Below are 56,318 nucleotides of genomic sequence, written 5' to 3' on the forward strand. Positions count from 1 at the left end.
GCCCGGTCCCCGCAGCCCCCAGCCCTGAGCTCGCCGTGATACCGTTCTCGATCCGTCGCGCCAAGGCCCGCGCCGCCGCCCTGCTCGATGCCCTCGAAGTGGGTGAAATCTGGGACGCCTCCGACGCCGAGCGCGCGTTTAACTTCCAGCGTCATTGGGGCGTGCTGGTGGCCCGGGCACCGCGGGGGCTACGACCAGTTGCTGGACCAGGGACGGCAGGTGCGGGACACCTCGCCGACGTTCGCGCGGCTGTATTGCTCGATGGCGCCTACCGGGTCCGCTCCCTAGCCATCGTTAAACGAGGCGAAGCCGCTGCTTGGCAGCGCGTCGCAGCTTTCATAGGCTAAGCCATGTGCTTATCAAAAGCGGATGGAAGCGCCCGCTCAGCGATGCTGCCGAGAGCGGCTATCGTCGGAACTCAATTCATTAGGGTTTAAGAGTACTCTGGGTACCAACGCGCGGGGCATGTATGGACTTGATCGGTAGAGTTCGGGTCTTCGGGGCTCCGGGCGCATGTCAATCGAGGTTGGACTTAGCGCGAACAGGCGCGCCAATATCCCCAGTTCGAACCTCTCTATTTCGAATTCAGCGACCGTCGAAAACGCCTTGTTTTCGGCGGTTTTTGCGTTTGGGGGGTTGGACTTAGGTCGACGCGTTTCGACCGAAACGGGGCCGATCACCCCCACGTTTCTCTCTGTTTTCTCAGGGCGTTGGTTTTTTAGTCCAATCCCCGATTTTACGTTTCCTTCTTTTTCAACGGCTTAGCGTTGGTCCAAAAAGAGCGGTTTGACGGCGTAGATGCCAAAAAAATTTGGATCAAACTTTCGATCCGCGTACTCGTGTCGCAACTTGCCGCTGCGCGCCCGCCGTCCGCAGTCATAGCCACCACTCAACGCCACTTCATGATGCCTTGACTCAGCCACGGCACCATCGGCATCCCGTTCGACGACCCACGCGTGTACAGCGCGAAGCGATAGGTCGTAGAACTCAGGCGCGACTTTGACGAATGCTTTAGAGGGTCATCTTGGGACCGCCCTGAGACGGTCCCTCCGGCCCCTGCGTGGGTGATGGGGGCTGCGGCTGGCTCTGTTGCTGGTTGAGTTGCTCCACCCGTCCCAGACTCTTCTCCGCCGGCACTTGGGCTGCGTTGCCTGCGTCGATCGCCAAGTGGTGGTGCGGACCGGCCGGTCCGTGCGGAGACGCATATCCGATGAGGTTCGTGCTTCCGTCCGCCCCTCTGCCGATCACGACTCCAGTGAGGTTCGCCCCCACGGTGGGATCGGCCTTTACCGCCGCCAAGCCGGCGGCGGCGAGGTTACGGGCCTCGGCCTGGCTCCAACGACCGTCGGCTTGGACCGCGCGATGGAACATTTCGAAGGCCGGGTGATCGGGATGACCGGGGCTGTCCGCCTGGATCGGCTGCGCCCTTTCGGCAACGGCGTCCCTGGGCGCCTTGTCCATCGCCGAACTCGTGTCCCGGACGGTCTTGAGCTCGAGCTTGCCGTGGCTGGTGTCCGTGATACCCAAGCTTTTGCTCGGACCGCCCAGGTCCAGGCCGTTGCGTTCCAATTGGTGCAGGTCGAGCTTCAAGCTCGTCAGATCCAAGCGGACCTCGGGCAGGGGCTGGGTGCTGGATGCACCCAACTCTGCCCGTCTGGCCGCGATCGTCTCCAAAACGGTCCCTCCGTAGTAGTTGCGGTAGTTGGAGCTGCCGTCGCGTCCCAAGCCAGCGCCCTTGTCGTAATGGCACGCGGCGACCGCTTCGATGGCGGGACTGTCGAAACGGTTGCCCGTGTGCTGCATGCCGTCGTTGCGCAGGTGGATCCCGGGAGCCAATGCTGGCGGTCGGTTCTCCTTGGGTTGGTCGACGCAGCGGGTCGTCGGAGCCACGCGGTCCAAGAATTCGTCGACGTTGAATTGGGCCGGGCGCCCGCCCGAGATGCGGCTCGCCAGCGCATTCATGCCCACCAACTCTGCGAGCGCCTCGTCCCTGCGGGTGAAATCGAGGTAACGCTGGCTCTCGCGAGTCAAATCGACGTAGGACGCGTTGCCGGCGGCGTCGCGCAACGCGATCTCGATTGCGACGGACAAGCGTTCGATCTCCATGGACCGCGCAGGGGCCGTGAGGGCGTGGCCCACCTCGTGCCCGATCACGCTGGCGATCTTGTCGATGCGGGCCTGCGGCTCGATCGACTTGTCGGTGAACGCGTCGACGCTCACGAACACCGTCTTCGACGCCGTGTCGTAATGGCCGCCCTCGTGGGGCTGCGTCGTCACCGAGAGTCGGCTGAGCTGCCCTTGGTTCATGGCGGCGACCATGACGCTCGACAGGTAGGGCGAAGTGGCGATCGCCGCCTCCATGTCGGCCACGGCGGACGGAGGTAGATCTTTCTGCTTCGCCAGATCCTCGATCAACGGCCTCAGTTCGGGGCGCACCTCAGCCATGGCTCAGATCCGCGCTGTCCGCGTCGATCTGCACCGACAAAACGCAAGGGCGCCCCTCGGCGGTGCCGTCCTGAGCGCGGTAGAGGTTGGCCTTGATGTAGAAGGCGATGGTGTTCTGGGGGAAATCCTTGCGGAACGACCAACGTTCGCGCTGGTGGGTCGGCCCGCGGGTGCGCGAGTAGCCCAGCTTGACCAGCGCATCGCTCAGCGGTTCGAACGCCAAGCCGCAGTTGGTCAGCGCACTCTCCGGGTTTCGCGGGTCGCCGCGCCAGCGAGGCGGGATGAAGCGAACCTCGACGCGGCGGCCCGGCACGTTGGGGTAAACGGAGCTGACCACGACGTGGTAACGCCCACCTTCCCCGAGGTCGCCTTCGGCGATCAGCCGGCCCGGACTCTCCGCGGCCGCGGTCAACGGTGTGCCCAGCATCCGAGCGACCTGCGCGCCTTCCGTCTGAGCTGCCGTGCTGAGTCCCTTGATGAGCTTCAAGAGCCTTGCCTGAAGTTCCTCGGGCGTCAGAGCAGGCCCCTCGGGGACCAAGACACGAGGGGCGCTCGGGGCCGCAGTTACTGTCTGGTCTGCTTGCACCGCGGCTTGATCGGATGTCGCCGCAGCGGCATCGCCAGCCTGGTCTAGCGAAGAGGGGGGGCCGGAACCGGGGGCCGTCATGGCGGAGGTCTCCTGGGGTTTTACCGGGGCCGGATCAGTCGAGGGCTGCGCGCACGCCGTCAGCCCGACCAAGGCCAGCGTGAGCACAGACCAAGCGCCGAGGGGATGGACGCGTTGAAGACCCTCCGTGGAGCGGACAGCAGCGTTGCGTGTCACGTGAATTCTTTCCTTCGCCGCGTCGATTGCCTGGGCGCCAGGCAATGTCGACGATGCGCAACCCTCATTGGTGCGGCAAGGCTGCGTGCGTCAACGCGATCAAGTCGATAACGGGACGTGCAGTGCAAATCGAAAGACCCGCCAAAAACATATGCCAATCAGGCACATGGAGTGCATCTAGCGATCAGAGCACATACGAAGCGGCTTCAGAACGGATCTGCACCGCCACGGCAAGCCGCAGGCCATTTACCCGGAACTATTGCGACGCAACACGCCGCCGTCGTCGCCGCGCTGGCAGAGTCAAAGGGACGATGTGCCAAATGGACATAGTTATGGTGATATTTGTGGTGAGTTTTAGTGAGTGTCAGTGGTTAAGGCAGTCGTAAAATGTGACGAAAGGCAAGAAACCCAGGGGCGCGTTAACCCGCCCCCGCTGCGGCGCCCGGCTCAAGGGAGAGAGCCATCAACACCAGGTGGTCTGCATGCTCAGCCAATGGTTCAGCCGATTCACACCGAGTCGGATACTCGCTTCGTCCTACGGCCCGGGCATTCCCATGTCGCCGCTGGAGCGACTGGTCCAATCCGCCATCCACGACGGGAAACGGCTTCGCTTCAGCTACGACACGCTCATTTCGTCCCGAGTCCGGACGATTCATCCCACCGGGCTGCTGTATCCGCGCTCCCATAACCAGGACTCCGACCCATACGTGGTCGGCCATTACGAGAGCGGCTTCATCGAACATCGGTTCTTGCTGTCCCATATGAGTGAACTGACGCCCTTGGATTAGGGAGCATCTCGCCAGTCCAGACAGCACTTTGCCATCGCACAGGCAACCAGGCGCTTACCTGCGTCGCCTTCTTGGCTCTGCCTACTCCTCGTCCAGCCAGTCGACATACGGCCGCAGATCTTCAACGCAGGGGAACAGGTCGCCAATCTCATGGCGAACGGCAGATGGTTGCCATAGCGGAAACCGTCGCGCAGGCGCTATGGCCGCCGACCGATCAGACGACGACCCAGGTACTGACGTTGCGGCTTACCGCTATGCAGTCGCCGTCATCGCCACTTCATGACGCCCTGCCCGGGCGACGCCACCCACAGCGCCCCGTTCGCCGAGACGCGCGTGTACAACGCGAAGGGAAACACCAAGCCCGCGTTCTGCGCCACGAAGCCGGACACGCCATCGGCGCTGGTCAGCACGCCCTGGCTGTCGGCGGCGTAGTTGCCCGCCAGTACGGCGCTGGAACTTCCGAAATACACCCGCCCCGTGCTCGGATGCACGCTGACGCTGCGCGCCCAGTTGCTGGCCTGCACGCGCGTCCAGCTCTGTCCATAGTCGCCGGATCGGTACAAACCTTTGTTGTTGCCCTTCACCGCGATCCACAGATTGTTGTCGCGGCTGGCCAGGTCCATCGGACCGGCGTACACCCAGGAGTGATGCAACCAGTGCTGGCCCGGCGTCCAGCCGGCAACCAGGTCGGCCGGCAACGCCATCGCGCTCCAGCTGCCGGCGGGGCCGCCTTGCCAGGATCGATAGATCGCCGTGGGCGACAGCGCGAACATGCCGTTGCTGGCCGTGTAGTACACCCGGAAGCAATCGTCGCCTGGGCAGTCGAGCACGCGCTGCCACGTGCTGCCGCCGTCTTGGCTCTGATAGATGTCGCCGTTGACCGCTGCGGTGACCCAGCGGTAATCCACGGCGCTGTCATGCGCCACGACCAGCCCTTCCAGGCGCCGAATCGGATTGGGCAACCCTTGCGTCAACCGTTGCCAGCTCGCGCCGCGGTCGTTGCTTTTGAGCAAATACATCGGCTCATTGCAAGGAGTACCGCATCGCTCCAAGTTGCCGCCCATCTGCGCCCACACCACGTTGGCGCGCGCGGGATCGGCGATCACGCTGAGCGTGTTGCCGCCCTTGCCGGCCCAGCCGCCGGTGTACGCGCTGGGGTTGAGCGCAGTCCAACTGCCGCCGCCGTCGTCGGAACGCCACAGGCCGATGTCCATGTAGCCGGCGTACACCAGATTGGCATCGGCCTGGCTCTGCTCGATCACGATCGGCACGACGTTATCGAGCCCGCGCGAGCGCCAGCCGCTTCCCGACGCCAGCGACGCGCTGTCGGCCCAGGTACGGCCGCCATCGGCGCTGCGATGCACGAACTGATTGTTGCTCCACAACACCGTCTGCGGACGCGCCGGGTTGTAGCCGAGGGTCTGGGCCATGCCTTGGTAGCTGTAGCCCATGCCCCAATCCTCATCGGCGCGCGACCAACCGCCGGATAGGCTGAGCGTGCGCTTGCTCCAGCTCGCACCCGCATTGGTGCTTTCCCACAGGAAACTGCCATACGTCCCGGGCACGCGCAGCGCCTGATTGTCCAGATCGACCACACGCACGCGATTCGCGTTGGCCGGGTCGGCCAGGATCATTCCGGCCGGCACGCTCGCGCCGCTACCGATCAAGCTCCACGAAAATCCGGTTTCCGTGGATTTGTAGAGCCGCGCGGTATGGTTCGCATCGACCACGCTGGCGTACATCAGATTGAGATTGTTCGGATCCAGCGCATACGCGACATCGACCACCCGTCCCTGCTGCGGATCCAGACGAATGAAGCTGGCCCCACCGTTGGTGGAAAAGTAGGCGTGGTAGGGGATTTCGTCCTCGGTCCGCTCAGGGAAGCGGCCACGGCCGCTCAGCACCCACACCCCGTTGGTGTCGACCGGATGCGTGCGCATTCCCGTCACGCGCAGATTCGCCGGCAAGTTCGAACCGGTCGGACTCCAGCTTTCGCCGCCGTTGGTGGAGCGGATCAGGTAGGGCTGCAGGCTATCGAATCCAGAATGGACCGCGGCGTAAACGATATTGGGGTCGGCCGACACTGCCACCGCGGCGATGTAGCCGCTCGGATACTTGCGACTGAAGCCCGTGCCGTTGCTATTGCCGAGGAACAACCCGTTTTCGGTGCCGATCAGCAGCTTGCCCGGACGCGATGCGATCGCCGACACGTGTGTGACCGCCAGTCCCTCCGTCGCTCCCACGACCGACCAACTGGCGCCCGAATCGGTGCTGACGTAGAGGCCGCCGAGGTCCGAGCCGACCGCCCAATAGCCTTCGCTGGTCACTACCGGCGAGTTGAACGCGCCGCCGCCACCGGGGTTGCTGGATTTCCAGCTGGACTGCGCCTGCGCCGGAAGCATGGACACGGCGGCCAGCATCAAGCCGAACGATATAAGACGCAACGGTGAAGCGACGACGGCAGCGGATGTATCGGCGTACATGGGCACCCCCTGAGCAGTAGTTCTGTCCTGCAAGTGTTGTCGTGTAGCGCGCAGACGGCGCGACGCTTCGGACCGGCGTGACGGCTTGCATCGATTCGACGAACCGCCGACCAACGTCTGCCACTCGCGGCTCACGCGCCGCAATAGACAACACTCAATGGACTTCGACAATGCCCCATGGCCGAATTGAATTTCGAACATGCCATATCGGTGGATAATTTCAGCGCGCCTTACACTGCAAAGCTGCAGGCCATGCGTGCCTGCGAGCGCAACGCCATTTTTCGCAAGCCTCATCGCACGCGGCCCAGTTGGCGAACGATGTGGCCGATCTCACGTTCCCTGCGTGGCCAACGCCGTAGCCTTGGGCATGCCACATCGACGGGACACTCTCCCCGCCATCTGCACGCCCCGTTCAAGACTGTTGCTGAATCGCCAACCGCGCCAGCGCGATGTCCGTCTGCAGACCCGGCTTGGCCATCGCCTTCAGAACGTCAGCTCATCCCCACTCAATGGAAATTCCAGACTGCGGGTACTTATTCCGCCAGAGCCGTCCGTCGCGCGGAACCGATCAATGACGAAAGGAACGCCTTCGCTGTTCATGATGTCCGGCCCCGTACTCACCTGAAAATGAAGATGCGGCCATCGCGCATCGCCGGAATTGCCTATCCGCGCCAGTTGCGCACCTCGCCGAACGCGCTGTCCGACTCTGACCGCCACGCTGCCAGGTTGCAAATGCGCGTAATGGGCGAACTGTCCGTCGCCAAGGTCCAGTACGACGGTATTGCCCGCCAAGGTCTCCATGCTCAACGGCACCGCCGGTGAAAAACCCGCAGCGGTTCGTGGGACGTTATCGGGAAATCCATCTTTCGCTCGGACCACGGTCGCGTCCGCAACCGCAAACACCGGCTTCGCATACGCATGATAGGTACGCACGTCGGCTGCATCACCTGATTGGACATCGCCGTCAATGCGCTGCTTCCAGTCGATGGCGTATCTACGCGAGATCTGCGCGCTCCCGCCTGCTACAAACAATCCGGGACGATGATGACGATCAAGCGCCAACGCGTTGTCCGCCAGCCAGTGGCTGCCCCTTACCGGACTTGAAAGCACCTTTACGCGGCCTGCGGCGGTTCCGATGACCGGCCCTTCCGCTATCGCCGAGTCCAAAAGCACACGATGGCGAAGGCGGCTTGGAACCTCCGTGCCCTTCTGGAATGCCAAGCATAAGTAGGCGGTGGCGGATCGACCCGCCGCTAACGGATGCTCCGCATCGAGACCGCCTCCACCGATCAGGCTGAGCTGCTTCTGCATCGAAACTCCCGACAGAGAAAACAAGACGCTCTCGCCATTAGCGCTTGGCGCCAGGACATCCAGCCCATTGATTTTCACCGCATCTTCCGAATGATTCAGAAGCAGCAGCTCGTAGACGAGGTAGCGATACCCGCCCGCGCTGAAAGCACTTGGCTCGAAAGGCGTGCGAATATCAAGCTGCACCGGCGGGAAAGTGGACCTGAGATCAGCGCCGGGAGCTTCAGCCGGCGCTGGGCGCTGCGCCAGCGCGCAGCCCGTCGGCAGCGGACGGTTCTCAGGCGCGGCGAACACAGAATTTGAAATCGCAATGCCGGCAAGCAACACAAGCCAAGCCGCCGCTTTTTTCGTCGCGTCGACTTTCACCTTCGTTCTGAACTTGTCGCCGTGTTCCATCACTTTCTAGCCCTCAACGCTGCCGGTTGATTAGCTTATCCATTCTTGCGACAACGCAAAAATGCTCCCGGGGACCGCATGCTAGGCGAACGGACTTATCAAGCCATCGTCCATGTTCGCTTCTCCAAGCCAGCACTTGCGTTCGGAATTGCGCGCGCCTTGGAATTCAATTGAATTGCATCGCCGACTCGGAATCCCGATCGCGTCACGTCGCGTCGGATCGAATATGCACTACTCAGTGAGCTGGCTGCTCTTGGCTGCCGATTTCGCTTGCTGATCGGCAAGCCCACGCGCTGCGCCGAGCGCGAAGAGCACAAATCCAATTACCACCAAATGCATGACCACACTCATCCAGATCTGCACATAGACGGAGAACACCGTGTCGAGCAGATAGATGAGTGCGCTCACGTACAGTAGTGGCCTGACCTTTTTAGAGCCGACCGCGAGCACGACGAACAAACCCGCCGCGATGAAGTGAGACAAGCCACCGGCGATCGAGAATGGCAACGTCAGGCCAGCCGGAATCATGAAGTCCGAGTTGGTCGCAGCGCAGAACCCATTAATGGCTGTGAAAAGCGCGACCCAGATAGTCCAGCCCATGGGGGCGCGCCTAAGTCGATCGATGCGGAACGCTATTACTTCCGGACTTGTTGCAGCGCTCATAGAAACTCCTGTTCTTCAATGAATGAGATCCATCCCGTCCGCCCGAGACCCTGGGCTTGAGCGTGGCCAATTCTAAGCAAATCGGAAGCAAGAAGTACGATGCGCGCGTGCGGTGTATGGCGTAGCCGGCGCGATCGCTTTACCGAAGGGCTGCGACCGACTGCGGTCCGCTGGCTGTGTCCCGACCTTGCTCATTCGAGCCAACGACTTTCCGGTTGCGCGCAACGCACCTATTGCCTGCAGAACATCACTGGCTGTAGCCGCCTCCCGCTAGCGCCAAGGCGGCGCGACCGATCACTTCGCCCGCTGCAGGCTCAGGAACTTGTACATATTCTCGATCGCGCGTTGACGCCGCGAAGGATCCATTCCGCCGTCCTCGACCAATTCCAGCTCGGCGTCGGCGATCCGGTTGGATACCACCGCGTTGTCGATGCCGAGGTCCTGGCGGCGGACCCGGCCGGAGACCCGGTAAGTCTGCTCCTTACCGCTGACATCCAGCGTCAACAGGCCCTGGATGCGCACGCTGCGATCCGGCTTTACCGCGACCACCTCGGCCGGAATGATCGTCAGCAGGTCGCTGGACGCGGCTTGGGGATGGCTGGCGACCGGGGGCTTGGCCCAGGTCGATTTGAGCGCGAACACCTGGATCGCATCGCCCACGCGATGGGTGGGAGCGGTCGCCGGGTAACCGACATAGTCGTCGACGTCGACCGGCGTTGTGCGCGGCAACGAGGACGCCGGCGGCGGCGACATCGGCAGCGGCGGCGCCTCCAGCACCGCCCCGGTCGGCTCCGCAGGCGCAGGCGGAACCGCTGCCGCCGCTGGATTCTGGGCCGCCACCGGGCCGACGCAGACGGTCATGGCCATCAGCAGGACCAGGATCGATGCGCGGCGGGGCTTGGCTCGGGTACTCATCTGGAAGTCCTTTTCGTTTCCGCTAGCGGGCGAAACGGTAAAAAACGGGCCGCCACATCAGCCGATGCAAGCGGTCCCGCCGGTGGCGCGTTCCTCGTTGCGCTCGGACGCTCCTTAGCGTGACTGGATTCTTCCGAACTTGGTAGCCTCTGTGCGCCACGCAGATTCCGACCGCCCGTCCGATCTGCCCTGCACACAGCGAAAGCTTTCCAGACGCGCCAGGCAATCAACCCTGAACCCAGCGGAGTCGACCGATGACCGATACAGCAAACGCTCTTGCCGAACTGTTGATCCGCAACATCCACCAGCTTCCTTTGAATCCGTTCCAGCGCGATCCGCTCTACGCGAGCGACCGCGCGCGCATCACCGAGGGCACGGCCGCGCGCAAGCTCGCCGCGGTGTTCGACGTCGTCCCGCCGGGCAAACGCGTATGCCCGTATCACTCGCATTACGCGCAAGAAGAAATGTTCATCGTGATCGAAGGCTCGGGCACGCTGCGCGTCGCCGATCAGCTGTTGCCGATCAAGGCCGGCGATGTCATCTGCATCCCGCCGGGGCCGCAGTATCCGCACCAGATCCTCAACACCTCGTCGGCGACGCTGAAGTACATCTCCATCGGAACCACCGACGATCCGGAGATCTGCGTTTACCCCGACTCCGGCAAGTTCATGGCCGAGGCCGACTTGAATACCGAAGCGCCGTTCGAGTTCATCGGCAAGGCCGCCGGCGGCATCAACTATTGGGAAGGCGAGCGCTGAACCGTCCACGTTGCCGGCGGCCGCCCGCAGCAGACTTCGGTTCGTTGGCTAGCTGATTCACGCTGTAGCTCAATGAAGGCGCAGCTACGGCAGCGCCCTCGCCCAATCCGCGGACGCCGTTACCCACCGGTCTTGGACCCAGGCTTGGGCACCAGTTCGCCGACGACCGCGCCCTTCTCATCCAGCATGCGCAGCGAGGGCGTTCCGTCGTCGGCGACTTTCATCGTGATGCGCGGGCGGCCCTGCAGGTCGTTCATCGCCAGCACCACGCTGCCGTCGGCGTCGCGGGCCAGGCGCATTCTGCGCGTGGGCTTGCCCTTCTTGTCGAAGTAGGCTTTCTTCTTGATGTCTTGCTGGTCCTTCGGAAGATCCTTGAGCGAGGCCATGAACTCGATGTCCTCGACGATGGAATGGTCGGGGTAATCGGTGAACTGCAGCTTGGTCGCGCGGCCGTCCTTGCCTTCCTGCGAGTTGAGCGCCATGGTCTGGTCTTGTTCGTAGGCGTCGAAGGACAGGTGCCCGAAGGATTGCTTGGTCCCGTCCTTGCCTCTCTCGCCGCCGAAGATCAGTCCGCCGTTCTCGGTGCCTTCGTCGTTGAAGAAGATCATGCCGGCGACTCGCCGGTTCGGGTGCGGATATTCCTTGCCCTTGATGTAGATCCCCGGCGCCAGCGCCGCATTGGAGACCAGCAGGCGCAAGGTGCCGTCGGGTTCTTTCACCTTGATCCGCTGGACCTCCAGTTCTTCCACGACGATCTTCTTGTTGGCTTGCGAGAACCCGCTGAGCATCGCCGCGCCGAAGGCGAGCGTCAGGACGCCGGAGTAGATCACCAGAAAGCGCTGCCCATCGAATTTCATGCGGTGCCCCTCCGGGCGGTTGCGAGCGGATGAGCGAGGAACGCTACGCGCGTGCGCAGACGACGGCAAGGCCGTGCCGTAGGGCGATTCGCAACGGATCGTTCCTGGCGCGCGGTCCGACACGGGCCGCCCGGCCTGGATCAAAGCGGGGACTAGTTGCAGAATGCTCTGCGCAAGCACCGCCTGCATGCCGCTCTACGACCGCAGCCGCATCGCGATCACCGCCGGCATCCAAAGGATCCAACCATCCACCGAAGACAGCCCATGAATCGCATCAAGGATGTTGCGCTAATCGCTCTGGCGGCGCTGACCGTCGCATCGGGGACGGCGGTGTCGGGCGAGTGCGGCCACCAGCGGGGCCGGGCGGTCATCGCTTATCTGGGCAACGACGCCGAGCGAGAGCGGGATTGGAACTACGTGTACGGGAAGTATTCGATCCGCAACAACACGTCCAAACCGCTCGCCTTCCCCGCCTACACGGCGGGCGCCGGACCGGTCGTTCTTCATCCCTCCATCGCGACCCTCCAACGCCAATCCGAGCGTCGATGGATCGATGCGGTGGCGATCATCGAACACGTCGATCCCGCGGACGGCGTGGTTGAAATCGCCCCGGGCGAGGAGCGCGTCTTGCTGGCGTCGCAGGCGCAACGCGGAGCCGGGCCGTACAGGCTCAGGCTGCTCGATCGCAGCGGCTGCCGGGTGATATCCCAGCCGTTCTCCTTCGAAACATCCCAGTGACGCCAGCGTTGTCGTTCGAGCGGGCCGCGATCGTTCGCTTCGGTCATCCCGCCGATCCGATGCGGATCAACGAGCCGGGCCGATCGGCATGGGTCAAACTCGATCTGGCGTACTAGCTCGCGGCGTCCGACACGCGACGCCCACCAACGCTCATCCATCGATGACGATCACATTCCGATGGAATGAACGCGGCTAGCTTTCCTCATGCCTCGCCCGCGCGGCGGTTGGCCGATTGCGTTGAGCCGGACGGCACGCAGCAGCGCCGTCGTCGCGACGACTGGGCGGCCGTCTCGCGGACGCGAGCAGCGAAATCCGACGCCAAAAACCCGCAGCGACCGCGATGAATCCGCGAGTGTCGACGCTCGCGTTCGGCTTCATGCGCGGCCGCCAAGCGCGGTTTCCGCACTGGCGCCGGTGGCCGCAGCAGCACCCCAATCCCCCGAGTCCAAGGAGCCATCCGCCGTGAAAACCACGCGATCGCCCAACGTACGGATCTGCCTGTCGTTGCTGCTGTTGTTTCCGATCAGCGCCTACGCGATACAACAAGGCGATATCTTCAGGCTCAACCTCGGCGAGCCGAGTCCGAGCAGCCCGACCACCGATTCCAGCGGCTTCGATTACGCCGCCGCGGTCGAAGGCAACTGCGGCGTCATTCAACGCAGCACCTACGCCAGCTATCTGCTCAAGACCAATGTCGGCGGAAACAAGTTCGAGCTGACCAACTGCGGCAAGGACGGCGACGGCCATGTGGCTTGCGAGGTCAAGATCCTCAGCGGGAGTTACAGCGGCTACTACTGGTACCAGTCGGACGGCTACGTGCGCCCGTCCGGATCTTCCGGCCACGAGCGCTTTTCCTTCGTCCCCGCCGGCAGCTACAACTTCAGTTCGCAGAATCTGGGCAAGAACCAGGGCGATCTGTACAAGGTCCGCGATCCTGACGGCCGTTACCTCACAGTCGCGGAGAAACACTCCGATTGCGGGGTGAACTATCTGAGGTTCTCCACCAAGGAGGCGAAGAACGCGGTCAAGGTGACTTTGAAGCCCTGACTGGCCTTAGACTTTCGCCACGCGGTCGACTCCCGCACCGCGGCTCGAATGGACTGGGGCCCCCGACATCATGAAATCATGCTTCGCCGCGATCGCACTGCTATGGCTGGTTCCCGTTGCCGCGTCCGCATGTCGGTTGTACCAGTCGCCGGAGTTTCAGCTCCAGGCGAGCCAGGATGTTTCGGCGCAGCCAGCCCGCGTCGGCGTACGCAAGGTCTACTTCGCTCCGCGGATGTCCGCCGACGACAGTTGCAACGGCGTCGGCTTCATCCGAGTGGCGCTTTCCGGCCTGGCCGCTCGCGATATCGACAAACACGGGGTCTTCGTCCGGGCGCTGGCGGGCGTCCACGATGCCGGGTTGTTGCCCACCTATCCGCTCGCGCTGCGACGCGACCATCGCGGCGAGGTGTCGATCAGTCTGGCGTGGACCGGCATCACCACGGACGCCGACGGGCAGGTGCGCTGGAAACTGGAACTGGTCCCGGTCTCGCGCACCGGCGTGTTGGGCACGCCGGTAACGGTCTGCGCGGCGTCCGATGAATCGTGTCCCGCTCGGGGGAATAAGTCGCCATAGGATAGGGCGACTCATTCGAATCCAGGCCGCGCGATGGCCTGGAACGCCCAAGGTCGGACGACGGGAGGACGCCATGAAGCGCACCTGGACCATCATCGGCGTGGCCGATGTCGCCGTCAGCTTCGCTTGGTATCAAACCTTGTTCGGCCAGGCCCGCTCCGCGCCGGCGCATGAGCATTTCGGGCAGATCCGCGATACCGACGGCACGGTGCTGATCTGTCTGCACCGATGGGGCGCGCACGAGCATCCATCGCTGGCCAGCCGCGACAGCGCGCAGCCGGGAAACGGCTTGCTGCTGTTCTTTCGCGTCGACGACTTCGACGCGTGCTTGGGCAGAGCCCGCACGCTGGTGTCCAGGCTCGATGAAGAGCCCAATCTCAACCCGAGCACCGGGACGCTGGAGTTCGCGCTGCGCGATCCCGACGGGTATTACGTCATGGTCAGTGCGCTGAGCGCGGATTGACTCGCCCAACTCGATTTCGACCGGCGCGAACAGGCGATCGATCGCCCTGCGCCATCTGCTGGCAGAACACCGGCGCGCCGATGGCATGTGGTTCGATTCGCGCGCCGGGATCGTCGGCGCGCTGCGCGGTCGGACGTCGCCACCGCAACATCGGCGCGACCCGCAATGCCCCCATTCGATGCGACTCTGTGATCCGTCTCGCAGTCAGATTCGATTGCGGTCACCGTAATCTGTGCGCAATTGTAACGCTTGATTTCCGCGTCGCTGCCGCGCGCGCGGCGGCGTTATCTTCGCCACGCGGCGATCGGCCGCAGCAAGCCAGGAGAGGATTGCGATGCGAAACATCAAGTTGATGGTATTGGGCGCGGTGTTGGTGCTGTCCGCCGGCGCCGGCGCGGCCACCGCTTCCAGCGGCTGTTTCTGCTCGGTCGTTTACTACGACGTCGACGGCACCACCGTGGTCGGCATCAGCCAACCGGCCGCTTGCGGCGATACGGGTTGGGGCCGGGCGACCAACAAATCCAAGGTGTACGCCGGCTGCGTGATGTAAACGCCGGCAACGCGAGCCGCTCGGCGCCGCCGGGCGGCCCGCGTCGCGCGGTAGCGCCACCACGCCGCGCTTACTCCGCCTGCTCCGACAACCACGCCCGCGGCGAGCGCCCGACCCGCTGCACGAACATCCGCGACAGCGCCGAGGCATTCGCATAGCCCAGATCGGCGGCGATGGTCTTCACCGGTACGCCGCCGCGCAATTGTGCCTGGGCGATGCTCACCCGCCAGTCGGCCAGATAGTCGGCCGGCGTGGTCGCCATCACCGCCTTGAAGCGCGCGGCGAACGCGCTGCGCGACAGGCCGGCGTGTTGCGCCATCCGCGGCAGCGTCCACACATCCTCGGGCCGATCGTGGATGGCGACCAAAGCCCGCGCCAACGACGGGTCGGCCAATCCGTGCAACAGGCCCGGCGGCGAACGGGTGGCGTCGGGATGGTCGATCAGCCAGCGCAGCAGTTGGATCAACACGACCTCGAACAAACGGTCGGCCAACAGATGGCTGCCGCAACGCACCCGCTGGGTTTCGTCGAACAGCAGAGCGAGCGATTGCTCGATGCCTTCGACCTTATCCAGCGGCAACAACAACAACTCCGGCAAGGCGCGGGCGATCGGATGGGCGCTGCCGCCGGCGAATTCCAGCGTGGCGCAGACGAAGTCCGAGCCTTCGCTGGGCGCGTTCTTGAAGTGATGCGTGCGCGGCCGCGGATAGAAGATCAGGCTGGGTTCGTCGACGACGATCCGGCGCGGCAGGCCCGAGCGCGGCGAATGGGTGAGTTCCACTTCGCCGCGACGCAGTACGTGCAGGAAGCCGCGATTGGTCGCGGAAGAAAAGTCGTTGATCCCGCACAACGGCCCGGCGTGCAGCAGATGCGCGCGCACCTGGAAGCGCTGGAACAGCGAGGTGAGCCGGTCGATGGGGGCGGTCGCGTTCATGGACGAATTGGTACGTAATCTGGACTTATCGGCACCAATCATACTCCCGGCGTCACTACAGTGGCTGCGTGCATTCCGCACCGACTCTGTGAGAAGCCCCCATGTCCCGTATCGATCCCGTCACCGAAGCCACCACCAAGGACGCCAGCAAGGCCTTGCTCGCGCAAATCCACGGCGCGTTCGGCGCCACGCCCAATATGTTCCGCGTCGTCGCCCATTCGCCGGCGGCGTTGGCGAGCATGTGGGGCTCGTTCGGTGCGCTCGGCGCCGGCGTGATCGGCGCCAAGCTCGGCGAACAGATCGCCGTGGCCGTCGCCGACCGCAACGGCTGCGGCTATTGCCTGGCCGCGCACACTGCCCTGGGCCGCAAGGCCGGCGCGTCGGCCGAGGAGATGAAGGCCGCGCAGGCCGGCCAGTCGGCCGATCCGAAAACTGCCGCGGCGCTGCGCTTCGCGCTCAAGCTGGTCGATAGGCGCGGCCAGGTCGACAAGAGCGAGGTGCAGGCGCTGCGCGATGCCGGATTCGACGACGAACACATCGTCGAGATCCTGGCCCACGTGGCCTTGAACCTGTTCACCAACTACGTCAACGAAGCCTTCGAAGTCGCGCTCGATTTCCCGGCGGTCAAGTTGCGCGCCGCCGCTTGAGGCGGGTTGCGCCGATTCGCGCCCGCGAAGGCCGGTGACGGCCTTCGCGGGCGTCGCGTTCGTTGTCATCGGAGCACTGCGCCTATGCAAACCCCGTATCCACAAGCCCCCGCCCTTCATATCGAGCAGTGGCTCAACACCGAACATCCGCTCTCGCTGGCCTCCTTGCGCGGGCGGGTGGTGGCGCTGCACGCCTTTCAGATGCTGTGTCCGGCCTGCGTAAGCCATGGCCTGCCGCAGGCGGGCAAGATCCGGCGCCTGTTCGCGCCGGACGATGTCGCGGTGCTGGGCCTGCACAGCGTGTTCGAACACCATTCGGTGATGACCGCGGCGGCGTTGCGCGCCTTCGTCTCCGAGTACCGTCTGGATTTCCCCATCGGCATCGACCGGCCCGCGGCGTCGGGCCCGGTGCCGACGACGATGCGCGATTATCGATTGCGCGGCACGCCCAGCGTCGTACTGATCGACCGGCAGGGCCGGATCCGGATGAATCACTTCGGCGTTATCGACGACATGGCCTTGGGCGCGGCCATCGGCCAGTTGGTCGCCGAGCCCGTTCTGGCTGTTTCGACCGCGTCGAGCAATCCCGACCCGTCGACACGCCCGACGCAAGACGGCCAATGCAGCCCCGACGGCTGCGCCTTGCCGTGACGCCGTTCGGCACCTTCGCACTCGCCTGACCCACAGCAAGAAACCCAGCCTTATGGCCGGGTTTCTGCTTACATTCGCACCGCTTCTATCTACGGCAGCCAACAGCCGCCCACAAAACCGCGCCACCCACCTACCGTCATTCCGGCGAAAGCCGGAATCCATTTTGATCTTGCTCTCAGCGGCAAGGACGCATCGGCCTTGTCAAACACTCCTACTAGGCCGTCGAATCCAACCCAGCCGCCTTGGCCACCCCAGCCCCATAAGCCGGATCGGCCTTGCTGCAATTAGCGATATGCCGCCGCTTGATGAACTCCGGCGCATCGCCCATCGCCCGCGCGGTGTTCTCGAACAACACCTGCTGCTGCGCCGGCGTCATCAGCCGGAACAGATCGCCGGGCTGCTTGTAGTAATCGGCGTCGTCTTCGCGGAAGTTCCAGAAGTCCGCATCGCCGTTGATCTTCAGCGGCGGCTCGCGGTACTCGGGCTGTTCCTGCCATTGCTGGTAGCTGTTGGGCTCGTAGTGCAAGGTGCCACCGTAGTTGCCGTCGACCCGCATCGCGCCGTCGCGATGGTTGCTGTGCACCGGGCAGCGCGCGGCGTTGACCGGAATCTGATGGTGGTTCACGCCCAGGCGGTAACGCTGCGCATCGGAGTAAGCGAACAACCGCGCCTGCAGCATCTTGTCGGGCGAGTAGCTGATGCCCGGGACCAGATTGTTCGGCGCGAACGCGCTTTGCTCGACCTCGGCGAAGAAGTTTTCCGGATTGCGGTTGAGCTCGATCACGCCGACTTCGATCAGCGGATAGTCCTTCTTCGGCCAGACCTTGGTCAGATCGAAGGGGTGGTACGGCACCTTGTCGGCGTCGGTCTCCGGCATGATCTGCACGTACACCGTCCACTTCGGGAAATCGCCGTTCTCGATCGCGCCGAACAGGTCGCGCTGATGGCTTTCGCGGTCGCCGCTGATCAGCTCGGCGGCTTCAGCATCGGTCAAATTCTTGATGCCCTGCTGGGTACGCATGTGGAACTTGACCCAGAAGCGTTCGTTGCCTGCGTTGATGAAGCTGTAGGTGTGCGAGCCGAAACCGTGCATGTGCCGGTAGCTGGCGGGAATGCCGCGGTCGCTCATGACGATGGTGACCTGATGCAGGGCCTCGGGCAGGCTGGTCCAGAAGTCCCAGTTGTTGCGGGCGCTGCGCAGGTTGGTGCGCGGATCGCGCTTGACCGCCTTGTTGAGGTCGGGGAACTTGCGCGGGTCGCGCAGGAAGAACACCGGCGTGTTGTTGCCGACCAGATCCCAGTTGCCTTCCTCGGTGTAGAACTTCAGGGCGAAGCCGCGGATGTCGCGCTCGGCGTCGGCCGCGCCGCGCTCGCCGGCGACGGTGGTGAAGCGGGCGAACATCGGGGTCTGCTTGCCGACCGCGCTGAAGATCTTGGCGCGGGTGTAGCGGCTGATGTCGTTAGTGACGGTGAACTGGCCGAATGCGCCCGAGCCCTTGGCGTGCATGCGCCGCTCGGGAATGATCTCGCGGTTGAGATTGGCGAGTTTCTCGATCAACCACACGTCCTGCATCAACACCGGGCCGCGCGGGCCGGCGGTCATGCTGTTCTGGTTGTCCACCACCGGCGCGCCGAAGGCGGTGGTGAGTTTGCTGGGCTTGGGGTTGTCGTCGTTTTGCTGGCTCATGGCGTGGCTTCCGGTGGGGATCGGGTGGCTTTCGACGTTAGACGCTAGCCGATGCGGTGTGAAATCGTTTCTTCCGTTGCTTTCGATAGGCGCGGCCTATGCGGTTTGAAGCAAACAGCGCCGCGCGCACGCAAGCGCGAAGGGCGATCGACGCCCTTCGCGCTGCGTTCAACCAGATTGGTTTGGGATCACGCCGCCAACGCAGCGCCTTCGCCGTTCACCTTGCGCAGGATCGCCGCCAGCGCATCGCAACCGGCCGCATCCAGCGGCAGCACCGGATTGCGCGGCGATCCCACCTCCAATCCGTCCAGGCGCAAGCCGGCTTTGACCGTTTTCGGCAAACCGCCCTTGAGGATGAACTGCAGCAGCGGCAGTTGCCGATAGAAGGTCTGCCGCGCCAGGTTCATGTCGCCGGCCTTGGCCGCGGCGTACAGGCTCAAGGTCTGTTCCGGAATCAGACACGCCGCCGCCGTGCACCAACCGCTGGCGCCGGCGGCGAAGGCCTCCAGCGCCAGCGGGTTGCTGCCGTTGAAGAACGGCACCTGGCCGTCGGACAACTCGCGAATGCGGTGCATGCGCTGAATGTCGCCGGAGCTTTCCTTGATCATGCGCACGTTGTCGATTTCGCGGGTCATCCGGATCATCAGTTCCGGCGACATGTCGATGCCGCTGGTGGCCGGGTTGTTGTAGGCCATGATCGGCAGGCGCGTGGATTCGGCGATGCTGGCGTAATGCTGGAACACTTCGTCTTCGCTGAGTTTCCAGTACGAGGTCGGCAGCACCATGATCGCGTCGGCGCCGGCCTGTTCGGCGAAGACCGCCCGGCGCGCGGCGGCGTCGGTGGTCAGTTCGGAGATGCCGACGATCACCGGCACCCGTTTGTCGACGTGGACCACCGATATCTCGACCACGTGGCGCCACTCGGCCTCGCTGAGATAAGCGCTTTCGCCGGTACTGCCGAGCGGGGCGATCGCGTGCACGCCGCTGTCGATCAGCCGGTCGATCAGGCGGGTGAGCATGGCGGCGTTGACGGTGCCGTCGTGGTCGTGGAACGGCGTGATCGGGTAAGCGACGATGCCGTGGAAGTTGGGCAAGTGCATGGGTAACTCCTTGGTCGTTGCGCGTCAGGCGGCGGGGTTGAGGCAATCGGCGTGCTGCTTGAGCGCGCGGCGGGCGTAGTAGGCGAAGGTGGTCTGGCTGCGCTTGGGCGTGGAGATCCAGTCGTGGGCTTCGCGCGCCAGCGCTTCGGGGATCGGCTTGATCTCGCCGGCGGCCATCGCCAGCAACTGCAACTTGGCCGCGCGTTCGAACAGGGCCGCCAGCACGCAGGCCTCTTCGATGCTGGAACACGCCACCAACTGGCCGTGGTGGGCCAACAGGATCGAGCGCTTGTCGCCGAGCGCGGCGGCGATGATCTCGCCCTCTTCGTTGCCGACCGGAACCCCGGGCCATTCCTTGAGGAAGGCGCAGTCGTCGAACAACGGACAGATGTCCATGTGCGAGACCATCAGCGGCACTTCCAGCATCGACAGCGCGACGATGTGCAGCGGGTGGGTGTGGATGATGCAGTTGACGTCCGGACGCGCGCGGTAGACCCAGCTGTGGAAGCGGTTGGCTGGATTGGCCATGCCGTCGCCTTCGAGCACGTTGAGGTCTTCGTCGACCAGCAACAGGTTGCGCTCGGAGATTTCGTCAAAACCCAGGCCCAGGCGTTGGGTGTAGTAGGTGCCGGGCGTTTCGGCGCGGGTAGTGATCTGCCCGGCCAGGCCGGAATCGTGGCCGGCGTCGAACAGGATCCGGCAGGTCAGCGCCAGCTTCTGTTTCAGCGTCCAGGCGTTGTCCGGAAGCACTTGCTGCATGCGCTTGTGGGCCTTGGCGACAAGGGTGTTTTTATCGAGTTGCAGGGTGGTAGCCATGGGGGAGACCTCGTAGTTCGACGCCGTACTCGGGGGGAGCGGTGGCTGGGAGCGCGTGCTCGCCGACGCCGCGGAGCGGCCGCGGAAGCCAAGGCCGGGGGCGTGAGAACACTGCGGAGCCTTTATGACACAAAGTGTCATGTGAGACAATAGCGCTACCAGAACAGGTGCGGCTATGGCGGCTCGACTCAGAAGTTTGCGCAAGAAGTACGGTTGGACCATCGAGGCCCTGGCCGAACAGACCGGGCTGACCAAGAGCTATCTGTCCAAGGTCGAGCGCGGCCTGAGCGTGCCGTCGATCGCGGTGGCGCTGAAGTTGGCGCACGCGTTCAAGATCGATGTCGAGCAGCTGTTTTCCGACAACGCCGGCGAGCGCGCTTCGTTCACCGTCGTGCGCGCCGGCGAGCGCACGCCGATCGCCCGTTCCGGCAAGGCCGCCAAGCCCGCGTACGAGGGCATCGCGACCCAGCTCAGCCACAAGAAGCTGCTGCCGTTCATGATGTATCCGCCGCCGGATTTCGCCGCGTCGGAATTCAAGGAACACGCCGGCGAGGAGTTGATGTTCGTGCACCGCGGCGAGGTCGAGGTGATGTTCGCCGGCCAGAGCGTGCAGCTCGGCGTCGGCGACAGCGTGTACTTCGACGCGCAGATTCCGCACCGCGTGCGTTCGCTGGGCAAGACTCAGGCGCAGGTGCTGATCGTGGTGTACGACGCGCACGCCGAGGCCGAGGAAACTTAACCGCGCGGCGTTGTCGTCGATTCCTGCCAACGCGCTCACACAAACCTTGGCAGGATCGCGCCCGGCAGCGCTGGCGTGAACGCGGCGGCGCCTGTTATCGCTTGTCCGCAACGACCGCGAAGGCACGCAGCCCACGGCGCGAGCAATCCGCCGGCCACGCCGAACCCACGCATCCGCGAACGCATTCCCGCGGCGGTCGAACCCTTCCGATCCTCCGAGAGGTGCTGCATGCAACGGTTATTCAAGACAGTTTTGTTCGCAGGCCTGGCGTTCGCCGCCAGCGCTCCCGCCCTCGCCCACGAGCTGCAGCGGCCGTGGATCGTGGCCCATCGCGGCGGCGCCGCCGACGCGCCGGAAAACACCTTGCTGGCGATCAGCAGCGCGCTCAGCAACCGCGCCGACGCGGTGTGGTTGACCGTGCAACTCAGTTCCGACGCGGTGCCGGTGCTGTACCGGCCTCAGGACTTGTCGGCGAACACGCCCGGCCGCGGCCCGGTCTCGGCGTTGACCGCCGAACAGCTGACCCAGCTCAATGCGGGCTGGAATTTCGCCACGCCCGGCAGCAATCCGCCGAGCTATCCGTATCGCGACAAACCCACGCCGATTCCGACCCTGGAACAAGCGCTCAAAGCGATTCCGGCGAACATCCCGGTGATCCTCGACCTCAAATCGCTGCCGGCGCCGCCGCTGGTGCAAGCGGTGGCCAAGCTGATCGAACAACGCCAGGAATGGAACCGCACTTTGTTCTATTCCACCGACGCGCCCTTCAACGTGGCTTGGCAGGATTACCCGAAAGCCCGCAGCTTCGAATCGCGCGATGCGAGCCGGCAGCGCCTGCTGACCGTGGCATTGGAGCAACGTTGCGATCAGGCGCCCGCGGCCAAGACCTGGACCGCGTTCGAATGGCGCCGGCGTCTGGACGTCACCGAAACCTTCACTCTCGGTGTCGGCCTGTCGCCGATCCCCGCCGCGACGCTGTGGACGCCGCAGGCGGTCGCCTGCTTCCGTTCGGCGCATCGCGATGTGCGGATCCTGTTTATCGGCGTGGATACCCAGGCCGATTACCAGCAAGCGGTCGCGCGCGGCGCTAACGCGGTACTGGTGAATTCGCCGGCCGCGGCGCAGACCTGGAAGGCGACGCCTTGAGCGGTGGCCCGATCGAGCCGCCCAGGCTCGATCGGGCGCGTTGCGCTACAAGCCGGACAGATCGATGAACCGCGCCCATTGGCCTTGGCAGAAATCCAGATACGCCCGGACGATGGTCGAGGGATGCCGGTGCGAGGGATACAGCAGGTTGATCTGCTGCTGCGGCAGCGGATAGTCGGGCAACAACACGGTCAAGCGCCCTTGCCTCACCGCCGAGGCGGCCAGGAACGGCGGCAATTCGGCCACCACCGCGCCGTCGAGCACGCGATGGCGCAAGTGCGCGTAATCGTTGGTGGACAGGATCGCAGCGGGCTGGATGGTCTGCTCGCCCAGACGCCAGGCGCCGCTGCCGCCGCCGACGTACCAGACCGCGCACGGAAAACGATTGAGATCTTCCGGCCGCGCCGGCCGGCCCAGCCGCTCGATCAACCCAGGGCTGGCGACCAGCACGTGGCGATACGACAGCATCAACCGCGCCACCATCGCCTCGTGCGCGATCGCGCCGACCCGCAAGGCCACGTCGATGCCGTCCTCGATCAAGTCGACCCGACGGTCGGTGGTGTAGACCTGCAGATCGATATCGGGATAGCGCTGCTGGAACGCGGACAACAAGTCCCACCACGGCTCGAACGAAGGCGGCAGCGATAAACGCAGCCGGCCGCGCAACCGGGCCTGATCGCTGACCACCGCCTGCTCGCCGTCGAGCAAGGCCTCGATGCCGCGCCCGGCGTGCTCGTACAACCGCGCGCCCGCCTCGGTCAGGCGGGTGCCGCGCACCGAGCGTTCGAGCAGATCGACCCGCAACTGCCGCTCCAACTCGCGAATCCGCCGGCTCAGGGTCGGCAACGCAATGCCCATGCGCTCGGCCGCCGCCGACAGGCTGCCGGCCTGAACCACGCTGACGAACATCTGCACGGCGTTGAGATCCATGCCGGTAAACCTACCATTTTTGAGAGAAGCAGTAACGCTAATAGGCATTCACTTCCGTTTATGAGCGGATGACTCTGTCGTCACCCGCTGGCCAACCCCGGCCGGCCACCCAGGAGTCCCGCTCATGAACATCCAATCCGTGCTCAAGTCCTACGAAACCGCGCTCAACGGCAACGACACCGACGCCATCGTCCAGCTCTACAGCAGCCAACCGGTGTTCATGCCGCAGAACGCGCCGGCGCTGGTCGGCCTCGGCGCGGTCCGCGCCGGCTATGAGCAGGTGTTCGCCACGATCAAGTTGAACGTGCGCTTCGCCATCCACGAGATCGAAGAAGTCGGCGATTGGGCCTGGGTCCGCACCAGCTCGGCCGGCCGCACCCGCATTCTCGCCAACGGCGCCGATATCGCCGAGGGCAACAACGAGTTGTTCGTGTTCAAGCGCGAGAACGGCGCGTGGAAGATCCACCGCTATCTGTTCGCCACCAACCAGCCGCGCGCCTGAGGCCACGCCGATGAAAGCCTATGTCATCGAACGCGCCGGCGGCCCGGAGGCCCTGCAGTTGCGCGACATCGCCTCGCCCGAGCCCGGCGCCGAGGAAGTGCAGATCCGGGTGCGCGCGTTCGGCCTCAATCGCGCCGAAGTGTATTTGCGCGCCGGCAAGCTGGGCGATATAGCCGCGCCGCGGGTGCCCGGGATCGAAGCGGTCGGCGAAGTGATTCACGACCCGTCCGGGACTTTCCGGATCGGCCAACGCGTGGCCACCGCGATGGGCGGGCTGCAGTTCGCCCGCAACGGCAGCTACGCCGAGCAGGCGACGGTGTTGCGCGACAACCTGATCGCGGTGGACGGCATCGACCTGCCCTGGGAAGAACTGGCGGCGTTGCCGCAAGCCTATCTCACGGTGTGGGGCGCGCTGGACAAGCGTCTGGGCATCCGTCCGGGCCAGACCTTGCTGGTGCGCGGCGCGACCTCCTCGGTCGGCATGGCCGCGGTGGCCTACGCCAAGGCGCGCGGGCTCAAGGTGATCGCCACCACCCGCTCGACCGATAACGGTTTGCGTCTGCGCGACATCGGCGCCGACGAAATCGTCGTCGATAGCGGCGAGATCGCCGGCAGCGTGCGCGAGATCGCTCCGGCCGGCGTCGATGCCGCGCTCGAAGTCGTCGGCGCATCGAGCGTGCGCGACACCCTCAAGACGCTGCGCCCGTTCGGCGCGGCCAGCGTGATCGGCCTGCTCGGCGGCCCGCCGTCGCTGGAACGGCTGCATCTGATGCTCGATCTTCCCGGCGCGAGCGCGCTGAGCTTCTTCCCCAGCGGCTTGCTGGGCACGCCGGCCTTGCCGCTGCGCGACAGCCCGTTGGCGTGGATCGCCGGCGAGATCGCCGCGCGACGGATGCCCTCGCTGCGCAGCGAAACCTTCGAGTTCGACCAAGTGCGGCGCGCGCACAGCGTGATGCAAGCCGATCGCGCGCTCGGAAAACTGGTGGTCCGGGTATGACCCGGACCGACCCGACTCGATCCCTTTCGACCCGACTCCACAGGAGACTGTCATGAACAAGTTCGCTCATCGTTTTTCGCTGACCGCCGCGGTCTTGGCCGCGCTGCTGCCGCTGTCGGCGCTGGCCGCGCCGAACGCCGACGACACGGCCAAGGCCGCGGTCGCCGCGCAGCTCGACCGCTATCAACTCGCGCTCAACGCCTCCGACCTCGACAGCGTCATGACGCTGTACGCCGACGACGCCGTGTTCATGCCGCAAGGCCAGTCGCCGGCCGCCGGCCGCGACGCGGTGCGCGCCACCTATCGGCGCATCTTCGACGCGATCAAGCTCGACGTCCGCTTCAGCGTCGACGAAATCCGCTTGCTGTCGAAGGACTGGGCGTTCGCACGCACCCGCTCCAACGGCAGCGTCCGCGCGGTCGGCGGCACCGCGCCGGCCCATGCCGAAGCCAACCAGGAACTGTTCCTGCTGCGGCGCGGCGCCGACGGCCAGTGGCGCTTCGCCCGCTACATCTTCTCCACCACCGCAAGCCAGCAACCCTGAGGATCCAGCCATGAACGAAAAAGTCGCAACCCCGGCATTCGCCGTCGCCCGCGTGCTGATGGCGCAGGTCTTCATTCTGTCCGGCCTGTCGAAGATCGGCGCGGCCGATGCGATACGCGGCTACATGGAAGCGATGCACGTGCCCGGCGCATTGCTGTGGCCGACCATCGCCTTCGAGATCGGCGCCGGCCTGCTGATAGTATTGGGCTACCGCACCCGAATCCTGGCCTGGCTGCTGGCCGGCTTCTGCGTCGCCACCGCGCTGATCTTTCACCATCAATTCTCCGATCAGATGCAGATGACCCACTTCCTCAAGAACATCGCCATGGCCGGCGGCTGGGTGTTGCTCGCCTGCGTCGGCGCGGGGCCGCTCAGTCTGGATGCGCGGCGCGGGCGGTGATCGATCACCATCCAAGCCTATGACTAACGAAAAGTGGGAGTTCTCGGTCGCGCGCCATGTCGTCTTTGTCGACGGCTACCTCGACGCTGTCGGCCGTACGCTCAGCACGGACACCGAGTTGTGGTGCTTGTGGACGCGGACGGCCGAACCCGGGCAAGAGATCGAAACCGTTCTGCAAGCGAAAGTGCACGAGCAGGCGCGTATCGGCAATTGGAGCCTGGAGCTGGTGGCGCTTTGCGAACAGCTGCTCGGACTGAGCGAGCGCACGCGGCTGGGGTTCTACCTGATCGAGTACCTGCGCTGGTTCGCCGACTACACCCGCGACGCCGTGTGCTACCGCCTCACCTGCGATTTCCTGCGCAGCGACGCGGTCGCGCAATCGGTCTATCTGCTGGAGCTGGAGAACCAGCAACGGGTGCTGATCTGCGCGACCCGCTCGATCAGATCGGTTTGACGGCGCCGCGCCAGGACGCCGCCGCCGCGATCCATTCGTCCACCCGCCCCTCCAGCAGCTCGAACGGTTGCGCACCGTGGCGCAGCACCGTGTCGTGGAAGGCGCGCGGATCGAAACGCGCTCCCAGCGACCGCTGCGCGCGGGCGCGCAGGCCGTCCCAGTGGGTGCGGCCGACCATGTAGACCAGCCCCTGCGCGGGCAAGGCGCAGTAGCGATCGACGCGTTGCGCGGCCGCCGCTTCGCCGTCGCCGGCGATCGGGCGCACGTACGCGGCGGCGCGTTCGCGGGTCCAGCCTTGGCTGTGCAGGCCGGTGTCGGCGGCGGCCTGCATCGCCCGGATCTGGAACGAACGCAAATGGCCGAGCGGGCCGAGTGGGTCGTCGCCGTATGCGCCCAGCTGCGCGGCGAGGCGTTCGGCGTACAGCGCCCAGCCTTCGGTGTAGCCGCGCAGTTCGGCGATGCGTATCAACGCCGGCACTTGCACCGATTCCAGGGCGAGGCCGGCTTGCAGATGATGGCCGGGCGCGCTCTCGTGGTAGCTGTGGTTGGCCAGCTCCCAATGCGCCATCTCGGGAATGCCGTATTCGCTCAGGTACATCCGGTTCGGCTCGGAACCCACGGTGGCGCCGGGATGGAAATACTCCAGCCGCGGCGGTTGCGCGTACAGGGTCGGCCGCACGTTCGGAATCGCGCCGAACTCGCGCGGCAGGCGCGCCTGGAGATCGCGCACGCGCGCTTGCAGATCGTCGTAGCGGCGGCGCATGCCGGCATCGGTGTTGGGATAGCGGTGACGCGGGTCGCTGGCCAGGGCCCGGTAGCGCTCGCCCACGCTGCCTTGGCTCAGGCCCTGCGCGCGCAGGATCGCATCGACCTGGGCGCCGTAGTCCTCGGCTTGCTGCAGCGCCTGGCGGTGGATCTCGGTCGCGCTCATCGCGCTGCCGTTGTTCAAGCGCAGCGCCCAGGCGTAATAGGCTTCGCCGTCGGGCAATCGCGTCACCGACGGCGTGTCCACGGCTTGCGCGCGCAGGCCTTGCAGCGTGTCGATCTGTCGCTGCAACGCCGCCCGCACCGGCCCTTCGATGATGCGCGCGGCCTGCGCGGGCCGGTCGCCGTCGAGCCGCAACTCGGCGCTGCGGCGCAGCAGTTTGGCCAGCAACTCGGTGCGCGCCGGTTCGGCGTCGCGCAGTTGTCGCAGCTGCGCCAAGGTCGCATCGATGACGAACGCGGGCGGCACCACGCCTTGCGCGGCGTCGGCGCGCACGCGCTCGCTGTCCTGATCGATCGCGGCGGGCAGGGCGCGCAGTCTGGACAGCCAGGCGTCGGCGTCTTCGGCCTGGTCGATGCGGTGCACGTCGCGCAGCAGTTCGGGAATTTCGTGATACGCGCCGTTGCGCTGGCTCAAGGCATACGGCCGCGACGCGGTGGGTTGGCCGTAGCCGAACCGCTGCGCGCCCTGCACGTGCAGGGCGCTCAGGTAACGAGCGGTGTCGAGGTGCACCGCGGCGGCCGGGTCGAGCGCCGCGCGCTCGATCGCGTCGAGTTCGCGCAGGAACCCGGCTTGCTCGCGGCCGTAGCGTTCGCGCGCCGGCGCGGAGCGGTCGTCGATCCGGTGGCGGGCGTCGGCGCGTTCGGAATGATCCAGACCGAATACGCTCACGCTCTGCGGCGAGTCGCGCAGGCGCGCGCGGTACATGCGTTCGAACAGCTCGGACAACGTCGCCTGCGCGGCGTCCGCTGAGGTATCGCTGGCGCGGGCGACGGTATCGCCCGGCGTCGCGCAGCCCGGCAAGGCGGCCGCGACCGCGGCCGACAACGCGGCAAGAGTGAATTGGCGACGGTTCAAGACGGCCTCCGCAAGCGGCGAAGCGCGCGAACGGCCGGCGATGCCGACACTTGCTTCGACCGCTCCGGCGGCCGCGCCGGATCGCGCGGCCCTGCGCCGATCCTAGTGAGCCGGCCTCGGCGCGGACAACGAAAATATCCGCGCCGACCCATAAGGCGGAGTTATGCCAGCGGCGCCGCCGGCCTTATGGATTTTGCTTGGGCTTGCTGTGCCACAGCGCGTTGACGATGATCCATTTGCCGTCGAACCGGCCCATATGGAAGTAGTCGACGAACCACGGCGTTTCCAACCGCACCGAAGCCGCTTCGGCGGTGACATCGAGCACCTTGCAGCTGCGGTCCCACTGCGCCTTCGGCGTCTTCAACGCGCCCTGCCTGGTCAGCGCGACCAGTTCTTCCTTCGACATCCGGCGCAGGCCGAGCCGCTCGTACGGGGTATCGCCGATCACCTTGCGCTTGGCCAGATCCGGATGCAGCGCGCGGGCGACGCGTTCGGGATCGCCTTCGAGCTGGCCGTCGACGTAGTCGAAGCAGGTCGCTTCGATTGCGGCGAGGGTGGCCGGATCGGCCACGGGCAAGCTGGGAGCGGCCGCGCCGGCGGCGGCGAGCATTAGCGAGAACGCGGACATCATGGTCTCCGTTGCCCAATGGGTTGGACGCCATTAGCGATGATGACGGTCGCGCCCGCCAGTGCGAAAAGTCCCGGTGGATGCGTCGGCGTTGCGGTTTACTTCAAAGGCCAGACATGAAACTGCGCGTCACAGCGCTTGTCTACTTGGATCGCGCCCCAGGGCCAGAAGTCGCGCAGAACCTCCGCGTGTGGGTGGCCGAGTTTTTTGTGATGCGGATCCGAGCAGAACACATTGACGGGAGCCCCAATCGCAGCAGCCACGCCTTGATGCCAATTGTTGAGCGCTCCGTGATGCATCACTTGGAAAACGCAAGTACGCTCGATGCGATGCGGGCCGAGATAGTCGATCAAACTTTTCAAGCGCAGATCGTTATCCAGATAGCCGTCGCCGCAATACAACACAGCCCCTTTGCCAGGATCGTCGTAGAAGCATTTCCACATGCCGATCCCGTACCCCAAGTAGCCGTTGAGCCGACCTTCCGTGCGAAATCTCCCGGCGGCAAGAGGACCGCCGTACAAAAACAGGGAAATTTCATTACGCGCTTGGCCCGATTTGCCGAATGTTTTGTCGTACAGGCACTTCAACTTCGCCAGCGCGGCCTCTCTGGCCACATCGGTAGTCGCGTTAACAAGCTCGTCCGCGTCTTGGCGGGCTTGCGAAGTGAACGCCCCAGTGGCCTTGGCCCGGTGCTCGGCGTCGTTGTACGGCACAAACTCCCACAGATTCTTCAACCTCAGATTCTGCCCTTCCGCGAGCATCGCCACCGAAGCGATGGCGCCATCCGGCGGCGCCAACGCCGGGTCGCCGTCATCGCCGGATGCCGGTGGCGGATTCTCCTCGACCTCGTAATCCAGATCCCATGCGTCGGAGTCGCGCGAGGGAGGGTCCTCCGTGGCGTCCTGGTCTGGCCGGTCGTCCGGCTCGCCGCCGTCTATGGCTCGGCCGCGGCTGGGAGGGACGAACAATACTCGCCCTATTCCTTTTACGTCCGCTCCCCGCAGATATCGCACCGGATTCAGTAAGAACCGCATCAATGGCTCATCCGCCTCGGCGCCCTCGTGCAGGCCGATCAGTATCCGGTCGCATAACGGAACATACGGAAGCAGGAGAATTCCCACTTTCTTACGTTGAAGCAGCCGGACTATTCCGCTGATATGGTCCTTGTCGAAATGCGAGAGGACCACCAACCCCAAGTCCGCCTGGTCGGAGCGATCAGCGCACAAGTTACCTATCGCAACCTCGACCAGAGCTTGCTCGGAAGTAGTTCCGCAGTCGTAGACCCAGTCGAATTTTATGTTCGGCCCCATGCCCATCCAGAGCCCGTGCTGGTACTGGCCTATGTCGCCGCTGGCGAACAATCCTTGACCGACCGGATGAAACTGAAACCTTGCGCCGAATGGGTAGTCCATTGCCCGATGCTCCTGGTCTTTTAAGCGCCAACGCCGCCAGCTTCGCGGTACCATGTCCTTGCGTTCGCTTGCCCGGCATCAATCCAAGCCGGACACCCAACCCAGTACCGATTCACCCGCAGATGTTTATCAGGAAATTCTGCCGAAATCGTGCTTGGCACCTACGTACCCGACTAACGGCATGACATCGATCATGCATCTAACGACAGTTCCGCAATTTTGGTGCCGTTTTATTTGAAGCAGCGGCTTGATACACACTTCCCACCTCTCCCGGAGCCATAGTGACCGCCTCTGCTCGTCTCACCGCCGCGCCGCTGTCGTTGTGCCTGGGCCTACCCGCCGCCGCGGCCGATGCGCCGTCGGCCGTCGTCACCGACGCGCCGATCCAGCAACTGCGCATCTACGAACTGTTCGACAACAGCAAGGACCGCTTCCACGCCCGTTTCCGCGATCACGCCGCGCGGATCATGCGCCGCCACGATTTCCGCATCGTGGCGATGTGGGAAACCCGCAACGAGGACCGCACCGAGTTCGCCTATCTGCTGCAGTGGCCGGACGAAGCGACCATGCGCGATCGCTGGAAGCGCTTCATGGCCGATGAGGAATGGGCGCGGATCAAACGCGAAACCCGCACGCCCGAGCCGATCATGGGCCGGATTCAAGACCGCACGCTGCGGCCGGTGGACTACTCGCCGTCGCGCTCGTTGCTGGATTGAGCAGGCCGCAGCGCGTACGGCGGCACCACGTTGACAGCCGCGCCATCACGTAATAGTTTTAGTTACATGAAGAACCCGGAACGCCTGTCCGTCACCCTGCACGTGCTGCTGCACATGGCCGAACAGCCCGAGCGGGCGATGACATCGGAGGAGATGGCGGCCTGCGTGGGCACCCACCCGGTGGTGATCCGGCGCAGCTTCGCCGGTTTGCGCGAGGCCGGGGTGGTCCAGTCGGTCAAGGGCCACGGCGGCGGTTGGCGGCTGGCGCAGCCGCCCGACCGGCTCACCCTGGCGCAGATCCAGCAGGCCCTGGGCGAGCGGATGGTGCCGTTGGCGGCCAAGCAGCCCGAGCCGCAATGCCTGGTGGTGCGCGCGGTGATCGACGTGCTCGACGAGGCGATGCGCGAAGCCGAACAAGTGCTCGACCGCCGCCTGGCCTCGCTCACCCTGGCCGATCTGGCCGCGCACACCGAACGCCTGCACGGCCGGCGCCATATGCAAGGAGGTCGCCATGGAACATGACGTGATCGTGGTCGGCGGCGCGTTCGCCGGCCTCAGCGCGGCGCTGCAGCTGGCGCGCGCGCGCCGGCGGGTGCTGGTGATCGACTCGGGCCTGCCGCGCAACCGCTTCGCCGCGCATGCGCACGGCATCCTCGGCCACGACGGCAAACCGCCCGCGCAAATTCTCGAGGAAAGCCGCGCGCAGTTGCTCGCCTACCCGAGCGCGCGTGTGCTGCACGCCACCGCAGCGACGGCGAACCCGGTCGACGGCGGCTTCGCGGTCGCGCTGGACGGCGGCGGCGTACACACCGCCGCGCGCCTGATCCTGGCCGGCGGCATTCGCGATGTATTGCCGGCGCTGGACGGACTGCGCGAACGCTGGGGCGTGTCGGTGCTGCATTGCCCGTATTGCCATGGCTATGAAGTCGCCGACCGGCCGCTAGGCGTGCTCGCCGCGCACGCGTTGTCGGCGCACCAGGCCGCACTGATTCCGGACTGGGGCCCGACCACCTATTTCACCCAGGGCGAATTCGAACCCGATCCGGAGCAGGCCGCGCATCTGTCGGCGCGCGGGGTCAGCATCGAACGCGTGCCGGTGGTCGGCTTGCTCGGCGTCGCGCCGCAACTGGACGGCGTGCGTCTGGCCGATGGGCGCACCCTGGCGATCTCGGCGTTGTTCACCGCGCCCGCCAGCACGATGGCCAGCCCGCTGGCCGAACAACTGGGCTGCGAGTTCGAACAAGGCCCGCTCGGCCAACACATCCGCGTCGACGAATGGAAAGCCACCAGCGTGGCCGGCGTCTACGCGGCCGGCGATGCCGCCAGCGCGATGCAGAACGCCAGTCTGGCCATCGCCGCGGGCGTGTTGGCCGGCGTGGGCGCGCATCAATCGCTGATCCGCGCGCACTGAGGCCGCCGGGCGCGACGGATTGGCCGCGCCGCGGGTCCTCGCCGCCGCCGCGATGCGCGCCGCGACGGCGAGGCGGTGCCGAGGTTACGGCTTCATGTGCGGGCACTGAAGCAGTTTATCGATCTCGTTCGACAACAGATCTTCGGTGCCCTTCAACGAGTCGGCCAAGACCTGATCGCGCGGAAACACCATTTCCGCGGCGACGTTGTCCTGAACGATGCGGGCCAGATTATCCAGCGCCACGGCGATCGGATCGTGCGGGCTTTGCGCGGTGGGAATGTCGATCAGGTGCGAGTCGACCTTGGCCGGATTCATGAAGCCGCGGATGATGATCGTGTTCTGATTGCGCACCGAGGTCGTCCAGATCGAAAGCACCACGGTGTACAGATCGCGCCAGCGTTCTTCGCCGACTTCCTGGCGCCAACGCTTCATCAGCGCCGACACCGCCTCCACCTGCGCGCGCGCGGCATGGCGCATGTTGGTCTTGATGTCCTCCGCCACGCCGCCGGAGAACTTCTCGAAGCCCTTGATGCTGAAACGCTCGTCCTCCAGGCATTGGGCGATGAACTTCAGCCCGGCATCGAGAATGCGCGCGCTCGACGCGCGCGCCTCGGCCGGCAGGTCGGCGTCGTCGATATGCTTTTGCGCGTTGCGCAAGGTCGCCGCCAACTCCTTGATCGGCGCGACCCATTGCTTGGTGTCGGAGTCTTTCAGATAGGGCGCGATTACGCTGAAAATCGCCAACGGGATATGGCTGATCGATTTGACCAGCTCGAAGATCTCCGACACCGGCTGCACGCTTTGGCGAACACCGTTGTCGATCAAGGTGTACTCGCCGCCCTTGCTGTCGTTGTTGACCACGATCACCGGGTCCAACCGGGTGGTCAGGTCGGCTTTCAGTATCGCGTAGTACTTGCGCATCGCGGTATCCACCGCGTACACCGCCGTTCTCGCCCGCGCACGCGGGTCCGAGGCGAAGGCGACCATGTCGAGATCGTGGGCGTCTATGCCCTTGTCCGGTTTGTAGAACATCTGGCTATCCTTAGAAACGTTCAACGGGAGGGTCGGCTTCGCCGAGGCGAAGCCACGGTCCGCCCTGCGGCGGACCGGCGGTCCTCGCATCGGACGAAAGCAATGGGATGGACCTGCGATGCTCGGCGCTCCCCGCGCCGCACGCATCGGATTCAAGCGCGAACGATCAGTCGGTTCGGTAGTGTTCGGCCATGTGGTCGACGAAGGCGCGCAGCTTCGGCGACACGTATTGGGTCTGCGGATACAAGGCGTAGTAATGCCGCTGGCCCAAGGTGTGGGCCGGCAGCAGATGCACCAACTGGCCAGCGGCCAGGGCCGACTTCACCGTGTGCCGGGTCAATCCGGCGATGCCGGCGCCGGCCAACACCGCCGCGTACAGCGCGGCGATGGTGTCCACGCGCAAATCGCCGCGCAGTTCGATCTGACTGGGCTCGCCGCGCTCGGGCGTCAGCGTCCATTTGGCCGGCGCGCGCGCCGGCGAGAATCCGATCAAGTCGTGTTGCGCCAGTTGCGCGACCGTGCGCGGCAAGCCGCGCCGGGCCAGATACGCGGGCGCGGCGACCAGAACGATGTCGGATACGGTCAGTACCCGGGCCATCAGGCTGGTGTCGGCCAGGGTCGGGCTGATCCGCAAGGCCACGTCGAAACCTTCCGCGACGATGTCGACGTAACGGTCGCTGCACGACAAGTCCAGTTGCAGATCCGGATAGCGCTTTTGCAAGCCGGGCAACCAATCGGCCAGCTCCAGCGCGCCGATCGCCAGCGGCGCGCTGACGCGCAGACTGCCGGCGACTTTTTCCTGCTCGCCGGCGATCGCGCGGCCGGCCGCTTCCACCCGCTTGAGCACGTCCAGGCAGGCCGCGTAATACAGCTCGCCCGCCGCGGTCAGGGTGAAGTTGCGGGTATTGCGCTTGAGCAACTGCACGCCGAGCTCATGTTCGAGCTGCTTGAGTTGGCGCGAGACCGTCGAATGGGTGGTGCCGAGCCGCTCGGCGGCCGCGCTGAAGCCTCGCGCGTCGACGATACAGTGGAATATCCGCATAGCATTCAACTGATCCATGTCGGGCTCGGTCGTGGCTGTAGCTGTGGCTGATCGGGTCTGAGCGGGGCGGCGCGCTCGCGCATCGGCCGCACCGCTCAGCGGAAGCGGACTCAGCGCAGCGGCAGCGCCAGGATGTCCGCGGTGGTCATCACGTCACCGAAGGTGTCCTCGATCTCGGCCAGGGCCGCCCGGTGCAGCGAATCCTTGTCGATAGTATCGCCATCCACGCGGGCGATGGCGCGGGTGGCCGAGGCGTCGGAAGCGACCAGCACCTGATAGCCCAGCGGCGCGGCATCGCGCGCGGCGCCGGCGACGCAGGCATGGGTCATCAGGCCGGCGATCACCACCGTCTTGATCCCGCGCGCCTTGAGCTGCCGGTCGATGTCGGTGCCGGCGAATACGCTGACGTTGCGCTTCTGCACCACCGTGTCGTGAGCGCGCGGTTGCATCTTGGGGTGGAACTTGACGGTCTCGCCGTCGATCGCGAACACCGCCGATCCGGCCGGCGCGATGTGCTGGATCTGGAACACCGGCAGTTTCTGCTTGTCGGCGAACTCGATCAGCCGCTGCGCGTTGGCCATGGCCTTTTCGCCGTCGGGGATCGGCATCTTGCCGTTGAAGTACTCGTTCTGGAAATCGATCACGATCAAGGCGGTGCTGGCGCGATCCAGGCCGGTCAAGGGCGTGGCGCCGGACATCGCGCGGATGGTCGGGTTGCGCGTCGGCGCGGCGTCGGCCGCCGCGGCGTTGGCGATGCCGGCCGCGGCCAAGGCCACGCCCGCGATCAGGGCGCGCATCGCGCGCGACAAGGCGGAAGCTTGGCGAGTGCACCCGCCCGCGGCGAGTTCGAGGGTATTGGAATAAGCGAGGCTGGACATGCGCTGCACCTTGTGGGGTTATCGACAGGCGCGCAGCTTAGGTCCGCCCGGATCGGCGCAACAACGCCAGGGCGAGCACATGATTTGTTCGTGGCGTGCACAAGTCTGACGATCGCTTGCGCGCGCCGGTAGTTTCAGCTCAACGCCACCACGACGTCGCCGTTGGTTTGTTCGCCCCGCAGTATCCGCCGCGCCACCGGCGCGTCGGCGTCGATCAACTCGGCCGCGGCTGTAGTGGCCAGGAAACCGGCGCCCAAGGTCTGGCGCGGCAGGATCTCGCCTTGCCGCCACTGCGGCGGCACGGTATCGAATTGCGCGTACAACCGATGATCGAACTCGGCGGTGGCATGCACTTGCCCGTCGTGCACGTGCGCGGTCGGGAAGAACAGCGTGCGCGGATCGCGCGAGCGGAACGACAAGGCCATCGGATGCACCCGCGCATCGCCGGCGCGCAGCTGGAACACGGCGAAACCGAAACCGGCGTAGTCGGGAAACCGGTCCCAGACGCCGTCGTCGAGACGGAAGCGCGGGTCCAGACGCGCGAACGCGGCGCGCTCGGGAACGAAGGATGCGTCGAACGCGCCGACCCTGTGCACTTCGAGGCTCGCGGCGGCCGCCACCGGCCCGCCGCCGCGCGACAGGTTGGGGAAGCAGGCGTCCAGGCCGTCGAACCAGAGCGCGCAGGCCGACAGATCGATGAAACGCAGATCGCCCGGATCGCCGCCGGCGACCGGCAACGGCAGAATCATCGCCTGCTCCGTCATCGAGGCCAGCCGCATCTGGTACGCCAGGTACTGGCGGTCGCCGCGCATGCGCGCATAGATGCGGGTGTCGGAGACGTGGTCGATCGGTTGCGAGAAGATGCACATGCGGGCGGGTCCATCGCGGTGGCGGCGCGCTGCGGGATGGAGCGCGCCGGGCCGATACTAGTACGTACTAGTACGAGTCGGCCAATGCGGCGTTCTCTCGCCGCGGCGGCGGCGGCATCCGCAAAGCGCGATAGCGGCAGACGTCGATGTCGGAATACACCACCGCGCGCCCGTCGGCGAAAGTCGTCTTGATGTCGTAGGCGCAGCCCTCGCCGACGATCTGGATCGTCGTCGCGCCGCCGCCCGCGGCCAGCGGCGCGCGCAGCGGTTTGTCGACGAACTCGGCAGCGCCGGCGCGGGCCACGGCCAGCGCGGTCACCGCCTCGTGGCTGCGGTTGATCACCTCGAAATAGCGGCCGCGCTCGGCGGAGGGCGCGGCGGCGGACAGCGCGAACAGTATCAGGACGATCATGGGCGACGGGCGCATGGCGGGGCTCCGGTGACCGATAGCGGGCGCCGATCGCCCGGTTTCGCGCATATCGCAGCCCGGACCGCCCCGCCGCCGCCAGCGATCCGGGACGAATCGTCGCAGCGCGGCGCCGAATCGTAGTCCGCGCGGCGATGCTTTGCGCCGCTGTCCGCCGCGCTTACGATGCCGATGTCTTGGGCGAGAGCGGCGAAGGATGAAGATCGCACTGGGCGACACCCGGATCGGCTTGTTGCGCTACCTCGGCCTGTGGACGGCGGTGGTGGTGGTGTTCGCGCTGCAGGCCATGGTCCACGACGCGTTCTTCGCCGAGACCTGGTCGATCTTCGACTACCTGCGCTGGTCGATGATCCAGTGGTACACCTGGGCGGCGTTGGCGCCGTGGGTGTTCCGCCTGGCCGCGCGCCATCCGATCCAGGCGCCCGGGCGCTGGCGCGCGCTGTCGCTGCACGTGTTCGCCAGCATCGCCATGACCGCTCTGGCCCTGACCATCGGCGCCGGGGTTTCGACCTGGTTCGAACCCAGTTCGTTCGGCGAACAACTGCTGCAATTCGTCGGCCGCCACGCCGCGATCGGGCTGCTGACCTATTGGGCGCTGCTGTTGCTGCAGCATTCCCTGCGCCTGCGCGCCGAGCGCGCGCAGCGCATGCTCCAGGCCAGCCAACTCGCCGCCGAGCTGGCGCGCTCGCGTCTGCAAGTGCTCAAGACCCAGCTGCAACCGCATTTCCTGTTCAACACCTTGCACGCCATCGTTACCTTGCTGGAAGAAGACCAGCGCTCGGCCGAAGACATGCTGCTGCGCCTGAGCGAACTGCTGCGCGCGTTCCTGCACGATTACGACGGCCAGGAGATCAGCCTGCGCCGCGAACTGGATCTGCTGGCGCTGTACCTGGGCATCCAGGACCAGCGCTTCAAGGACCGCCTGAGCACCCAGATCTACGTCGCGCCCGACACCCTGGACTGCGCGGTGCCGAGCCTGTTGCTGCAGCCGATCGTCGAGAACGCGATCCGTCACGGCATCGGCCGGCGGGTGGGCGCGGACCGGATCGAGATCGAAGCCCGCCGCGACGGCGACAGCCTGTGCATCGAAGTGCGCAATCGCAACAGCACCCTGGAACCCGACGCCGCGCCGGCCGACGGCGCCGCCGGCCACGGCATCGGCTTGTCCAATACCCGTTTGCGGCTGCGCGAGCTGTACGGCGAGGCCGCCGAGCTGCGCCTGGACATGCTCTGGCCCGAAGGCGTGGCCTGCCGCATCCGCCTGCCGTTCCGCGTCGCCGACGACATCGAAGCCGACGACGACGCGCCCGAGCACCTGCCGGCATGAGCGCGCGGTCATGAAACTGTCCGCGCTGGTGGTCGACGACGAGCCGATCGCGCGCCATGCGATCGCGCGGCTGCTGCGCGAGGACGCGCAGATCGAGCTGCTCGGCGAATGCGGCGACGGCGCCTCGGCGGTGATCGCGATCCGCGAGCGCTCGCCCGACCTGGTGTTTCTGGACATCCAGATGCCGGCGATGACCGGGCTGGATGTGGTTGCGGCGATCGGCGCGGCGCGGATGCCGGCGACGGTGTTCGTCACCGCGTACGAGCAGTACGCGGTGCGCGCGTTCGAAGCCAATGCGGTCGACTACCTGGTCAAACCCTTCAGCCGCGCGCGCTTCGCCGAAACGCTGCAACGCGCCAAGCAGCGTTTGGCGGCGGCCGACGACGGCAACGCGCGGATCCTGCGCGCGCTGCAAGCCTTGCGGCAACGTGAGGACTACCTCGAACGGCTGCCGGTGCGCAGCGGCGAGCAAGTCAGCTTCATCGCCGTCGACGACATCGTCTGGATCAAGGCCAGCCGCAACACCGTGCAGGTGCATCTGGCCGATCGCGTGCACGAGCTGCGCGAGACCATGGCCTGGCTCGGCGAACGGCTGGACCCGCGCCGCTTCGCCCGCATTCACCGCTCGGCGATCGTCAACATCGGCCGGGTGCGGACCATCCATCCGTGGTTCAACGGGTATCACGTGGTCACCATGGACACCGGTCAGCAGTTGCGTATGAGCCGGTATCAGCATCAGACGTTTCTGCGGTTGGCTACGACGCAGCGCGAAGACGACCGCGGCGGCGAGTGATTCGCGGGCGGGTCGCGCGGTGATCGCCTGCCTTCTGCCAAATCTGCCAGCGCCTCCGCCTCCCCCAGAACGTCATCCCCGCGAAGGCGGGGATCCAGGGCTTCATCTCGACATGACTCTGAAATCTCTGGATCCCCGCCTTCGCGGGGATGACGGTAGGTAGCAACGCAGTGATGGCGGTATCCGCCCGCGCAGCGATGCCGCGCCACCCACAAACGCGCCCCGCATCGCATTCATTTTGTTCCTGCATCGCCGTTGCTCGCTTTGTTACATCTGCGCAGCGAGCGCGCTCAATCGCGCCGGTACGGTCCTAAACGCGCCAGCCGCCGCGCGCTCCCACTGCTCGTTATCCATGGCACGGACTCTCGGCGGCCGCGACGCCCGCACGGCGTCGCTACGGCGCGGACGCAACGCCACCTCTACGCCACTACAGGATGGACTTCCGCCATGAATATCGAAATCGCATCGCCGCCGCATGCCGATCTGGGCCTGGACATCGACCGCTTCTGGGCCTTGGCCGACCGACTGCAGGAGCAAACCGTCGACCACGCCGGCGAAATGTTCGCCTTCGTCGAACGCGCCAGCCCCGAACGCCTGTACGGGCTGTTGGCGCAGTACCGCTGTTTCACCGTCTACTACATCGCCGACATCGCGCTGCTGATCGCGCGCCTGCCGCCCGGGCGCATGCGCAGCTTTCTCGCCGACATCCTGTACGACGAACTGGGCAGCGGCGATCACCGCCAGGCGCATCCGGAGCTGTACGACGACTTCCTCGCCAGCCTGGGCCTGGCGCAACCGGCGCTGGATACGATCGGGCTGGCCGACAACATCGCCTTGCTCGAACGCGCGCGCGAACGCCTGATCGCGCCGTCCAGCGGCGCCGCCTACGGCATCGGCCTGCGCGGCATGGGCGGCGAGTGCGTATGCCAGATCTACCTGGCGCGTCTGTACGAGCATTTGCGCCGCAATCCTTACATCCGCGCGAACGCCGAGCGCATCGACTGGCGCTTCTGGGATCTGCACGTCGGCGAACACGACATCGCCCATCGCGAGAAGCTGCGCAAGCTGATCGGCGAAGAACTGGGCGGGATGGCCGGCGATCACGTCGAATCGCTCAGCCAGGGTTACCGCGACAGCATGCAGGCGTGGTCGGCGTTCTGGAAAAACATTCACGATGAGGCGGTGCGTCCCGCCGAGAGCGACGCGCCCGCGCGCGCGCCGCTGGGCGAGGTGGTGCTGGGACCGCGCGAGACCAAGGCCGACGACACCATCGCCCAGTTCCATCTGGCCATCGGCGTGCACGATCTGATGCAGGCGCGGCAGTTCTATTGCGAGGTGCTGGGCGCGCGCCAGGGCCGCTCGACCAAGAATCTGATCGATCTGGATTTCTACGGACATCATCTGGTGATCCATCAGGCGCCGCGCGAGAACGGCGATGCGGATGCGTCGTTCGGCTCGGCGTTCTACGGCGAGACCGTGCGCGTGCCGCACTTCGGCATGAACCTCAACTGGCGCGACTGGAGCGAGCTGGCCGAGCGCATCAAGGGCCACGGTTATCGCTTCATCGATCCGCCGCATGTGCGCATGCGCGATCTGCCTGGGGAGCACGCCACGATGTTTCTCGACGATCCCAGCGGCAACTCGCTGGAGTTCAAGGCGTTTCGCAATCATGCCGAGGTGTTTGCGGTGATTTTCTCGAATGAGATCCGCGATATTCTCGGTCTGGAGAGTTTGGTCAAGCAGGCGGCGACGACGTAACTTCCCCTCTCCCGTTTCCGCTCCCTCTCCCGCTTGCGGGAGAGGGTTGGGGTGAGGGCACGCGGGGTAGCAAATCGCGTCGCAACTTCAGTTGCGCGCGCCCTCATCCGCCCTGTCGGGCACCTTCTCAGCCTTGCACTCCCTTCGGTCGCCGCAAGCGGGAGAAGGGCACAAGCGCTAGCTCACACGCAATAGCGATCCGCCACGCTCAAGGCTTCATCCAACATCGCCAACCCTTCACGCAACTCATCCTCGCCAATCGTCAACGGCGGCACTATGTGGGTCCGGTTGAAATTGACGAACGGCCACAACCCCAGCCGCTTGCACGCAGCGGCGAACTCCGCCATCGGCGCATTGGCCGCACCGCTGGCATTGAACGGCACCAACGGCTCGCGGCTGTCGCGGTCGCGCACCAGTTCCAGCGCCCAGAACGCGCCCAACCCGCGCACCTCGCCGATAGACGGATGCCGTTGCTGCAACTCGCGCAGCGCCGGCCCGATCACCGCATCGCCCAGCCAGCGCGCACGCTCGATCAAGCCTTCTTCGCGATACAAGTTGATGCAAGCCACCGCCGCCGCGCACGCCAGCGGATGCCCCGAGTAAGTCAGTCCGCCCGGAAACACGCGCTGCCGAAAGCTCTCGGCGATCCGTTCGCTGATGATTACTCCGCCCAAGGGCACGTAACCGCAGTTCACGCCCTTGGCGAAGGTGATCAGGTCCGGCGTCACCCGCCAGCGGTCGATCGCGAACCACTCGCCGCAGCGGCCGAAGCCCGACATCACCTCATCGGCGATCAGCACGATGCCGTGGCGGTCGCACAGCTCGCGCACGCCCTGCAGATAACCGTCGGGCGGCACCAGGATGCCGTTGCCGCCGACCACGCTCTCCAGCGCGATCGCCGCGACGGTGTGGGCGCCCTCGACCATCAGCGTATCGGCCAGATGCGCCAGCGCGCGCTCGCATTCCTGTTGCGCGTCCTGCGCATGGAACGAGGAGCGGTACGGATACGGCCCCCAGAAATGCACCACCCCGGGCATCGCCGGTTCGGCGCCCCAGCGGCGCGGATCGCCGGTGAGCGCGATCGCCCCGGCGGTGGCGCCGTGATAGCTGCGGTACATCGCCAGCACCTTGTGCCGGCCGGTGTGATGGCGGGCGATGCGCACCGCGTTCTCGACCGCCTCGGCGCCGCCGTTGGTGAAGAACACCTTGTTCAGATCGCCCGGCGCGACCTCGGCGATCAGCCGCGCCGCTTCGCTGGTGGCGGCGTTGGCGTGGTACGGCGCCAGCGTGCACAAGGTCTCGGCCTGGGCCTTGATCGCCTCGATCAGACGCGGGTGCTGATGGCCGACGTTGACGTTGACCAACTGGCTGGAAAAATCCAGCCAGCTGCGCCCGCTCTCATCCCAGAAGCGCGAACCGCGCGCGCCGGCGACCACCACCGGATCGAGCGCGCCCTGCGCCGACCAGGAATGAAACACGTGGTTGCGGTCGTCGCGGTAAGCGGGCGAACGCGCGTCGGTGGCTGGCTTGGAATCCACGCTGAGGTCCTCGTTGGCGGGCGGCCGCGGCCGCACGGGTCGTCTGAGCGGATGCTACCCCGGTTGCGGCCCGTGCGGATCGCCCGCGCCAACGCGGATCGGCGGCGATCAGTACAGTGCGGTTCCCGCGTTGTACGCCTCCACGAACGCCTGCCAATCCAGTTCGACTTGATCGGCATAGTCGAACGCGAAGCCGCGGATCTCTGTCTTCAATCCGCTCTTGCTGGTTACCACGTCGCTGACTTGCTTGTCGATGCTGTAACTCACCACCGAGCTGTCGTAATCCTGATCGGCCAAGGCATGCGCGCTGGCCAGGGCCTGGCCCAGATACCCGGCCGCGGTGTCGAGCTTGCCCGCGCTGTCGAGCTTGGCCGGATCGAAGTCTTCCTGGAACGGCGACTTCTCGCGCACGTAGAACGGCGTGCCGCCGATGCTGGCGTGGCCGATCAGCACGTCGGCGTTGCTCACCTGCGCCTTGGCCGTGCGCGCCACGCGCAGGCCCTGATGGCTGTCGTAAGCGCTGGCGGGCAAGCGGCCCGGCGCGGCCACGGCGACGGCGCTGACGGCTTCTTGCTTGAATTCGAGGATCGCATCGTCGCTGTTCTGCGCGCTGCCGCCTTCGATCAGCACGTAGTAACGCGCACGGCCCAGGCTGCCGACGCCGGAGCCGAGCTTCTGGCGCACGTCCTTGACCGTGTAGTAACTGGCCGGATAGCGCTTGGACTCTGCGATGGACGACACATAGCCCGCCATCGCCGAAATCAGGCCGCTGCGGGTGGCGGCCGATACCGCGACCAGCGTGTCCAGCGCCTGGAATTTGCGCGCGCCGCCGCTGACTTCGGTGTACTTGGACAGCAGCTTGTCGCGGGTCTTGCCGTCGGCCTTGGCGATGATGTCGGCGACCGCGCCGCTGGTGTTGTCCTTGCTCAGGCGGAAGCTGCTTTCGCCGCTGTTGCCCTTGAAGTCGGCCATCTTGTCGACGTAGTTGCCGACCAGGGTATCGATGGCCGTGCCGATCTTGGCATCGCTCACGCCGTTGTCGCGCCCGGCCAGCACCAGGCTCGCGGCGAGCCGGCGCAGATCCCACAGGTATTGACCCAGATACCCCTCGTCGAAGTCGGCGACCTTGAACACGGCCTTGCCGCCGCTGTCGCGCGAGGCGTCGAAGTTGCCCAGATGGGCGTCGCCGCCGATCCAGGTGTAGCCGGTTTGCGCGCTCGCATAGTTCGAAGCCGGCAAGGTGTTCATGTCTTCGAAAAACAGATGCGCGGTGCCGCGATAGAACGCGAACGGCCCGCCGGCCATGGTCGCCAGCTTGGTGTCGAGCTCGCCGCGGGCGCTGGCGGCGTAGGGATGGTTGTGGTCGCGGATGTGCTGCACGACCCAGTCCTTGCGCGCGCCGGCGGCTACGGCCGGGGCTTGGGCGCAGGCGGTCGCGGTAAGCGCCAGGGCGAGCAGCGAGAGGCGGATCGAGGACATGCAAACCCTTTCAAGACCAGGCCGCGGCGGTGCGGCGCAGTCGAGTCGATCACCCGCGTGTGTCAGTGGCATGAATCGCATCGGCCCGTCTCGTTCCGCCGCTGGTTCGCCCCATTTACGGCCCGCTTAGGTCAAGGTCAATGGGCAGAATCCGGGCGCCGCTTCGGCATGGCCGCATCCCTGCGCGTGGGCCAGGCCCGCGCCGGACACGCCGACCATCAGGCCGAGATTGCCGCTGTCGTGGGTCCAGCCCGCGCGATACGCGCGGCCGCCCAACTCCGGCGCGGGCAGCGTGAAGTCCAGGCCCATACGCGCAGCGCTCAATGCCAGCGCCCGGTGCACGCCGACGCTGCCGTGGCAAAGCGAATCGTCCTTGAGCCGGCCGAACCATTCCACGCTGCGCGCGAATGCGGTCGCGGCGTGGCCGCGTTGCCAGTCCTCCAACGCGTCCCAGGTTTCGGCGCGGGCCAGCAAGAATCCGGCGGCGCCGTTGCACCAGCCCAAGGAATGTTGCGGCGTGTCCTCGCGAGTGTCCGGCCATAAGCCGATGTCGGCGTCGAACAAACGGTCCTCGGCTAGCAGCGCGCGCAAGGCGGTCTCGCGCATGCGCGGCGCGTCCAGCGCGCCGGCCAATCGCCACAAGGCGAAGGCGATGCCGCTGCCGCCGTGGGCGAAACCGGTGACGCAGCGGCCGACGCCGTGCAACAGCCACTGCGGGCCGTGTTCGCCGTCTTGCGCGCGTTCGAGCAGGCGCTCGCCGAGGCGTCGCGCGATCGGCAGCAAGCGCGGATCGCCGCTGCGACGGTGCAAGGCCAACGCCACCAGGGCGATGCCGGCGGCGCCGTCGACGATATCGCAGCGTTCGCCGTCCCACTGCGGTTCGCGCGCGACGAAGGCGTCCACCGCGGCGGCCAACAAGGCCGCGTCGCCGCGCAGGACGGCGGCATCGGCCAGCGCAAGGATCAGCCCTTCCATGCCCGAATACGCGCCGCTGCCGAGCATCTCGCTGCGTTCGCTCAACAGCCGGCGGGCGGTGCCGATCAACCGCTCGGTCAAGGCTTCGACCGCGCCGTCGTGGGTGCGCGCCGACTGCCGCGACAGGAACGCCAGGATGCCGCCCAGGCCGGTGTAAAGATCCGGCCCCATCGGCATGATCGCGAACTCCGCGCCCGGGGTGCCCGCCGGCGGGCTGTAAGTCCACAGCACGCTGCCGTCGCTGTCGCCGGGCACGCAATCGCCGATCAACGCGCGCGCCGCAGCCAACGCCGCGTCGCGGTCGTCCAGTACCGGCGCGCTCGGACAGCCCAGCGACAAAGCCACGTAGTTCAGTTGTCGCTCGACCCACTGCGGATCGGCGAAGCGTTGCAGCCGCTCGCCGGCCAGTTCCAGCGCCGAGCGCTCGAAGAAGTTCTCGACCGTGCCGAACGGGCTGAGCAGATCGCGCCCGCCCAGGCTGGCTTCGAAGTACGGAATGTCGAATTGCAGCAGTTGCCGGCGCTCGCTCTCATACAGATGGCGCAGGAACGGCTTGCCGGCTTCCTCGCGGCGCAGCTTGAGCAACAGCGCGTCGGTGCGCGCCGGATCGGCCAGGGCCGGGTGGGTGGTTTCGGCCAGGAACAAACCGTACAAATAGGTGTGGCGCAGGATCTGCCGCGAGCGCAGACCGGCGGCGGCCTGCAACCAGGTGACGATGAATTCCCCCTGCGCGACCAGCGCCGCGGCCGCGTTGCGGTAGCCCTCGGCGAAGTGCGGCAGATACTCGGCGAACGCGGCCGGCGCGTCGCCCACCCGCGGCACCGGGCTGGCGATGGCGATGGCTTCCTGCACCCGCGACAAGCGCATGCTCGCGGTCTTGGCGTCCACCGCCACCTCGCGCGAGACCGGAGCGGCGACGCGGTCGCCCTGGGCGGCGCCGGAGAACACGCCCTCGCGGGTGCGCCGCAGCGAGACCACGCCGACGCTCAGCACCGACTCGCCCAGGCGCCGGTCCAGTTCGCGCTCGGCGGCCATGATCGCGATCGGCGACGGCGCCTGCCGTTCGATCCGCGCGGTGTTGGTGAACAAGGCCTCGACGTCGACGAAGAACGGCCGGCCGTGCGCGTCGGTGACGATGTTTTCGAAGTGGATGTCCGAGCCGCACAGCAGGTGCGCGACCGCGGTGCACACGCCGAGCGCGCGATAGAAACGCCTCGCGGCCTCCGCGCCCGCGGCGCCGCCGCCGCGCACGCCCAGTTGCCAGCCGTAATCGCCGCGGTCGAGCGAGCGCAGCGTTTCGATTCCAGGATCGGCCACGCGCTGCAAGTGCGCGAACAGCAAGTCCAGGCCGAGCCCGCGCGGCTTGTAGTACAGGTCGGCGTGTTCGAAGCGGTAACCGATGGTCGCGCGCGCGCCGCGGTGCGGATCGCCCAGGCCGAAGTCGACCCGGGTCGGCGCCTGCGCGCTGCGCGGCTGCAACGCGCTCAAGGCCTCGCGGTCCGCGCTCAGATGGCGCAGATGCTCGCGCAGGAATTCGATGAAGCCCGCGCAGAACCTTAGCGCGCGCGCATACAGCGGCGCGTAGCGTTCGCGCAGCTCGCGCGCCCGGTCGCCCTCGGCGATGTCGCGCAGGAACGCCAGGAACACCGGATCGCCGACCGCGGTCGCGGCCGCGCCGGCATCGGGCGCGGCGGCGGCGTAGCGGTTGAGTTCGAACACGAATGCTTTCTGGAACATCCAGCACAGCCGCTGCAGCAGGTACTCGCTGGCGCCGGCGCCGATGGCGGCGCGATAGTCCGCGGGCAAACCACTGGCGTCCAGGCAGGCGTTGATGTCCCCGCGCAAGGCTTCGGCCTCGGCGCGGCAGATCGCGGCGATGTAGTAACGGTCGAAATCCAGATTGCTCATGTCAGCGCGCACCCGTCGGCGCCGCGCGCAGCGCGGTCTGGTAATGGCCCAATACCCAGGGATCGCTCAATAAACTGCGGTCGATCACCACCGTGGGCACCGAGGAAATGCCGTGGACGATGGCGCGGTAGCGCTGGCGCTCGACCTGCTGGGCGATGTCCGGGCGCTGCATGCAAGCGCTCAACTCGGCCGCCGCGGCGCCATCGGGCGCCAGCTTGCGCGCCAGCTCCGGCGTGGCCAGCCCTACCAGGTCTTGCCCGTAGATGCGGTCGTACAAGGCGCGCACGTCGGTGCCGGGGCGTTGTTGCAGACAGGTCACCGCATGAGCCAGCTCGGTGGAGCCGTCGCGGATCGGAAACGCCAGCACCCGCAGCCGCGCGTCGCCCTTGTCGACATAACGCTTAAGCAATTCGGGCAGGATTTCGGCGTGGAAGCGCTTGCACGCCGGGCAGCCGTAGTCGGTCACCAACACGATTTCGTGCGGTGCCTTGGCCGCGCCCAACATCGGCAGGTCGTCGACCTGCATCGTCGGCAGCGGCTCCGAACGCCCGGCCGCCATCAGCACGAAGCCCAGCGACACCGCCAGCACCGCGACCAGCAACGCCCCGCCTATCCAGACCCACGGTCCTTTCATGTCTCGTCCTCAGTCCTGCGCTTAGTGATGATGTAAACCGGACACCGGGTCCGAACGCGCGGCGCGCGCCGCCGGCAGCACCCCGGTCAACACGCCGACCAACAGCGCGGTGGCCACGCCGTACGCGCAACCGGCCAGCGACACGGTGGGTTCGCCGAAGTAACGCGAGTTGGCGGTGATCGCCAGCGCCGCCAACGCGCCCAGCAACGCGCCCAGCGCGCCGCCCAGGCCGGTCAGCACCGCCGCCTCCAGCAGGAACTCCAGGAAGATGCCGGCGCGGGTGGCACCGAGCGCGCGCTTGATCGCGATCTCGCGGCGGCGCGCGTTGACGCCGGACAACAACACGTTGCCGATGCCCAGCGCGGCGACCGCGAACACCACCGCCATCAGCGCGCACAAACCGATCCGCACGCTGGCCAGGGTGCCGTCGAGGTAATCGCGCAGGCGCTGGGCGGTGACGACGATGAAATCGTCCTCGCCGCGCGCGGCATGGCGCTGTTTGCGCAGCTCCGCGGTCAGCCGCCGGGCGACCGCGTCGATGTCGTCGCCGGCGCCGAAACCGATGTGGATTTCCAGATCGCTGCGGCTGCCGTCGCTGTCCATCGCCCGCACCAGGCCGATCGGCGCGATCACCAATCGCTCGAAATCGAAGCCCAGCGCGCTGCCCGCGCCCTTGACCACGCCGACCACCCGGCACGAGCGCCCGGGCAAGCTCAGATCGCGGCCGAGCACCGCGGTTTCGCCGCCCAACTCGCGCGCCAGACTGCGGCCGAGCAAACATTGACGCCCGCCGCCGCCGCGCCAATCCCGGCGCGCCGGCCAGGCTCCGGCGACGCGCTCGACTTCGCCGAGTTCGAAATAGGCCGAACTGGTGCCGTAGATCGCCGCGGTGCTGGCGCGCGCTCCCAACGCCACCGCGTTGTTGAAGCCGCCATAGCGCAGCAACGGCGCCACCGGCTGGCGCGCGAACGCCCGGCTCACCGCGCGCAGGTCCTGTTCGGACAAGCGGTTGGCGGTGCCCAGCACCAGCGCTTCGTACGAGGGATCGGCGCGGACGATGGCCACTTGCCGGCCCATCGATTCGAACGAGCGCACCAAGGTCTTGGACAAGCCTTGCGACAACGACATCACCGCGACGATCCCGGCCACGCCCAAGGCCACGCTCAGCATCGCTACGCCGGTACGGATCGGAAAGCTGCGCAGCTGGCGCAGCGCGGCGTGGAAGGCTTCGGCCAGGGCGAAGCGCCACGACGGCTCGGCGTCGCGTTCGCTCGCGCCGAGCGCATCGATCTGGCCGGAGTCCAGGTTCGCGCTCATTGGCTGCGCAGCACTTGCTTAGGATCTTTGCGCGCGGCCTGCCAGGCCGGCGCTAGCGAGAACGCCACCACCAGCGCGGTGGTCGCCACCGCCACCAACGCGCAGGCCTGCGCGCTCAAGGTCGGCGCCGAATCCAGGCGCAAGACCTGTTGCAGCACCGTCGCCGCGCCGCGGCCGAGCAGCAGGCCCAGCGGGATCGACAGCAGACACAGCCACAAGGCTTCCAGCACGAACAGCCAGGCGATGTCGGCCTGGGTCGCGCCGACCGCGCGGCGCAGGCCGATTTCGCCGGAGCGCTCGTCGGCGGCCAGAAACATCATGTTCATCACGCCCAGCGCCGCGACCAGCGAGGCCAGCAGCGAAATCCACGCCACCGTCCGGCCCTGGCTTTGAGTCGCCGCGCGCGCGCTGTCGAGCAGGCTTTGCCTGGCCTCGATGCGGAAGTCGTCGGCATCGAAACGGCCGTTGTACTTGCGCAGCAAGACGCCGCGCACCTGTTCGCGCAGCCGCTCGATGTCCACGCCGGGCGCGGCCTTCAGCACCAGCCGGCCGCCGTCGTCGCCGGGTTTGATCAGCGCGCCGGCGCCGGCCAGCGGCAGGAACAGCGCATCGTCGTTGGAGACGAACTTGCCCGGCTCATCGGTGGCCTTGAGCACGCCGCTGACCGCGAACCATTGCCCACCCACCCGCACGAACCGGCCCAGCGGCGATTGCCGGGGAAACAGCCGCGCGGCGATGCGCGCGCCGAGCACGCACTGCCGCGTCGCGCCGGCGCGCGCGCCGAAGTGGCGGCCTTGGCCGATCACGACGCGGTCGATCGAGAAATAGTCCTCGCTGACCGCCAGCACCTGCGCGACCTGACGGGTGCCGGCGCCTTCCAGCAGGGTCGCCGCACCCGACAGTTCCTGCACCAGCGCCGCGCGCGCGATCCAGTTCGGCCGTTGTTGCAGGTCGCTCAAATCGCCGGGGCCCGGCACGAAACCGCCGGCGACGCTGGACTGGCCGCGGATCACCAAGGTGTCCTGGCCCAGGGTTTCGAAGCGCCGCCCGAGCACCTGGGCCATGCCCTCGGCGATGCTGGCGATGGTCGAATACGCCATCACCGCCAGCACGATCGCGCTGGCGCACAGCAGGCTCGCGCGCGGGCTGCGCGCCAGCGAGCGCGCCGCGTCGGAGACATTGGCCCAGCCGCGGCGCATGCGCTTGACCGCGCTCAAGCCGACGCGAACGCGGTCGATTCGATCACCCGACCGTCGGACATGCGGATGGTGCGCTGGCAGCGCTCGGCCACGTGCGGCGCGTGCGTCACCACGATCAGGGTGCGGCCATGCGCGTGGATGCGCGCGAACACGTCGAGCACCTCGTCGGAGGTTTTCGAATCCAGATTGCCGGTCGGCTCATCGGCCAACACGATGTCGGGCTCGCCGACGATGGCGCGGGCGATCGCCACGCGCTGGCGCTCGCCGCCGGACATTTCGTCGGGACGGTGCTCGGCGCGGTGGCTCATGCCGACTTCGGCCAACGCCTCTTGCGCGCGCGCCCGCGCCGCCGCGCGCGGGCGGCCGCGGTAGCGCAGCGGCAGCATCACGTTTTCCAGCGCCGAACAGTTGCCGAGCAGATGAAAACTCTGGAACACGAAGCCGATGGTGCGGTTGCGGAAGCCCGACAACGCCGCATCGTCCTGGCGCTGCACCGGCCGGCCGTGGATGCGGATCTCGCCGGCATCGGGCGTGTCGAGAAAGCCGATCAGATTGAGCAGGGTCGATTTGCCCGAGCCCGAGGCGCCCATCACCGCCACGCATTCGTGCCGGGCCACGTGCAAGTCGACGCCGCGCAGCACCGCCACTTCGGTCGCCCCGAGCCGATAGCTCTTGCGGATGCCGCTGAGCTCAACCGCGTTCATACGACACCACCCGCACCCGCGTGCCCGGTTCCGGCGCGGGCTGGCCGGGCGCCGGCACCACGATCAGGTCTTTCGCGCTGAGCCCCTTGCGGATTTCCTGATGGGTGTCGTTGGCGTCGCCCAACTGCACCTCGCGCAGGCTGGCCACGCCGTCGCTCACCACCAGCACCGCGCCGCGGGCGCCGCCCGCCGCGGCGGCATCTTCGCGCAGCGCGGCGATCGGCACGGTCAGCACCGGCGCGGCCTTGCGGCTGGGGAATTCGACCCGGCAAGTCATGCCGGTGCGCAAACTGGCGCGGCGGGTGTTGCGGATCTCGATCACCACTTCGTAATTGGCCGCACCGGCGGGCGCCGCGCCATTGCCCGCGGGCGGACGCGTCGGCGCCATCGACACCGAGCGCACCGTGCCCGGCAACGGCGTTTCGTCGAACGCCGGCACCACCACGTTGGCCGGCGCGCCCGGGCGGATCTTCCACACGTCGTATTCGCCCAGCTTGGCGGTCGCCACCAGCACGCTGGTGTCGGCGATCCGCGCCACGGTCGAGCCGCTGAAGCTCAGCGCGCTCGGCACCGCGGTTTCGCCGGGCGAGATGTCCAGCGACAGCACGGTGCCGTCGATCGGCGAGCGCAACAGCGATTTGTGCAGACTGTCCTGAACCTCATCGACCAGCGCGCGCTGGTTCTGGATGCGCGCGGTGCCTTCGCGGTATTCCGCATCGGCCTGGCGGTAGGCGGCGCGGGCTTCGTCCAGGCCTTCCTGGCTGACCAACTGCTGCGCGCGCAAGGCGGTGAACCGGCGCAGCTTGGACTCGGCCAGTTCGCGATTGGCGCGCTTGACCTCCAGCGAGGCGATCTCGCCGTCGCGGCCGGCGATGCGCTGGGCCATCTGCGCCTGGTACTGCTGCGAACGCAGTTTCATCAACGGCTGCCCGCGTTTGACTTCATCGCCCTGGCGCACGTAGATCTCTTCGACCGCGCCGAGCACTTCGGAGGTCATCGCCAGTTCGTTGCGGTACGACAAGGTGCCGTCGGCGAAGATCGTCGTCGCCAGCGGGTCCATGCCGGGATTGACCACCGCCACCGGCGCCACCGAGGCGACGGTGTTGCGCGCCATCAGCAGGCCCAGCAGCAACACCGCGGCGGACAGCACGCCGGCGGCCACCACCCAGCCGCGCTTGCGCGCCGCGGCGCGGCCCGGATCAGACATAGACGGGGCGTTCATGCTGCGACTCTCCTTGCGCGGCCTCGCCCGCCCCGACTCGGCCCAACTCGTGCACGCGGTCGCCCGGCTGGATCCATTGGGTGCGGTGAGTGACGATGATCTTCATGCCCGGCCACTGGCGCAGATGGCGCAGGATCGCGCCCTCGGTGGCGGTGTCGATGTCGCTGGTGAATTCGTCCAGCAGCATGATCGGCGCGCGGCTGTACAGCAGCCGCGCCAGCGCGATGCGCTGGCACTGGCCCGACGACAGGCTCTGCCCGACCGCGACCACCTGGGTCTGGTAGCCCAGCGGCCACTCGGCGATCTCGCCGTGGATGCAGGCCGCGCGCGCGCAGCGCTCGATCCGCTGCAGGTCCGGCTGCGGATCGAACATGGCGATGTTCTGCTCGACGCTGCCTGCGAACAGGGCCGGGTGCTGATTGAGGTACGCCACCGCCGCCGCGCCCGGCGCGGCCGCGGGTTCGCCCTGAATCCGCACTTGCACGTTGCCGGCATCGGGCAGCAGCAGGCCGCCGATCAGTTTCAACAAGGTGCTCTTGCCGCAACCCGACGGCCCCACGATCACGTTCAAGGCGCGGTCGTCGAAGCTGGCGCTGACCTGGTCCAGCACCGGCTTGCCGGTGCCCAGGTACGAGAACCCCAAACCGCGCACCGCGACCTGAGTCGGTTGATCCCACACCGGCGCCTGCGCGTCGGCGGGCGGCGCGGCATCGTCCAGGCTCATCAGGCCCTGGATCGATTCGATCCGGTCGGCGTTGATCCGCACCACCACCAGTTGCATGAAGAACATCTGGATCGCGCGCACCGACGGGCCGGTCCAGCCGAGCAGGAAGTAGCAATAGAACGCGGTCTGATCCGACAGGTCGATGGTCGGAAACGCCACGAACAACAGCAGCAGCGCGGCGATCGGCACCACCTTGTCCTGGTAGGCGTACAAGGCCTCGAACACCGCATTGAGTTTGCCGCGCGCCTCCAGCCAGTGCTGATGCTCGCCGAAGCGCTGCATCAAGCGGTCGGCGAACACGCCTTCCTTGCGGTTGACCTTGACGTCCACCGCCATGGTCAGGGTTTCGGCCAGGGTGCTGTAGTAGCCCGAGTACGCCAGCACCTCGCCGCCGGTCAGGCGCAGCAGGCGCTTCCAGCACAGCACCAGCACCGCGGTGGACAGCGTGGTCAGGGCCAGGAACAGCAACGCCACCGGCAGGCTTTGCACCGCCAGTACCGCCAGGGTGGCGATCAGCACGCCCGAGTCCAGGATCAATCCGGTGATCCGCGCGGACAGGAAGTCGCGCACCCCGGAAACCGAATTGACCCGCGCGATCAGATCGCCCGCCGGCAGCAGCGAGAAGATCCGCAGCGGCAATCGCAACAGGCGGTCGACGAAGCGCGTTATCAACGAGCGATCCAACTTCAGCTGGATCATCAGCGACACCCGCGCGCGCATCCAGTGCGCGATCACGAACGCCAGCGACAACACCAGCAAGCCCACGCCCAGGCCGGTGGCGCTGCCCTGCCCGCCGTAAGCCAGGAAGGTCACCGCGCGGCTGAGCAGCCACGGGAACGAAATGGTGGTGGCGACCGTCAGCGCGATCACGCTGAGCAGGAACAGCCACAGCGGCCAGTGCTCGCCGAGAAATTCCTTGAACAGCTGGCCCAGCGGCGAAGTCTTGGCGCCGGCCGGCGCGGACGGATCGCGTTCGGCGCCGATGAACACGCCGCTCCACAAGACCTGGAATTCGGCGAGCGGCACCCGGCTCTCGCCCGCGGCCGGGTCCAGCACCGTGACCGCGTGGTCGTCGATGGCGGCGACCACGACGAAATGTTCGCGGCGCAAATGCACGATCACCGGCAGCGCCACATGCCGCAGCGCTTGCACGCCGCCGTCGCTGGCGCGCAAGGCGCGCGGTTTGACCCCGCACATGCGCAGCACATCGAGCATCTCTTTGGCCGACATGCCGCGCTGGCTGACCGGATAGCGCGCGGCCAACGCCAACATCGGCATGCGCAGCCCCAATCCCGACAACAGCATCGAGATGCAGGCGTGGCCGCAGTCGGCGGCCGAGGTCTGACTGACGAACTTGGTTTTCGCAGGCTTGCGCCGCGATGGATTGTTCACGCGCTGTGTTCCAGGCAAGGTGCGCTCGCGCGCGCCGTCGCGCGGCCGCCGCTACGATCCGGATCGCGCGCGCATCCGCGCATGCGCAGCAGCGCGCCCGATGCGAACGCCATCGCGCGAGGGATCGGTCGGGGCCGCATCGCGAAAAAGCCGCCCGTTACCGCCGGGCGGCTCCGGTTCGGATCAGCAGTGGCCCACGCAGACCGAGTGGCCGTTGGAACAGCCGCACTCGCCGGTGAAGGAACACAGCCAACCGCAACCGCACACTACCGGTTTGCCGCCGAACAAGGCTTCGAGGTTTTCGTCCGAGAGTTCCTCGGCGAAGGGGACTGCGCTGGCGCTGGGATCTTGGACAAGATCGTGTTGCTGCAACATGGGGAAGTCCTCGGTTTGACCACGAGCGGATGCGCTGCGTGGGTCGATGCCCCCCTGACTTTCGACGTTGCACTTGTTACCACGGCGCATCGCGCGGTTCCGAGGCTCACGTCAAGAATCGTTTCGCATCGGATGTCCAGTGTTTGGTTTCGCAAACGTGATCGCTTAGAAAAGAATATTTCGTTTCTTGCGCATGACAAAAGCTGCGAACGGATCAGCGAAAAATTCGTTTGGCGAATCCGCTAGCGCCTATCGCATCTCGCATTGCGCCGATTCGGCATCGCTCGCACGCATCGCGGATAACGCATGCGTAACGCTTGGCCGCATGCGGCGCTCGATCGCGTTGCGCGCAACCACGACCCGTTCACAGTTCGCCGCCAGCGTGCGGCAGCGATGGATGCCGATCCGCTGCTCGCGCGAACCAATGCGGTCTAACGCGTTCGGCGAAGCGTGATTCAGACAACAGAAGCCCGCCACCGACCTCGTTAGTCTCGCCGAACCTCCAGTGTGCATCGTGGGATCGCGGCATGGTCGATATCCATCAGGTATGGCCGTACTTCCTCATGATGGCGCTGGCGTTCGCGTTCGCCTCGCTGCCGTGGTTCCGCAGCGCCGACAGCGCCGGCCCGCAACCGGGCAAGCGCACCGACACGCTCGACGGCCTGCGCGGATTTCTGGCGCTGAGCGTGTTCGCCACCCATGCCATCGTCCACTACGAGTACCTGCGCACCGGCGTGTGGAAGCCGTCGACCGCGCAGTTCTACAACGTCGCGGGCGTGGTGTCGGTGTGTTTGTTCTTCATGCTCACCGGTTTTCTGTTCTGGAATAAGTTGCTCAAGGCCGAAGGCCGGCCTGGGTGGAAGAACTTGTACATCGGCCGTGTGTTCCGCTTGGGGCCGATGTACGTGACCGCGGTGCTGACGATGATCTGCGTGGTCGCCTACCGCACCGGATTCCAATGGCAGGTGCCGCCGCTGCAGGCGATCGCCTCGGCGCTGGCGTGGCTGGCGCTGGGCATCGTGCCGCCGCCGCCGACCATCAACGGTTACGCCGACACCGGCACGATCCTGGCCGGAGTGACCTGGACGCTGTTCTTCGAATGGGTGTTCTATTTCTCGCTGCCGGTGCTGGCGGTGTTCGTGCGTCGGCGCAAGCACCTGCTGTTCACCGGCGCGGTGGTGGCGCTGTGCTTGCTCACCATCGTATTGGCTACTTGGGACGGAGGCTTCCAACCCGGAGTGAAACCGCGGCCGATCCTGTTCCTGGCGGTGCTGGCCGAACTGATCCTGATGCTGTTCTCCGGGATGTTCGTCGCCTCGCTGCTGCATGTCGGCGTCGGCGCCCGGTTCAAGCTGGAAAGTCCGCTTTGGGCGGCGGTGGCGCTGGCCGCGTTGCTGCTGGTGTTCGCATCGCTGCTGAGCACCCGCAACATCGGCATGCTGCAGCTGGCCGTGTTGTGCCCGCTGACCGGGGTGTTCTTCTTCATCCTGTGCTCGGGCAACCGCTTGTTCGGGGTGCTGGCGCTGCCGGCCTCGCGCCGGCTCAGCAGTCTGAGCTACAGCATTTATCTGTCGCAGGGCCTGGCCATGGTCGCGGTGTTCGCGATCCCCGGGGTCAAGCAGTACGCGCTCAGCGGCACGGTGGCGTTCTGGATCGTCAACATCGCCTGCGCGCTGGTGTTGATCGTGAGCTCGTTCGTCACTTATCGCTGGGTGGAAGAACCCGGCATCCGCATGGGCCAGCGCTTGTCGCGCAAGCGCCCGGCCGAACCGGCGGCGTTGGCGCCGGCGACCTCGACGGCCTCAGCGGGCCGCGATCAGTCCGTTGGCGAATCCGACGCCGCCTGCACCCGCAGCCGGTCGCCCTCGACCCGATACGCGAACTCGGCGCCCGCGCCGAGGTAATGCCACAACGGCCGCAGCACCGCTTCGGCCTTGAGCAGCACTTCCTCGAATTCGGCCTGCGCGTCCGACAGCCAGGTGATCGCGCCGCCGGCGCCGAAGGCGACGCTGTCGCCGTCGTAGGACAAGGTGCGGATGCCGATGTTGAGATCGGCCACCCGGTTGTAGCCCAGGTAACCGATCGAGCCGCAGTACACGCCGCGCGCGCTGCGCTCCAGCCGGTCGATGATCTGCATCGTGCGCTGCTTGGGCGCGCCGCTGATCGAGCCGCCGGGAAAGGTCGCGCGCAGCAGATCGATCAGGCTGCGGTCGGGCCGCAGCTGCGCTTCCACGGTGCTGACCAGTTGGTGCACGGTGCGGTAGCTCTCGACCTCGCGCAGCTTGGGCACCTCGACCGTGCCGCGCACCGCGACCCGGTTGAGGTCGTTGCGCATCAGGTCGACGATCATCAGGTTCTCG

Annotated in this window: 54 protein-coding genes (1 of these 54 running past the window's edge); 23 read left to right on the plus strand and 31 right to left on the minus strand. The window is 66.3% G+C overall.

All coding sequences use genetic code 11. The annotated features are described in order from the left end of the window. Positions 1–1,011: 1,011 nt before the first annotated feature. The gene (locus V7787_RS19430; protein WP_336089156.1) at positions 1,012–2,445 is read right to left on the minus strand and encodes a hypothetical protein; all 1,434 of its coding nucleotides are present in this window, start codon (positions 2,443–2,445) and stop codon (positions 1,012–1,014) included. Further along, complete coding sequence (locus tag V7787_RS19435) at positions 2,438–2,932, minus strand: hypothetical protein (RefSeq protein WP_336089157.1); 495 nt, start codon at positions 2,930–2,932, stop codon at positions 2,438–2,440. The genes V7787_RS19430 and V7787_RS19435 overlap by 8 nt, the downstream gene beginning before the upstream one ends. Before the next feature lie 818 nt (positions 2,933–3,750). Between V7787_RS19435 and V7787_RS19440 the strand changes: the two genes are divergently transcribed. Continuing rightward, the gene (locus V7787_RS19440) at positions 3,751–4,056 is read left to right on the plus strand and encodes a WYL domain-containing protein (protein ID WP_336089158.1); all 306 of its coding nucleotides are present in this window, start codon (positions 3,751–3,753) and stop codon (positions 4,054–4,056) included. A gap of 266 nt (positions 4,057–4,322) precedes the next feature. Here V7787_RS19440 and V7787_RS19445 read toward each other — a convergent pair whose 3' ends face one another. The 4 genes from V7787_RS19445 to V7787_RS19460 form a co-directional block, all read right to left on the minus strand. Beyond that, complete coding sequence (locus tag V7787_RS19445; RefSeq protein WP_336089159.1) at positions 4,323–6,539, minus strand: WD40/YVTN/BNR-like repeat-containing protein; 2,217 nt, start codon at positions 6,537–6,539, stop codon at positions 4,323–4,325. A gap of 483 nt (positions 6,540–7,022) precedes the next feature. Further along, positions 7,023–8,243, minus strand: coding sequence for a M23 family metallopeptidase (locus V7787_RS19450; protein WP_336089160.1), 1,221 nt, complete (start codon positions 8,241–8,243; stop codon positions 7,023–7,025). A 231-nt stretch (positions 8,244–8,474) separates the two neighbouring features. Continuing rightward, complete coding sequence (locus tag V7787_RS19455) at positions 8,475–8,906, minus strand: hypothetical protein (protein WP_336089161.1); 432 nt, start codon at positions 8,904–8,906, stop codon at positions 8,475–8,477. Positions 8,907–9,200: 294 nt separating this feature from the next. Then, on the minus strand, positions 9,201–9,821 hold the full coding sequence (locus V7787_RS19460; RefSeq protein ID WP_336089162.1) for a flagellar basal body L-ring protein FlgH: 621 nt from the start codon (positions 9,819–9,821) through the stop codon (positions 9,201–9,203). Positions 9,822–10,075: 254 nt separating this feature from the next. On the opposite strand from V7787_RS19460, the gene V7787_RS19465 reads away from it, so the two are divergent. Continuing rightward, the gene (locus V7787_RS19465; protein WP_336089163.1) at positions 10,076–10,579 is read left to right on the plus strand and encodes a cupin domain-containing protein; all 504 of its coding nucleotides are present in this window, start codon (positions 10,076–10,078) and stop codon (positions 10,577–10,579) included. Positions 10,580–10,698: 119 nt separating this feature from the next. On the opposite strand, the gene V7787_RS19470 is transcribed toward V7787_RS19465, so the two are convergent. Next, entirely contained in the window at positions 10,699–11,436 is a 738-nt protein-coding gene (locus tag V7787_RS19470) for a hypothetical protein (protein WP_336089164.1), read from the minus strand. Between the two features lie 264 nt (positions 11,437–11,700). Here V7787_RS19470 and V7787_RS19475 point away from each other — a divergent pair, with 264 nt between their 5' ends. The 5 genes from V7787_RS19475 (at position 11,701) to V7787_RS19495 (ending at position 14,808) form a co-directional block, all read left to right on the plus strand. Continuing rightward, on the plus strand, positions 11,701–12,174 hold the full coding sequence (locus V7787_RS19475; RefSeq protein ID WP_336089165.1) for a hypothetical protein: 474 nt from the start codon (positions 11,701–11,703) through the stop codon (positions 12,172–12,174). Positions 12,175–12,636: 462 nt separating this feature from the next. Continuing rightward, complete coding sequence (locus V7787_RS19480) at positions 12,637–13,221, plus strand: hypothetical protein (RefSeq protein ID WP_336089166.1); 585 nt, start codon at positions 12,637–12,639, stop codon at positions 13,219–13,221. A gap of 70 nt (positions 13,222–13,291) precedes the next feature. Further along, positions 13,292–13,795, plus strand: coding sequence for a hypothetical protein (locus tag V7787_RS19485; protein ID WP_336089167.1), 504 nt, complete (start codon positions 13,292–13,294; stop codon positions 13,793–13,795). 73 nt (positions 13,796–13,868) lie between these two features. Then, positions 13,869–14,258 carry a VOC family protein gene (locus tag V7787_RS19490; RefSeq protein ID WP_336089168.1) on the plus strand — a complete coding sequence of 130 codons (390 nt, stop codon included), beginning with the start codon at positions 13,869–13,871 and terminating at the stop codon, positions 14,256–14,258. Positions 14,259–14,592: 334 nt separating this feature from the next. Continuing rightward, entirely contained in the window at positions 14,593–14,808 is a 216-nt protein-coding gene (locus tag V7787_RS19495) for a DUF6289 family protein (RefSeq protein ID WP_336089169.1), read from the plus strand. A gap of 70 nt (positions 14,809–14,878) precedes the next feature. Here the strand turns inward: V7787_RS19495 and V7787_RS19500 are convergent, their stop codons facing one another. Then, complete coding sequence (locus V7787_RS19500; protein ID WP_336089170.1) at positions 14,879–15,742, minus strand: AraC family transcriptional regulator; 864 nt, start codon at positions 15,740–15,742, stop codon at positions 14,879–14,881. 101 nt (positions 15,743–15,843) lie between these two features. Here V7787_RS19500 and V7787_RS19505 point away from each other — a divergent pair, with 101 nt between their 5' ends. Both V7787_RS19505 and V7787_RS19510 read left to right on the plus strand, forming a co-directional pair. Further along, positions 15,844–16,389 carry a carboxymuconolactone decarboxylase family protein gene (locus V7787_RS19505; protein ID WP_336089171.1) on the plus strand — a complete coding sequence of 182 codons (546 nt, stop codon included), beginning with the start codon at positions 15,844–15,846 and terminating at the stop codon, positions 16,387–16,389. Between the two features lie 84 nt (positions 16,390–16,473). Beyond that, on the plus strand, positions 16,474–17,040 hold the full coding sequence (locus V7787_RS19510) for a redoxin family protein (protein ID WP_336089172.1): 567 nt from the start codon (positions 16,474–16,476) through the stop codon (positions 17,038–17,040). 214 nt (positions 17,041–17,254) lie between these two features. On the opposite strand, the gene V7787_RS19515 is transcribed toward V7787_RS19510, so the two are convergent. The 3 genes from V7787_RS19515 to V7787_RS19525 form a co-directional block, all read right to left on the minus strand. Then, the gene (locus V7787_RS19515) at positions 17,255–18,727 is read right to left on the minus strand and encodes a catalase (protein ID WP_336089173.1); all 1,473 of its coding nucleotides are present in this window, start codon (positions 18,725–18,727) and stop codon (positions 17,255–17,257) included. A gap of 188 nt (positions 18,728–18,915) precedes the next feature. Continuing rightward, positions 18,916–19,827: a dihydrodipicolinate synthase family protein gene (locus V7787_RS19520; protein WP_336089174.1), complete on the minus strand. Its 912-nt coding sequence runs from the start codon at positions 19,825–19,827 to the stop codon at positions 18,916–18,918. Between the two features lie 24 nt (positions 19,828–19,851). Further along, on the minus strand, positions 19,852–20,643 hold the full coding sequence (locus V7787_RS19525) for an aldolase (RefSeq protein WP_336089175.1): 792 nt from the start codon (positions 20,641–20,643) through the stop codon (positions 19,852–19,854). Between the two features lie 175 nt (positions 20,644–20,818). On the opposite strand from V7787_RS19525, the gene V7787_RS19530 reads away from it, so the two are divergent. Then, positions 20,819–21,382, plus strand: a complete 564-nt coding sequence (locus V7787_RS19530) for a helix-turn-helix domain-containing protein (RefSeq protein WP_336089176.1) — start codon at positions 20,819–20,821, stop codon at positions 21,380–21,382. Between the two features lie 228 nt (positions 21,383–21,610). Continuing rightward, positions 21,611–22,528, plus strand: coding sequence for a glycerophosphodiester phosphodiesterase family protein (locus V7787_RS19535; protein ID WP_336089177.1), 918 nt, complete (start codon positions 21,611–21,613; stop codon positions 22,526–22,528). A gap of 45 nt (positions 22,529–22,573) precedes the next feature. Here V7787_RS19535 and V7787_RS19540 read toward each other — a convergent pair whose 3' ends face one another. Continuing rightward, on the minus strand, positions 22,574–23,458 hold the full coding sequence (locus V7787_RS19540) for a LysR family transcriptional regulator (RefSeq protein WP_336089178.1): 885 nt from the start codon (positions 23,456–23,458) through the stop codon (positions 22,574–22,576). Between the two features lie 124 nt (positions 23,459–23,582). Between V7787_RS19540 and V7787_RS19545 the strand changes: the two genes are divergently transcribed. The 5 genes from V7787_RS19545 to V7787_RS19565 are packed head-to-tail and all read left to right on the plus strand — an operon-like array spanning position 23,583 to position 26,355. Then, positions 23,583–23,960, plus strand: a complete 378-nt coding sequence (locus V7787_RS19545; protein WP_336089179.1) for a YybH family protein — start codon at positions 23,583–23,585, stop codon at positions 23,958–23,960. Between the two features lie 10 nt (positions 23,961–23,970). After that, the gene (locus V7787_RS19550) at positions 23,971–24,957 is read left to right on the plus strand and encodes a zinc-binding dehydrogenase (RefSeq protein ID WP_336089180.1); all 987 of its coding nucleotides are present in this window, start codon (positions 23,971–23,973) and stop codon (positions 24,955–24,957) included. Between the two features lie 52 nt (positions 24,958–25,009). Further along, positions 25,010–25,501, plus strand: a complete 492-nt coding sequence (locus V7787_RS19555) for a YybH family protein (RefSeq protein ID WP_336089181.1) — start codon at positions 25,010–25,012, stop codon at positions 25,499–25,501. Between the two features lie 10 nt (positions 25,502–25,511). Then, positions 25,512–25,901, plus strand: coding sequence for a DoxX family protein (locus V7787_RS19560; RefSeq protein ID WP_336089182.1), 390 nt, complete (start codon positions 25,512–25,514; stop codon positions 25,899–25,901). A gap of 19 nt (positions 25,902–25,920) precedes the next feature. After that, a complete protein-coding gene (locus V7787_RS19565) occupies positions 25,921–26,355 on the plus strand; it encodes a hypothetical protein (protein WP_336089183.1) in 435 nt (144 codons plus the stop codon). Here the strand turns inward: V7787_RS19565 and V7787_RS19570 are convergent. The 3 genes from V7787_RS19570 to V7787_RS19580 form a co-directional block, all read right to left on the minus strand. Further along, complete coding sequence (locus tag V7787_RS19570; RefSeq protein ID WP_336089184.1) at positions 26,342–28,198, minus strand: DUF885 domain-containing protein; 1,857 nt, start codon at positions 28,196–28,198, stop codon at positions 26,342–26,344. The two genes, V7787_RS19565 and V7787_RS19570, sit on opposite strands and share 14 nt — an antisense overlap. A 184-nt stretch (positions 28,199–28,382) precedes the next feature. Next, entirely contained in the window at positions 28,383–28,826 is a 444-nt protein-coding gene (locus V7787_RS19575) for a nuclear transport factor 2 family protein (protein ID WP_336089185.1), read from the minus strand. Between the two features lie 98 nt (positions 28,827–28,924). Then, a complete protein-coding gene (locus tag V7787_RS19580) occupies positions 28,925–30,238 on the minus strand; it encodes a hypothetical protein (RefSeq protein WP_336089186.1) in 1,314 nt (437 codons plus the stop codon). Positions 30,239–30,519: 281 nt separating this feature from the next. Here V7787_RS19580 and V7787_RS19585 point away from each other — a divergent pair, with 281 nt between their 5' ends. The 3 genes from V7787_RS19585 to V7787_RS19595 all read left to right on the plus strand — a co-directional run bounded on the left by V7787_RS19585 (position 30,520) and on the right by V7787_RS19595 (position 32,365). After that, a complete protein-coding gene (locus tag V7787_RS19585) occupies positions 30,520–30,954 on the plus strand; it encodes an NIPSNAP family protein (RefSeq protein WP_336089187.1) in 435 nt (144 codons plus the stop codon). Between the two features lie 66 nt (positions 30,955–31,020). Further along, the gene (locus V7787_RS19590) at positions 31,021–31,476 is read left to right on the plus strand and encodes an Rrf2 family transcriptional regulator (protein ID WP_336089188.1); all 456 of its coding nucleotides are present in this window, start codon (positions 31,021–31,023) and stop codon (positions 31,474–31,476) included. Next, positions 31,466–32,365: an NAD(P)/FAD-dependent oxidoreductase gene (locus V7787_RS19595; RefSeq protein ID WP_336089189.1), complete on the plus strand. Its 900-nt coding sequence runs from the start codon at positions 31,466–31,468 to the stop codon at positions 32,363–32,365. Before V7787_RS19590 ends, V7787_RS19595 begins: the two co-directional genes overlap by 11 nt. An 84-nt stretch (positions 32,366–32,449) precedes the next feature. On the opposite strand, the gene V7787_RS19600 is transcribed toward V7787_RS19595, so the two are convergent. From V7787_RS19600 to V7787_RS19620, 5 genes are all read right to left on the minus strand, one after another. Further along, positions 32,450–33,397: a hypothetical protein gene (locus V7787_RS19600; protein WP_336089190.1), complete on the minus strand. Its 948-nt coding sequence runs from the start codon at positions 33,395–33,397 to the stop codon at positions 32,450–32,452. A 166-nt stretch (positions 33,398–33,563) separates the two neighbouring features. Further along, the gene (locus V7787_RS19605) at positions 33,564–34,457 is read right to left on the minus strand and encodes a LysR family transcriptional regulator (protein ID WP_336089191.1); all 894 of its coding nucleotides are present in this window, start codon (positions 34,455–34,457) and stop codon (positions 33,564–33,566) included. A 92-nt stretch (positions 34,458–34,549) separates the two neighbouring features. Further along, entirely contained in the window at positions 34,550–35,317 is a 768-nt protein-coding gene (locus V7787_RS19610; protein WP_442965324.1) for a cysteine hydrolase family protein, read from the minus strand. A gap of 134 nt (positions 35,318–35,451) precedes the next feature. Then, positions 35,452–36,186, minus strand: a complete 735-nt coding sequence (locus V7787_RS19615; RefSeq protein ID WP_336089192.1) for a hypothetical protein — start codon at positions 36,184–36,186, stop codon at positions 35,452–35,454. 67 nt (positions 36,187–36,253) lie between these two features. Then, entirely contained in the window at positions 36,254–36,613 is a 360-nt protein-coding gene (locus tag V7787_RS19620; protein WP_336089193.1) for a hypothetical protein, read from the minus strand. Between the two features lie 196 nt (positions 36,614–36,809). Between V7787_RS19620 and V7787_RS19625 the strand changes: the two genes are divergently transcribed. From V7787_RS19625 to V7787_RS19635, 3 genes are all read left to right on the plus strand, one after another. Further along, positions 36,810–37,940: a sensor histidine kinase gene (locus tag V7787_RS19625; RefSeq protein ID WP_336089194.1), complete on the plus strand. Its 1,131-nt coding sequence runs from the start codon at positions 36,810–36,812 to the stop codon at positions 37,938–37,940. A 10-nt stretch (positions 37,941–37,950) separates the two neighbouring features. After that, positions 37,951–38,733, plus strand: a complete 783-nt coding sequence (locus V7787_RS19630) for a LytR/AlgR family response regulator transcription factor (protein ID WP_336089195.1) — start codon at positions 37,951–37,953, stop codon at positions 38,731–38,733. Positions 38,734–39,180: 447 nt separating this feature from the next. Next, positions 39,181–40,491, plus strand: coding sequence for an iron-containing redox enzyme family protein (locus tag V7787_RS19635; RefSeq protein WP_336089196.1), 1,311 nt, complete (start codon positions 39,181–39,183; stop codon positions 40,489–40,491). 182 nt (positions 40,492–40,673) lie between these two features. On the opposite strand, the gene V7787_RS19640 is transcribed toward V7787_RS19635, so the two are convergent. The 10 genes from V7787_RS19640 to V7787_RS19685 form a co-directional block, all read right to left on the minus strand. Then, positions 40,674–42,029, minus strand: a complete 1,356-nt coding sequence (locus V7787_RS19640) for an aspartate aminotransferase family protein (protein ID WP_336089197.1) — start codon at positions 42,027–42,029, stop codon at positions 40,674–40,676. A 108-nt stretch (positions 42,030–42,137) separates the two neighbouring features. Then, positions 42,138–43,508, minus strand: a complete 1,371-nt coding sequence (locus V7787_RS19645) for a DUF2252 domain-containing protein (RefSeq protein WP_336089198.1) — start codon at positions 43,506–43,508, stop codon at positions 42,138–42,140. A 126-nt stretch (positions 43,509–43,634) separates the two neighbouring features. Next, a complete protein-coding gene (locus V7787_RS19650; protein WP_336089199.1) occupies positions 43,635–46,391 on the minus strand; it encodes a type 2 lanthipeptide synthetase LanM family protein in 2,757 nt (918 codons plus the stop codon). 1 nt (position 46,392) lies between these two features. Beyond that, positions 46,393–47,025: a thioredoxin domain-containing protein gene (locus V7787_RS19655; RefSeq protein ID WP_336089200.1), complete on the minus strand. Its 633-nt coding sequence runs from the start codon at positions 47,023–47,025 to the stop codon at positions 46,393–46,395. Positions 47,026–47,046: 21 nt separating this feature from the next. Further along, on the minus strand, positions 47,047–48,342 hold the full coding sequence (locus V7787_RS19660; protein WP_336089201.1) for an ABC transporter permease: 1,296 nt from the start codon (positions 48,340–48,342) through the stop codon (positions 47,047–47,049). Further along, positions 48,339–49,559, minus strand: a complete 1,221-nt coding sequence (locus V7787_RS19665; protein WP_336089202.1) for an ABC transporter permease — start codon at positions 49,557–49,559, stop codon at positions 48,339–48,341. The genes V7787_RS19660 and V7787_RS19665 overlap by 4 nt, the downstream gene beginning before the upstream one ends. Continuing rightward, a complete protein-coding gene (locus tag V7787_RS19670; RefSeq protein WP_336089203.1) occupies positions 49,556–50,245 on the minus strand; it encodes an ABC transporter ATP-binding protein in 690 nt (229 codons plus the stop codon). Before V7787_RS19670 ends, V7787_RS19665 begins: the two co-directional genes overlap by 4 nt. After that, complete coding sequence (locus V7787_RS19675; RefSeq protein ID WP_336089204.1) at positions 50,232–51,467, minus strand: efflux RND transporter periplasmic adaptor subunit; 1,236 nt, start codon at positions 51,465–51,467, stop codon at positions 50,232–50,234. Before V7787_RS19675 ends, V7787_RS19670 begins: the two co-directional genes overlap by 14 nt. Further along, complete coding sequence (locus V7787_RS19680) at positions 51,445–53,583, minus strand: peptidase domain-containing ABC transporter (RefSeq protein ID WP_336089205.1); 2,139 nt, start codon at positions 53,581–53,583, stop codon at positions 51,445–51,447. The genes V7787_RS19675 and V7787_RS19680 overlap by 23 nt, the downstream gene beginning before the upstream one ends. 183 nt (positions 53,584–53,766) lie before the next feature. Next, positions 53,767–53,958 (minus strand): hypothetical protein, encoded by a 192-nt coding sequence (locus V7787_RS19685; protein WP_336089206.1) that lies wholly within the window; start codon positions 53,956–53,958, stop codon positions 53,767–53,769. Positions 53,959–54,485: 527 nt separating this feature from the next. Between V7787_RS19685 and V7787_RS19690 the strand changes: the two genes are divergently transcribed. After that, complete coding sequence (locus V7787_RS19690; protein WP_336089207.1) at positions 54,486–55,862, plus strand: acyltransferase family protein; 1,377 nt, start codon at positions 54,486–54,488, stop codon at positions 55,860–55,862. On the opposite strand, the gene pabB is transcribed toward V7787_RS19690, so the two are convergent. Continuing rightward, positions 55,775–56,318: the final stretch of an aminodeoxychorismate synthase component I gene (gene pabB, locus V7787_RS19695; RefSeq protein WP_336089208.1), read on the minus strand. Its footprint extends 1,586 nt past the window's final position; the window shows 544 of its 2,130 coding nt (coding positions 1,587–2,130); its start codon lies off the right edge, out of view; its stop codon occupies positions 55,775–55,777. The genes V7787_RS19690 and pabB overlap by 88 nt on opposite strands.

The organism is Pseudomonas sp. CGJS7, assembly GCF_036961695.1.

What these genes read in the sequence shown, in the direction of transcription:
- V7787_RS19625 (WP_336089194.1), top strand. Translation starts at nt 36,810, where the DNA reads ATGAAGATCGCACTGGGCGACACCCGGATCGGCTTGTTGCGCTACCTC.
- V7787_RS19475 (WP_336089165.1), top strand. Translation starts at nt 11,701, where the DNA reads ATGAATCGCATCAAGGATGTTGCGCTAATCGCTCTGGCGGCGCTGACC.
- V7787_RS19580 (WP_336089186.1), bottom strand. Translation starts at nt 30,238, where the DNA reads ATGGACTACCCATTCGGCGCAAGGTTTCAGTTTCATCCGGTCGGTCAA.
- V7787_RS19685 (WP_336089206.1), bottom strand. Translation starts at nt 53,958, where the DNA reads ATGTTGCAGCAACACGATCTTGTCCAAGATCCCAGCGCCAGCGCAGTC.
- V7787_RS19560 (WP_336089182.1), top strand. Translation starts at nt 25,512, where the DNA reads ATGAACGAAAAAGTCGCAACCCCGGCATTCGCCGTCGCCCGCGTGCTG.
- V7787_RS19505 (WP_336089171.1), top strand. Translation starts at nt 15,844, where the DNA reads ATGTCCCGTATCGATCCCGTCACCGAAGCCACCACCAAGGACGCCAGC.
- V7787_RS19485 (WP_336089167.1), top strand. Translation starts at nt 13,292, where the DNA reads ATGAAATCATGCTTCGCCGCGATCGCACTGCTATGGCTGGTTCCCGTT.
- V7787_RS19600 (WP_336089190.1), bottom strand. Translation starts at nt 33,397, where the DNA reads ATGTTCTACAAACCGGACAAGGGCATAGACGCCCACGATCTCGACATG.
- V7787_RS19535 (WP_336089177.1), top strand. Translation starts at nt 21,611, where the DNA reads ATGCAACGGTTATTCAAGACAGTTTTGTTCGCAGGCCTGGCGTTCGCC.
- V7787_RS19550 (WP_336089180.1), top strand. Translation starts at nt 23,971, where the DNA reads ATGAAAGCCTATGTCATCGAACGCGCCGGCGGCCCGGAGGCCCTGCAG.
- V7787_RS19460 (WP_336089162.1), bottom strand. Translation starts at nt 9,821, where the DNA reads ATGAGTACCCGAGCCAAGCCCCGCCGCGCATCGATCCTGGTCCTGCTG.
- V7787_RS19670 (WP_336089203.1), bottom strand. Translation starts at nt 50,245, where the DNA reads ATGAACGCGGTTGAGCTCAGCGGCATCCGCAAGAGCTATCGGCTCGGG.
- V7787_RS19630 (WP_336089195.1), top strand. Translation starts at nt 37,951, where the DNA reads ATGAAACTGTCCGCGCTGGTGGTCGACGACGAGCCGATCGCGCGCCAT.
- V7787_RS19510 (WP_336089172.1), top strand. Translation starts at nt 16,474, where the DNA reads ATGCAAACCCCGTATCCACAAGCCCCCGCCCTTCATATCGAGCAGTGG.
- V7787_RS19660 (WP_336089201.1), bottom strand. Translation starts at nt 48,342, where the DNA reads ATGAGCGCGAACCTGGACTCCGGCCAGATCGATGCGCTCGGCGCGAGC.
- V7787_RS19520 (WP_336089174.1), bottom strand. Translation starts at nt 19,827, where the DNA reads ATGCACTTGCCCAACTTCCACGGCATCGTCGCTTACCCGATCACGCCG.
- V7787_RS19515 (WP_336089173.1), bottom strand. Translation starts at nt 18,727, where the DNA reads ATGAGCCAGCAAAACGACGACAACCCCAAGCCCAGCAAACTCACCACC.
- V7787_RS19610 (WP_442965324.1), bottom strand. Translation starts at nt 35,317, where the DNA reads ATGTCCAGCCTCGCTTATTCCAATACCCTCGAACTCGCCGCGGGCGGG.
- V7787_RS19655 (WP_336089200.1), bottom strand. Translation starts at nt 47,025, where the DNA reads ATGAAAGGACCGTGGGTCTGGATAGGCGGGGCGTTGCTGGTCGCGGTG.
- V7787_RS19540 (WP_336089178.1), bottom strand. Translation starts at nt 23,458, where the DNA reads ATGGATCTCAACGCCGTGCAGATGTTCGTCAGCGTGGTTCAGGCCGGC.
- V7787_RS19645 (WP_336089198.1), bottom strand. Translation starts at nt 43,508, where the DNA reads ATGTCCTCGATCCGCCTCTCGCTGCTCGCCCTGGCGCTTACCGCGACC.
- V7787_RS19605 (WP_336089191.1), bottom strand. Translation starts at nt 34,457, where the DNA reads ATGGATCAGTTGAATGCTATGCGGATATTCCACTGTATCGTCGACGCG.
- V7787_RS19465 (WP_336089163.1), top strand. Translation starts at nt 10,076, where the DNA reads ATGACCGATACAGCAAACGCTCTTGCCGAACTGTTGATCCGCAACATC.
- V7787_RS19595 (WP_336089189.1), top strand. Translation starts at nt 31,466, where the DNA reads ATGGAACATGACGTGATCGTGGTCGGCGGCGCGTTCGCCGGCCTCAGC.
- V7787_RS19675 (WP_336089204.1), bottom strand. Translation starts at nt 51,467, where the DNA reads ATGAACGCCCCGTCTATGTCTGATCCGGGCCGCGCCGCGGCGCGCAAG.
- V7787_RS19430 (WP_336089156.1), bottom strand. Translation starts at nt 2,445, where the DNA reads ATGGCTGAGGTGCGCCCCGAACTGAGGCCGTTGATCGAGGATCTGGCG.
- V7787_RS19525 (WP_336089175.1), bottom strand. Translation starts at nt 20,643, where the DNA reads ATGGCTACCACCCTGCAACTCGATAAAAACACCCTTGTCGCCAAGGCC.
- V7787_RS19565 (WP_336089183.1), top strand. Translation starts at nt 25,921, where the DNA reads ATGACTAACGAAAAGTGGGAGTTCTCGGTCGCGCGCCATGTCGTCTTT.
- V7787_RS19545 (WP_336089179.1), top strand. Translation starts at nt 23,583, where the DNA reads ATGAACATCCAATCCGTGCTCAAGTCCTACGAAACCGCGCTCAACGGC.
- V7787_RS19590 (WP_336089188.1), top strand. Translation starts at nt 31,021, where the DNA reads ATGAAGAACCCGGAACGCCTGTCCGTCACCCTGCACGTGCTGCTGCAC.
- V7787_RS19650 (WP_336089199.1), bottom strand. Translation starts at nt 46,391, where the DNA reads ATGAGCAATCTGGATTTCGACCGTTACTACATCGCCGCGATCTGCCGC.
- V7787_RS19530 (WP_336089176.1), top strand. Translation starts at nt 20,819, where the DNA reads ATGGCGGCTCGACTCAGAAGTTTGCGCAAGAAGTACGGTTGGACCATC.
- V7787_RS19635 (WP_336089196.1), top strand. Translation starts at nt 39,181, where the DNA reads ATGAATATCGAAATCGCATCGCCGCCGCATGCCGATCTGGGCCTGGAC.
- V7787_RS19440 (WP_336089158.1), top strand. Translation starts at nt 3,751, where the DNA reads ATGCTCAGCCAATGGTTCAGCCGATTCACACCGAGTCGGATACTCGCT.
- V7787_RS19490 (WP_336089168.1), top strand. Translation starts at nt 13,869, where the DNA reads ATGAAGCGCACCTGGACCATCATCGGCGTGGCCGATGTCGCCGTCAGC.
- V7787_RS19495 (WP_336089169.1), top strand. Translation starts at nt 14,593, where the DNA reads ATGCGAAACATCAAGTTGATGGTATTGGGCGCGGTGTTGGTGCTGTCC.
- V7787_RS19455 (WP_336089161.1), bottom strand. Translation starts at nt 8,906, where the DNA reads ATGAGCGCTGCAACAAGTCCGGAAGTAATAGCGTTCCGCATCGATCGA.
- V7787_RS19620 (WP_336089193.1), bottom strand. Translation starts at nt 36,613, where the DNA reads ATGCGCCCGTCGCCCATGATCGTCCTGATACTGTTCGCGCTGTCCGCC.
- V7787_RS19445 (WP_336089159.1), bottom strand. Translation starts at nt 6,539, where the DNA reads ATGTACGCCGATACATCCGCTGCCGTCGTCGCTTCACCGTTGCGTCTT.
- V7787_RS19690 (WP_336089207.1), top strand. Translation starts at nt 54,486, where the DNA reads ATGGTCGATATCCATCAGGTATGGCCGTACTTCCTCATGATGGCGCTG.
- V7787_RS19555 (WP_336089181.1), top strand. Translation starts at nt 25,010, where the DNA reads ATGAACAAGTTCGCTCATCGTTTTTCGCTGACCGCCGCGGTCTTGGCC.
- V7787_RS19470 (WP_336089164.1), bottom strand. Translation starts at nt 11,436, where the DNA reads ATGAAATTCGATGGGCAGCGCTTTCTGGTGATCTACTCCGGCGTCCTG.
- V7787_RS19575 (WP_336089185.1), bottom strand. Translation starts at nt 28,826, where the DNA reads ATGTCCGCGTTCTCGCTAATGCTCGCCGCCGCCGGCGCGGCCGCTCCC.
- V7787_RS19500 (WP_336089170.1), bottom strand. Translation starts at nt 15,742, where the DNA reads ATGAACGCGACCGCCCCCATCGACCGGCTCACCTCGCTGTTCCAGCGC.
- V7787_RS19615 (WP_336089192.1), bottom strand. Translation starts at nt 36,186, where the DNA reads ATGTGCATCTTCTCGCAACCGATCGACCACGTCTCCGACACCCGCATC.
- V7787_RS19450 (WP_336089160.1), bottom strand. Translation starts at nt 8,243, where the DNA reads ATGGAACACGGCGACAAGTTCAGAACGAAGGTGAAAGTCGACGCGACG.